The 56686-nt window shown below is 59.6% G+C and carries 55 protein-coding genes (2 of these 55 only partly in view); 34 read left to right on the plus strand and 21 right to left on the minus strand.

Annotated elements, in window-relative coordinates; all coding sequences use genetic code 11:
- Window positions 1–272, minus strand: the 5' end (the start) of a protein-coding gene (locus tag ACP7D9_RS12660) for a LysR family transcriptional regulator ArgP (protein WP_101162211.1). It extends 616 nt beyond the left edge of the window; the window shows 272 of its 888 coding nt (coding positions 1–272); the start codon lies at window positions 270–272; its stop codon lies beyond the left edge, outside the window.
- Between the two features lie 97 nt (window positions 273–369).
- Here ACP7D9_RS12660 and ACP7D9_RS12665 point away from each other — a divergent pair, with 97 nt between their 5' ends.
- The 9 genes from ACP7D9_RS12665 (at window position 370) to ACP7D9_RS12705 (ending at window position 13887) form a co-directional block, all read left to right on the plus strand.
- Window positions 370–972 (plus strand): LysE/ArgO family amino acid transporter, encoded by a 603-nt coding sequence (locus ACP7D9_RS12665; RefSeq protein WP_101162209.1) that lies wholly within the window; start codon window positions 370–372, stop codon window positions 970–972.
- 176 nt (window positions 973–1148) lie between these two features.
- Window positions 1149–1745, plus strand: a complete 597-nt coding sequence (locus ACP7D9_RS12670; RefSeq protein WP_016773431.1) for a superoxide dismutase — start codon at window positions 1149–1151, stop codon at window positions 1743–1745.
- A 328-nt stretch (window positions 1746–2073) separates the two neighbouring features.
- Window positions 2074–4125, plus strand: a complete 2052-nt coding sequence (locus ACP7D9_RS12675; RefSeq protein ID WP_016773430.1) for a putative bifunctional diguanylate cyclase/phosphodiesterase — start codon at window positions 2074–2076, stop codon at window positions 4123–4125.
- A gap of 218 nt (window positions 4126–4343) precedes the next feature.
- The gene (locus ACP7D9_RS12680) at window positions 4344–5696 is read left to right on the plus strand and encodes an imelysin family protein (protein WP_426157746.1); all 1353 of its coding nucleotides are present in this window, start codon (window positions 4344–4346) and stop codon (window positions 5694–5696) included.
- A gap of 273 nt (window positions 5697–5969) precedes the next feature.
- Entirely contained in the window at window positions 5970–7397 is a 1428-nt protein-coding gene (locus tag ACP7D9_RS12685; protein ID WP_426157748.1) for a di-heme oxidoredictase family protein, read from the plus strand.
- A gap of 27 nt (window positions 7398–7424) precedes the next feature.
- Window positions 7425–8489, plus strand: a complete 1065-nt coding sequence (locus ACP7D9_RS12690; RefSeq protein ID WP_137214048.1) for an imelysin family protein — start codon at window positions 7425–7427, stop codon at window positions 8487–8489.
- A 14-nt stretch (window positions 8490–8503) separates the two neighbouring features.
- A complete protein-coding gene (locus ACP7D9_RS12695; protein ID WP_426157750.1) occupies window positions 8504–9604 on the plus strand; it encodes a DUF1513 domain-containing protein in 1101 nt (366 codons plus the stop codon).
- Between the two features lie 94 nt (window positions 9605–9698).
- Window positions 9699–10847 carry an efflux RND transporter periplasmic adaptor subunit gene (locus tag ACP7D9_RS12700; RefSeq protein ID WP_426157752.1) on the plus strand — a complete coding sequence of 383 codons (1149 nt, stop codon included), beginning with the start codon at window positions 9699–9701 and terminating at the stop codon, window positions 10845–10847.
- A gap of 13 nt (window positions 10848–10860) precedes the next feature.
- Window positions 10861–13887 (plus strand): multidrug efflux RND transporter permease subunit, encoded by a 3027-nt coding sequence (locus tag ACP7D9_RS12705; protein ID WP_426157754.1) that lies wholly within the window; start codon window positions 10861–10863, stop codon window positions 13885–13887.
- A 211-nt stretch (window positions 13888–14098) separates the two neighbouring features.
- On the opposite strand, the gene ACP7D9_RS12710 is transcribed toward ACP7D9_RS12705, so the two are convergent.
- The 5 genes from ACP7D9_RS12710 to colR all read right to left on the minus strand — a co-directional run bounded on the left by ACP7D9_RS12710 (window position 14099) and on the right by colR (window position 17825).
- Entirely contained in the window at window positions 14099–14326 is a 228-nt protein-coding gene (locus tag ACP7D9_RS12710) for a hypothetical protein (protein ID WP_016773424.1), read from the minus strand.
- A gap of 2 nt (window positions 14327–14328) precedes the next feature.
- Complete coding sequence (locus tag ACP7D9_RS12715) at window positions 14329–15045, minus strand: lipopolysaccharide kinase InaA family protein (protein WP_426157756.1); 717 nt, start codon at window positions 15043–15045, stop codon at window positions 14329–14331.
- 3 nt (window positions 15046–15048) lie between these two features.
- A complete protein-coding gene (locus tag ACP7D9_RS12720; RefSeq protein WP_426157867.1) occupies window positions 15049–15717 on the minus strand; it encodes a class I SAM-dependent methyltransferase in 669 nt (222 codons plus the stop codon).
- A gap of 151 nt (window positions 15718–15868) precedes the next feature.
- On the minus strand, window positions 15869–17152 hold the full coding sequence (locus ACP7D9_RS12725) for a sensor histidine kinase (protein WP_426157758.1): 1284 nt from the start codon (window positions 17150–17152) through the stop codon (window positions 15869–15871).
- Window positions 17142–17825 carry a two-component system response regulator ColR gene (gene colR / locus ACP7D9_RS12730; RefSeq protein ID WP_041479855.1) on the minus strand — a complete coding sequence of 228 codons (684 nt, stop codon included), beginning with the start codon at window positions 17823–17825 and terminating at the stop codon, window positions 17142–17144. Before colR ends, ACP7D9_RS12725 begins: the two co-directional genes overlap by 11 nt.
- Window positions 17826–18034: 209 nt before the next feature.
- On the opposite strand from colR, the gene ACP7D9_RS12735 reads away from it, so the two are divergent.
- Window positions 18035–18778 (plus strand): phosphatase PAP2 family protein, encoded by a 744-nt coding sequence (locus tag ACP7D9_RS12735; protein WP_426157761.1) that lies wholly within the window; start codon window positions 18035–18037, stop codon window positions 18776–18778.
- 191 nt (window positions 18779–18969) lie between these two features.
- Here the strand turns inward: ACP7D9_RS12735 and groL are convergent, their stop codons facing one another.
- From groL to ACP7D9_RS12755, 4 genes are all read right to left on the minus strand, one after another.
- Window positions 18970–20616: a chaperonin GroEL gene (gene groL / locus ACP7D9_RS12740; RefSeq protein ID WP_064365078.1), complete on the minus strand. Its 1647-nt coding sequence runs from the start codon at window positions 20614–20616 to the stop codon at window positions 18970–18972.
- A gap of 51 nt (window positions 20617–20667) precedes the next feature.
- Window positions 20668–20961, minus strand: a complete 294-nt coding sequence (locus tag ACP7D9_RS12745; RefSeq protein ID WP_007916610.1) for a co-chaperone GroES — start codon at window positions 20959–20961, stop codon at window positions 20668–20670.
- 258 nt (window positions 20962–21219) lie between these two features.
- The gene (locus ACP7D9_RS12750) at window positions 21220–21696 is read right to left on the minus strand and encodes an FxsA family protein (RefSeq protein WP_101162193.1); all 477 of its coding nucleotides are present in this window, start codon (window positions 21694–21696) and stop codon (window positions 21220–21222) included.
- A 71-nt stretch (window positions 21697–21767) separates the two neighbouring features.
- Entirely contained in the window at window positions 21768–22493 is a 726-nt protein-coding gene (locus ACP7D9_RS12755; protein WP_426157764.1) for a HugZ family protein, read from the minus strand.
- Between the two features lie 161 nt (window positions 22494–22654).
- Here ACP7D9_RS12755 and ACP7D9_RS12760 point away from each other — a divergent pair, with 161 nt between their 5' ends.
- Window positions 22655–23413 (plus strand): SDR family oxidoreductase, encoded by a 759-nt coding sequence (locus ACP7D9_RS12760; RefSeq protein WP_101162189.1) that lies wholly within the window; start codon window positions 22655–22657, stop codon window positions 23411–23413.
- 107 nt (window positions 23414–23520) lie between these two features.
- Here the strand turns inward: ACP7D9_RS12760 and apbC are convergent, their stop codons facing one another.
- Complete coding sequence (apbC, locus tag ACP7D9_RS12765; protein WP_101162177.1) at window positions 23521–24615, minus strand: iron-sulfur cluster carrier protein ApbC; 1095 nt, start codon at window positions 24613–24615, stop codon at window positions 23521–23523.
- A gap of 155 nt (window positions 24616–24770) precedes the next feature.
- Between apbC and metG the strand changes: the two genes are divergently transcribed.
- The 8 genes from metG (at window position 24771) to ACP7D9_RS12805 (ending at window position 31570) form a co-directional block, all read left to right on the plus strand.
- On the plus strand, window positions 24771–26822 hold the full coding sequence (gene metG, locus ACP7D9_RS12770; RefSeq protein ID WP_426157767.1) for a methionine--tRNA ligase: 2052 nt from the start codon (window positions 24771–24773) through the stop codon (window positions 26820–26822).
- A 114-nt stretch (window positions 26823–26936) separates the two neighbouring features.
- Window positions 26937–27506, plus strand: a complete 570-nt coding sequence (locus ACP7D9_RS12775; protein WP_426157769.1) for an Rnf-Nqr domain containing protein — start codon at window positions 26937–26939, stop codon at window positions 27504–27506.
- On the plus strand, window positions 27503–28507 hold the full coding sequence (gene rsxB / locus ACP7D9_RS12780; protein WP_426157771.1) for an electron transport complex subunit RsxB: 1005 nt from the start codon (window positions 27503–27505) through the stop codon (window positions 28505–28507). The genes ACP7D9_RS12775 and rsxB overlap by 4 nt, the downstream gene beginning before the upstream one ends.
- Window positions 28494–29477 (plus strand): RnfABCDGE type electron transport complex subunit D, encoded by a 984-nt coding sequence (locus tag ACP7D9_RS12785; RefSeq protein WP_426157773.1) that lies wholly within the window; start codon window positions 28494–28496, stop codon window positions 29475–29477. Before rsxB ends, ACP7D9_RS12785 begins: the two co-directional genes overlap by 14 nt.
- On the plus strand, window positions 29474–30079 hold the full coding sequence (locus ACP7D9_RS12790; RefSeq protein ID WP_426157775.1) for an RnfABCDGE type electron transport complex subunit G: 606 nt from the start codon (window positions 29474–29476) through the stop codon (window positions 30077–30079). The genes ACP7D9_RS12785 and ACP7D9_RS12790 overlap by 4 nt, the downstream gene beginning before the upstream one ends.
- Window positions 30076–30648, plus strand: coding sequence for an Rnf-Nqr domain containing protein (locus ACP7D9_RS12795; protein ID WP_426157777.1), 573 nt, complete (start codon window positions 30076–30078; stop codon window positions 30646–30648). The genes ACP7D9_RS12790 and ACP7D9_RS12795 overlap by 4 nt, the downstream gene beginning before the upstream one ends.
- Window positions 30645–31283, plus strand: coding sequence for an endonuclease III (nth, locus tag ACP7D9_RS12800; RefSeq protein ID WP_039758344.1), 639 nt, complete (start codon window positions 30645–30647; stop codon window positions 31281–31283). Before ACP7D9_RS12795 ends, nth begins: the two co-directional genes overlap by 4 nt.
- Before the next feature lie 107 nt (window positions 31284–31390).
- Window positions 31391–31570 carry a PA3496 family putative envelope integrity protein gene (locus ACP7D9_RS12805; protein ID WP_016773409.1) on the plus strand — a complete coding sequence of 60 codons (180 nt, stop codon included), beginning with the start codon at window positions 31391–31393 and terminating at the stop codon, window positions 31568–31570.
- Between the two features lie 88 nt (window positions 31571–31658).
- Here the strand turns inward: ACP7D9_RS12805 and ACP7D9_RS12810 are convergent, their stop codons facing one another.
- Window positions 31659–32285 carry a response regulator transcription factor gene (locus tag ACP7D9_RS12810; RefSeq protein ID WP_101162163.1) on the minus strand — a complete coding sequence of 209 codons (627 nt, stop codon included), beginning with the start codon at window positions 32283–32285 and terminating at the stop codon, window positions 31659–31661.
- Between the two features lie 430 nt (window positions 32286–32715).
- Between ACP7D9_RS12810 and ACP7D9_RS12815 the strand changes: the two genes are divergently transcribed.
- Window positions 32716–33426, plus strand: coding sequence for a hypothetical protein (locus ACP7D9_RS12815; protein WP_426157780.1), 711 nt, complete (start codon window positions 32716–32718; stop codon window positions 33424–33426).
- A gap of 124 nt (window positions 33427–33550) precedes the next feature.
- Here ACP7D9_RS12815 and ACP7D9_RS12820 read toward each other — a convergent pair whose 3' ends face one another.
- The gene (locus tag ACP7D9_RS12820) at window positions 33551–34768 is read right to left on the minus strand and encodes an argininosuccinate synthase (RefSeq protein WP_426157782.1); all 1218 of its coding nucleotides are present in this window, start codon (window positions 34766–34768) and stop codon (window positions 33551–33553) included.
- A gap of 129 nt (window positions 34769–34897) precedes the next feature.
- A complete protein-coding gene (locus ACP7D9_RS12825) occupies window positions 34898–35812 on the minus strand; it encodes a flagellar protein MotY (protein ID WP_426157784.1) in 915 nt (304 codons plus the stop codon).
- Between the two features lie 160 nt (window positions 35813–35972).
- On the opposite strand from ACP7D9_RS12825, the gene pyrC reads away from it, so the two are divergent.
- Together pyrC and rnt are read left to right on the plus strand one after the other, a co-directional pair.
- Window positions 35973–37019 (plus strand): dihydroorotase, encoded by a 1047-nt coding sequence (gene pyrC / locus ACP7D9_RS12830; protein WP_090285858.1) that lies wholly within the window; start codon window positions 35973–35975, stop codon window positions 37017–37019.
- Window positions 37016–37693 carry a ribonuclease T gene (gene rnt / locus ACP7D9_RS12835; protein ID WP_426157786.1) on the plus strand — a complete coding sequence of 226 codons (678 nt, stop codon included), beginning with the start codon at window positions 37016–37018 and terminating at the stop codon, window positions 37691–37693. Before pyrC ends, rnt begins: the two co-directional genes overlap by 4 nt.
- 73 nt (window positions 37694–37766) lie before the next feature.
- Here rnt and ACP7D9_RS12840 read toward each other — a convergent pair whose 3' ends face one another.
- Entirely contained in the window at window positions 37767–38369 is a 603-nt protein-coding gene (locus tag ACP7D9_RS12840; RefSeq protein WP_003227723.1) for a peroxiredoxin, read from the minus strand.
- A 312-nt stretch (window positions 38370–38681) separates the two neighbouring features.
- Here ACP7D9_RS12840 and ACP7D9_RS12845 point away from each other — a divergent pair, with 312 nt between their 5' ends.
- Together ACP7D9_RS12845 and bfr are read left to right on the plus strand one after the other, a co-directional pair.
- On the plus strand, window positions 38682–38900 hold the full coding sequence (locus ACP7D9_RS12845; RefSeq protein WP_003227725.1) for a bacterioferritin-associated ferredoxin: 219 nt from the start codon (window positions 38682–38684) through the stop codon (window positions 38898–38900).
- Window positions 38901–39099: 199 nt separating this feature from the next.
- Window positions 39100–39573, plus strand: a complete 474-nt coding sequence (gene bfr / locus ACP7D9_RS12850) for a bacterioferritin (protein WP_042607368.1) — start codon at window positions 39100–39102, stop codon at window positions 39571–39573.
- 187 nt (window positions 39574–39760) lie between these two features.
- Here the strand turns inward: bfr and grxD are convergent, their stop codons facing one another.
- The 3 genes from grxD to ACP7D9_RS12865 form a co-directional block, all read right to left on the minus strand.
- Window positions 39761–40102 (minus strand): Grx4 family monothiol glutaredoxin, encoded by a 342-nt coding sequence (grxD, locus tag ACP7D9_RS12855; protein WP_016773402.1) that lies wholly within the window; start codon window positions 40100–40102, stop codon window positions 39761–39763.
- Between the two features lie 97 nt (window positions 40103–40199).
- The gene (locus ACP7D9_RS12860; protein ID WP_426157790.1) at window positions 40200–42305 is read right to left on the minus strand and encodes a molybdopterin oxidoreductase family protein; all 2106 of its coding nucleotides are present in this window, start codon (window positions 42303–42305) and stop codon (window positions 40200–40202) included.
- Window positions 42306–42440: 135 nt separating this feature from the next.
- Entirely contained in the window at window positions 42441–42731 is a 291-nt protein-coding gene (locus tag ACP7D9_RS12865) for a hypothetical protein (protein ID WP_016773401.1), read from the minus strand.
- A gap of 404 nt (window positions 42732–43135) precedes the next feature.
- Here ACP7D9_RS12865 and argF point away from each other — a divergent pair, with 404 nt between their 5' ends.
- Both argF and ACP7D9_RS12875 read left to right on the plus strand, forming a co-directional pair.
- The gene (gene argF, locus ACP7D9_RS12870; RefSeq protein WP_426157792.1) at window positions 43136–44056 is read left to right on the plus strand and encodes an ornithine carbamoyltransferase; all 921 of its coding nucleotides are present in this window, start codon (window positions 43136–43138) and stop codon (window positions 44054–44056) included.
- Complete coding sequence (locus tag ACP7D9_RS12875) at window positions 44053–45162, plus strand: ABC transporter ATP-binding protein (RefSeq protein ID WP_426157794.1); 1110 nt, start codon at window positions 44053–44055, stop codon at window positions 45160–45162. The genes argF and ACP7D9_RS12875 overlap by 4 nt, the downstream gene beginning before the upstream one ends.
- Before the next feature lie 113 nt (window positions 45163–45275).
- Here ACP7D9_RS12875 and ACP7D9_RS12880 read toward each other — a convergent pair whose 3' ends face one another.
- A complete protein-coding gene (locus ACP7D9_RS12880) occupies window positions 45276–46058 on the minus strand; it encodes a PhzF family phenazine biosynthesis protein (protein ID WP_426157796.1) in 783 nt (260 codons plus the stop codon).
- Between the two features lie 99 nt (window positions 46059–46157).
- Window positions 46158–46628, minus strand: a complete 471-nt coding sequence (gene ybaK, locus ACP7D9_RS12885; protein WP_426157798.1) for a Cys-tRNA(Pro) deacylase — start codon at window positions 46626–46628, stop codon at window positions 46158–46160.
- 351 nt (window positions 46629–46979) lie between these two features.
- On the opposite strand from ybaK, the gene ACP7D9_RS12890 reads away from it, so the two are divergent.
- The 4 genes from ACP7D9_RS12890 to glpD all read left to right on the plus strand — a co-directional run bounded on the left by ACP7D9_RS12890 (window position 46980) and on the right by glpD (window position 52043).
- Window positions 46980–47831, plus strand: coding sequence for an MIP/aquaporin family protein (locus tag ACP7D9_RS12890; RefSeq protein ID WP_101162137.1), 852 nt, complete (start codon window positions 46980–46982; stop codon window positions 47829–47831).
- 78 nt (window positions 47832–47909) lie between these two features.
- The gene (gene glpK / locus ACP7D9_RS12895) at window positions 47910–49412 is read left to right on the plus strand and encodes a glycerol kinase GlpK (protein WP_426157801.1); all 1503 of its coding nucleotides are present in this window, start codon (window positions 47910–47912) and stop codon (window positions 49410–49412) included.
- A 95-nt stretch (window positions 49413–49507) separates the two neighbouring features.
- Window positions 49508–50263, plus strand: a complete 756-nt coding sequence (locus ACP7D9_RS12900) for a DeoR/GlpR family transcriptional regulator (RefSeq protein ID WP_397478936.1) — start codon at window positions 49508–49510, stop codon at window positions 50261–50263.
- A 244-nt stretch (window positions 50264–50507) separates the two neighbouring features.
- Window positions 50508–52043 (plus strand): glycerol-3-phosphate dehydrogenase, encoded by a 1536-nt coding sequence (glpD, locus tag ACP7D9_RS12905; RefSeq protein WP_426157803.1) that lies wholly within the window; start codon window positions 50508–50510, stop codon window positions 52041–52043.
- Window positions 52044–52129: 86 nt separating this feature from the next.
- On the opposite strand, the gene ACP7D9_RS12910 is transcribed toward glpD, so the two are convergent.
- Complete coding sequence (locus tag ACP7D9_RS12910) at window positions 52130–53017, minus strand: LysR family transcriptional regulator (RefSeq protein ID WP_426157869.1); 888 nt, start codon at window positions 53015–53017, stop codon at window positions 52130–52132.
- A 105-nt stretch (window positions 53018–53122) separates the two neighbouring features.
- Here ACP7D9_RS12910 and ACP7D9_RS12915 point away from each other — a divergent pair, with 105 nt between their 5' ends.
- The 4 genes from ACP7D9_RS12915 to ACP7D9_RS12930 form a co-directional block, all read left to right on the plus strand.
- A complete protein-coding gene (locus ACP7D9_RS12915; protein ID WP_426157805.1) occupies window positions 53123–54475 on the plus strand; it encodes an MFS transporter in 1353 nt (450 codons plus the stop codon).
- Window positions 54472–54894: a DUF4440 domain-containing protein gene (locus ACP7D9_RS12920; protein WP_426157807.1), complete on the plus strand. Its 423-nt coding sequence runs from the start codon at window positions 54472–54474 to the stop codon at window positions 54892–54894. The genes ACP7D9_RS12915 and ACP7D9_RS12920 overlap by 4 nt, the downstream gene beginning before the upstream one ends.
- Window positions 54895–55155: 261 nt before the next feature.
- Window positions 55156–56070 carry a glutamate/aspartate ABC transporter substrate-binding protein gene (locus ACP7D9_RS12925; RefSeq protein ID WP_101162128.1) on the plus strand — a complete coding sequence of 305 codons (915 nt, stop codon included), beginning with the start codon at window positions 55156–55158 and terminating at the stop codon, window positions 56068–56070.
- A 200-nt stretch (window positions 56071–56270) separates the two neighbouring features.
- Window positions 56271–56686: the 5' portion of an amino acid ABC transporter permease gene (locus ACP7D9_RS12930; RefSeq protein ID WP_016773392.1), read on the plus strand. Its footprint extends 331 nt past the window's final position; 416 of the gene's 747 nt are visible here — the first part of the coding sequence; its start codon is at window positions 56271–56273; its stop codon lies beyond the right edge, outside the window.

Raw genomic sequence — 56686 nt, forward strand, 5'->3', positions numbered from 1 at the left:
GGCAGGCCTTCCTCATCCAGCGCCGGCACCACCGATTGCAGGTCGCGCTCGAGCAAACGCACCTGCTGCACATGGTTGAGCAAGCGTCGGCCGATTTCCGTCGGGGATGGCGGTGTTTCGCGCACCAGCACCGGCTGGCCGACCCGCGCCTCGAGCAATTTGATGCGCTGGGAGATGGCCGACTGCGACAGGCCCAGCACCTGCGCGGCGCGGTCGAAACCGGCCTGCTCGACCACGGCGGCCAGCGCGGAGAGCAATTTATAGTCAAACATCAGTTTTCCTAATGGGCGATCAGCACTATTGGTTTTTCTTATACAGCGCCACACCCGAGAATAGCCAGCAAGCACTCTCTTTCAAAGGACATCTCTCATGTGGCAAAGCTATGTAAACGGCCTGCTGGTGGCGTTCGGCCTGATCATGGCGATCGGCACACAGAACGCTTTTGTCTTGGCGCAAAGCTTGCGCCGTGAACACCATCTGCCGGTGGCCGCGCTGTGCGTGGTGTGTGACGCGATTCTGGTCGCAGCCGGGGTGTTCGGGCTGGCAACGATCCTGGCGCAGAACCCGACGCTTCTAGCGATTGCCCGTTGGGGTGGCGCGACCTTTCTGATCTGGTACGGCAGCCAGGCGCTGCGCCGGGCCTGTTCGAAGCAGAGCCTTGAACAAAGCGAGAACCAGACCGTGCGTTCGCTGCGCGCGGTGATGCTCAGCGCGTTGGCGGTGACATTGCTCAACCCGCACGTTTATCTCGACACGGTTTTGCTGATCGGCTCGCTGGGCGCGCAGCAATCGGTGCCGGGCGCTTATGTGGTCGGCGCGGCGAGTGCCTCGCTGCTGTGGTTTTTCACTCTGGCACTTGGCGCGGCGTGGCTGGCACCGTGGCTGGCCCGGCCGAGCACCTGGCGCATCCTCGATCTGGTCGTCGCGATGATGATGTTTGCCGTTGCCGCGCAATTGATCATCGCCGGATGAATAATTGCCAAAGGCTCTGGAACCTCTATCCCACACAGTTGTTGCGTGGTTAAGGCGCGACCCCGGTGCTATGATCCGAACCCTGCGCCGCAAAGAGTAAAAACTCGCCGGTGCATTTCCGGCCGCCCGTGATCGGCCTTGCGCTCACCGCAACAGACCTGATTAGGAGAATCATCATGGCTTTCGAATTGCCGCCGCTGCCTTACGCACACGATGCCCTGCAGCCGCACATCTCCAAGGAAACCCTGGAGTTCCACCACGACAAGCACCACAACACCTACGTCGTGAACCTGAACAACCTGGTGCCAGGCACCGAGTTTGAAGGCAAGACCCTTGAAGAAATCGTCAAGACTTCTTCGGGCGGCATCTTCAACAACGCCGCTCAGGTCTGGAACCACACTTTCTACTGGAACTGCCTGGCGCCAAACGCCGGCGGTCAACCAACCGGCGCACTGGCAGATGCCATCAACGCAGCGTTCGGTTCGTTCGACAAGTTCAAGGAAGAATTCAGCAAAACCTCGATCGGCACCTTCGGTTCCGGCTGGGGCTGGCTGGTGAAAAAGGCTGACGGTTCCCTGGCCCTGGCCAGCACCATCGGCGCCGGCAACCCGCTGACCAGCGGCGACACCCCGCTGCTGACCTGCGATGTCTGGGAACACGCTTATTACATCGACTACCGCAACCTGCGTCCGAAGTACGTTGAAGCGTTCTGGAACCTGGTCAACTGGAAGTTTGTGGCCGAGCAGTTCGAAGGCAAAACCTTCACCGCTTAAGCTGCACGCCAGACAAGAAACCCGGCCTCGGCCGGGTTTTTTTATGCCCGGCGCATGGCGTTTGTCGCACGCCAAAAGCAGCCTCGCGCCGTTTGCCGGGAGCCTTGAGCCGACTACCATCCACGATAGGAAAAAATCTTTGACCCGGTGCTCAAGTTGAGGGCGACTGCAACCGACACAGTAATTCAGAGCTATTACTCAAATGACCACATGGCGGCCAGGATACCGGCGAATTTTCCCGTGCCTGATTGTCCCTTTGACTGCCAACCCGGGATTGCCAATACTCATGGCAACTTGACGCTACCCGCACGGAACAAGGAATAACCCTTTGAAGCTGGAACTCAAGAACAGCTTGTCGGTGAAGTTGCTCCGGGTCGTGCTCCTGTCGGCATTGATCGTAGGCGTAGTCTTGAGCTGCGCGCAGATTGTCTTTGATGCCTACAAGACCCGCCAGGCCGTGGCCGGTGACGCCGAGCGCATCCTCGACATGTTTCGCGATCCGTCGACCCAGGCGGTTTACAGCCTGGACCGGGAAATGGGCATGCAGGTGATCGAAGGGTTGTTTCAGGACGACGCCGTGCGCCAGGCCTCCATCGGCCACCCCAACGAAGCCATGCTCGCGCAGAAATCCCGCGAACTGCAGCACTCCAACAGCCGTTGGCTGACCGACCTGATTCTCGGCCAGGAACGCACCTTCACCACGCAACTGGTCGGCCGTGGCCCTTACAGCGAGTATTACGGCGACCTGAGCATCACCCTCGACACCGCCACCTATGGCGAAGGGTTTATCGTCAGCTCAGTGATCATTTTCATTTCCGGGGTGTTACGCGCACTGGCGTTGGGCCTGGTGCTGTATCTGGTCTATCACTGGCTGCTGACCAAACCGCTGTCGCGAATCATTGAGCACCTCACCGAGATCAACCCCGATCGTCCCAGCGAGCACAAGATTCCGCAGATCAAGGGCCACGAAAAAAACGAGCTGGGCCTGTGGATCAACACCGCCAACCAGTTGCTCGAGTCCATCGAACGCAACACTCACCTGCGCCACGAAGCGGAAAACAGCCTGCTGCGCATGGCCCAGTACGACTTCCTCACCGGTCTGCCTAACCGCCAGCAATTGCAGCAGCAACTGGACAAGATTCTCGTCGATGCCGGCAAATTGCAGCGCCGCGTCGCCGTGTTGTGCGTCGGTCTCGATGATTTCAAAGGCATCAACGAACAATTCAGCTACCAGACCGGCGACCAGTTGCTGCTGGCGCTGGCCGATCGATTGCGCGCCCACAGCGGTCGTCTTGGCGCCCTCGCCCGTCTCGGCGGCGACCAGTTTGCACTGGTGCAGGCCGACATCGAACAACCCTACGAAGCAGCAGAACTGGCGCAGAGCATTCTCGATGACCTCGAGGCGCCCTTCGCCCTCGACGATCAGGAGATCCGCCTGCGCGCGACCATCGGCATCACCCTGTTTCCGGAGGACGGCGACAGCACCGAGAAGCTCTTGCAGAAAGCCGAGCAGACCATGACCCTGGCAAAGACTCGCTCGCGCAATCGCTATCAGTTCTACATCGCCAGCGTCGACAGCGAGATGCGCCGCCGTCGCGAGCTGGAAAAAGACCTGCGTGACGCACTGATCCGCGATCAGTTCTACCTCGTCTACCAGCCGCAGATCAGCTATCGCGATCACCGCGTGGTCGGCGTTGAAGCCCTGATTCGCTGGCAACATCCGGAACATGGTCTGGTGCCGCCGGACCTGTTCATTCCGCTGGCCGAACAGAACGGCACGATCATCGCCATTGGCGAATGGGTGCTTGATCAGGCCTGCAAGCAATTGCGCGAGTGGCACGATCAGGGTTTCGTCGATCTGCGCATGGCGGTCAATCTGTCGACCGTGCAACTGCACCACGCCGAGCTGCCGCGGGTGGTCAACAACCTGCTGCAGATGTACCGTCTGCCACCGCGCAGTCTGGAACTGGAAGTCACCGAAACCGGCCTGATGGAAGACATCACCACCGCCGCCCAGCATCTGCTCAGCCTGCGCCGCTCCGGTGCGCTGATTGCAATTGACGACTTCGGCACCGGCTACTCATCCCTCAGTTATCTGAAAAGCCTGCCGCTGGACAAGATCAAGATCGACAAGAGCTTCGTCCAGGACCTGCTCGATGACGACGATGATGCGACCATCGTTCGCGCGATCATTCAACTGGGCAAGAGCCTGGGCATGCAGGTGATTGCCGAGGGCGTGGAAACCGCCGAGCAGGAAACCTACATCATTTCCGAGGGTTGCCACGAAGGTCAGGGCTACCACTACAGCAAACCGCTGCCGGCGCGGGAGCTGGGCATCTACCTCAAGCAGGCGCAACGCAGTAACGCGGCTATTCTTTAACGATCAAAAGATCGCAGCCTCAAAGATCAAAAGATCGCAGCCTCGTTGCATTCGTCAGCTCCTACAGTGCAACGAGGCTGCGATCTTTTGATCTTCATGTGCAAATAAGAAATATTTCCAGCCACGCCTTTACACATAATGCGAAAGATTTGCATTATGTCGCAGTTTTGCGCGCCCCCGGCGCCAGTCCACTCAACTACCGAAGCAGGATGTTCGCCATGATTCGTATGCCTCTGGCTACCGCCAGTCTGCTGGCCATCGCTATTTCCCTCGCCGGTTGCGGCGAAGGCAAGGACAAAGAAAAAGCCTCCGAGATGACCCCGGCTTCCAGCAGCGCTGCTCCAGCTCCTGCCGCTGCACCTGCGCCTGCTGCCGGTAAAGTTGACGATGCCGCCGCCAAGGCTGTGGTCGCGCACTACGCCGACATGGTCTTCGCCGTTTACAGCGATGCCGAATCCACCGCGAAAACACTGCAAACCGCCGTCGACGCGTTTCTCGCCAAGCCGAATGCCGACACTCTGAAAGCCGCCAAGGCTGCCTGGGTCGCCGCGCGTGTGCCGTATCTGCAGAGCGAAGTGTTCCGCTTCGGCAACACCATCATCGACGACTGGGAAGGTCAGGTTAACGCCTGGCCGCTGGACGAAGGCCTGATCGACTACGTCGACAAATCCTACGAGCACGCACTGGGTAACCCGGGCGCCACCGCCAATATCATTGCCAACACCGAAGTCCAGGTCGGCGAAGACAAGGTCGACGTGAAAGAGATCACCCCGGAAAAACTTGCCAGCCTCAACGAGCTGGGCGGTTCCGAGGCCAACGTTGCCACCGGCTACCACGCGATCGAATTCCTGCTCTGGGGCCAGGATCTGAACGGCACCGGCCCAGGCGCTGGCAACCGTCCGGCCTCGGATTACCTGGAAGGCGCCGGCGCCACCGGTGGTCACAACGAGCGTCGTCGTGCCTACCTCAAAGCCGTGACTCAACTGCTGGTCAGCGATCTGGAAGAAATGGTTGGCAACTGGAAGCCGAACGTGGCCGACAACTATCGCGCGACGCTGGAAGCCGAGCCGGGTGAGTCGGGTCTGCGCAAAATGCTGTTCGGCATGGGCAGCCTGTCTCTCGGCGAACTGGCAGGCGAGCGCATGAAGGTTTCCCTGGAAGCCAACTCCCCTGAAGACGAGCAGGATTGCTTCAGCGACAACACCCACTACTCGCATTTCTACGATGCCAAAGGCGTGCGTAACGTTTATCTGGGCGAGTACACCCGCGTTGATGGCACCAAAATGACTGGCGCCAGCCTGTCGTCGCTGGTGGCCAAGACCGATCCGGCCGCCGACACCGCGGTAAAAGCCGATCTGGCCGCGACCGAAGCGAAAATTCAGGTCATGGTCGATCACGCCAACAAGGGTGAGCACTACGACCAGTTGATCGCCGCCGGCAACACCGCTGGCAACCAGGTCGTTCGTGACGCCATCGCCGCACTGGTCAAGCAGACTGGCTCGATCGAAGCCGCTGCCGGCAAACTGGGCATCAGCGACCTGAACCCGGACAACGCCGATCACGAGTTCTGATCAGCGCGCGCGCTTTAAAAAAGGCGACCTTCGGGTCGCCTTTTTCATACCACATGTTCACAGTCCCCTTAGGAGCTGCCGAAGGCTGCGATCTGTTGATCTTGATTTTTGAAGATCAGAATCAAAAGATCGCAGCCTTCGGCAGCTCCTACAGGGGGTTTGCATCGCTCTGCAGATTTGCGCTGTATCAAGCAAACGATAATTCCTCTTATTCAAACTCCCCCGCCCTGTTAGACTTTGCGCCTTTGTTTTCGCCCGTTTGCAGGATGTCTGATGCCGTCGTTGCCGCTTCGCTTGTCCGCACTGTTGCTGGCCCTGGGCCTGAGTGCCTGCGATGACGCCCCGCGTTTCACCGAAGCCGAGCCGGGGGAAGCACGTTCGGGTGGCGCGGCGACGGTGCGCAAGAGCGATCAGAATGCGTTTTCCCTGCCGTCGGCCAACCTGCCGCCGTCACGGCGGGTGGATTTCAGTGTCGGCAACAGCTTCTTTCGCAGCCCGTGGGTGATCGCGCCGTCGACTACCACGGCGCGCGACGGCCTCGGCCCGCTGTTCAATACCAACGCCTGCCAGAACTGCCACATCAAGGACGGTCGCGGGCATCCCCCGGCACCTGACGCATCCAATGCGGTGTCGATGCTGGTGCGCCTGTCGATTCCCGACGCGCCGCAATACGCCAAAGTCATCGAACAGCTCGGCGTGGTGCCGGAGCCGGTGTATGGCGGGCAGTTCCAGGACATGGCTGTGCCCGGCGTCGCCCCGGAAGGCAAAGTGCGCATCGACTACATCCCGGTGCCCGTGCGTTTCAAGGACGGCACCGAGGTCGAATTGCGCAAGCCGACCCTGCAGATCACTCAACTCGGCTACGGCCCGATGCACCCGGACACGCGTTTTTCCGCGCGGGTGGCGCCGCCGATGATTGGTCTGGGCCTGCTCGAAGCGATCCCTGAAGAGGCGATCCTCGCCAACGCCGCCGTCCAGGCGAAAGCGAAAAACGGCATCAACGGCCGGCCGAACCGGGTATGGGACGATGAGTTGCAGGAAACAGTGATTGGCCGTTTCGGCTGGAAAGCCGGGCAACCGAACCTCAATCAACAAAACGTTCACGCCTTTTCTGGTGATATGGGCCTGACCACCAGCCTGCGGCCGTTCGACGATTGCACCGAGGCGCAAAGCGCCTGCAAACAGGCGCCGAACGGCAATGGCCCGGACGGCGAGCCGGAAGTCAGCGACAACATTCTGCGGCTGGTGCTGTTCTACAGCCGCAATCTCGCAGTGCCGGCGCGCCGTGGCGTCAACGATCCACAGGTGCTGGCCGGCAAGAATCTGTTTTTCCAGGCCGGTTGCCAGTCGTGCCACACGCCGAAATACACCACCGCGGCCAATGCTGCCGAGCCGGAATTGGCCAATCAGGTGATTCGTCCATACAGCGACTTGCTGCTTCATGACATGGGCGAAGGCCTGGCGGACAACCGCACGGAATTTCAGGCCTCCGGCCGCGACTGGCGCACCCCGCCGTTGTGGGGGATTGGTCTGACGCAAGCGGTCAGCGGTCACACGCAGTTTTTGCATGACGGCCGCGCGCGCAATCTGCTCGAAGCGGTGCTCTGGCATGGCGGCGAAGCGAGCGCTGCGCAGCAACAGGTTTTGTCTTTCAATGCCGAGCAGCGCGCTGCGTTGCTGGCATTTTTGAACTCACTTTAAATACTGAAAAAGCATCGGGAGCCCGACATGTTCCGTCCCAAGTTACTGTTCACCAGCCTTGCCGCGCTCGCCCTCGGCGCCTGCTCGCCGCAGGACCCGCAAGCGGTCACTTCGGCGGCGATCGCCAAATCGGTGATCCTGCCGACCTACACTCGCTGGGTCGAAGCCGACAAGCAACTGGCGGTCAGCGCTCTCGCCTACTGCCAGGGCAAGGAAAGCCTGGAAACTGCCCGTGCCGACTTCCTTCACGCGCAGAAAGCCTGGGCCGAGTTGCAGCCGCTGCTGATCGGTCCGCTGGCCGAGGGCAACCGTTCGTGGCAAGTGCAGTTCTGGCCGGACAAGAAAAACCTCGTCGGCCGTCAGGTCGAGCAACTGGTCGTCGCCCAGCCGCAGATCGATGCCGCCGCATTGGCCAAATCCAGCGTCGTGGTGCAAGGCCTGTCGGCTTACGAATACATCCTCTTCGACGCCAAGCCTGACGTCGCCAACGACGCGCAGAAAGCCAAGTACTGCCCGCTGCTGATCGCCATTGGCGAGCGCCAGAAGCAACTGGCCGAAGAGATCCTGCAGGGCTGGAACAACACCGATGGCATGCTCGCGCAGATGAGCAAGTTCCCCAACCAGCGCTATGCCGACTCCCACGAAGCGATCGCCGATCTGCTGCGCGTACAAGTGACGGCACTCGATACCCTGAAGAAAAAGCTCGGCACGCCGATGGGCCGTCAGAGCAAAGGCGTGCCGCAGCCGTTCCAGGCGGATGCGTGGCGCAGCCAGTCGTCGCTGACGGCGCTGGAAGCCAGCCTTGCCGCAGCCAAAACCGTCTGGGAAGGCGTCGACAACAAGGGCCTTCGCGGTCTGTTGCCGGCCGAGCAGAAACCGCTGGCGGACAAGATCGACGCCGCTTATGCCGCCTCGCTGAAGCTGTTCGACAGCACTCAGCGTTCGCTCGGCGAAATGCTTGAAGACGACGCCGGTCGCCAGCAGCTCAACGATATCTATGACAGCCTCAACGTCGTCCATCGCCTGCATGAAGGCGAACTGGCCAAGGCGCTGGGCATCCAACTGGGCTTCAATGCCAACGACGGTGACTGATGAGGGCGAGTGCCATGCTGCGACGTCAGGTTCTGACTTTAGGTAGTGCACTGCTGGGAGCGGTGACGCTGGGCGGCTGGACGCTGTTCAAACGCAAGGATCAAAGCCCGCTGCTGTTGTCGGCGCGCGACGATACTGACGGCAAGCATTACGCGGTCGGTTATCGGCTCGACGGTACGCGGGTGTTCGCCACCCACGTCGGCCAGCGTTGCCACGACATCATCAATCATCCGACGCAGCCGCTGGCGCTGTTCGTTGCACGGCGCCCGGGTACCGAGAGTTACCTGATAGACCTGCGCGACGGCAAGCTACTGCAGACCGTGGCCTCGCAGCCGAACCGGCACTTCTACGGCCATGCCGTGGTGCACAAGGACGGCGAATACCTGTACGCCACCGAGAACGACACGAGCGATCCCGGGCGTGGCCTGCTCGGCGTGTACACGTTCGAGGGCGAGCGGCTGGTGCACACGGGCGAGATTTCCACCCATGGCCTCGGCCCGCATCAGGTGTCGTGGATGCCCGACGGCGAGACGCTGGTGGTGGCCAACGGCGGCATTCGCACCGAGGCGGAAAGCCGCGTCGACATGAACCTCAACGCCATGGAGCCGAGCCTGGTGCTGATGCAGCGCGACGGCACTTTGCTGAGCAAGGAAACCCTCGCCCAGCAGATGAACAGCGTGCGTCACCTGGGCATCGCCAGCGACGGCACTATTGTCGCCGGCCAGCAATTCATGGGCCCCTCCCACGAGCGCTCGGAGCTGCTGGCGATCAAACGGCCGGGGCAAGCGTTCGTCGCCTTTCCGGTGGCGGAGGATCAATTGCAGGCGATGGGGCACTACACCGCCAGCGTCGCGGTGCACAGTGAGCTGCGGCTGGTCGCGTTGACGGCGCCGCGTGGCAACCGCTTCTTCATCTGGGATCTGGACAGCGGCGAACTGCGCCTCGATGCGCCTCTGCCGGATTGCGCTGGCGTTGGTGCGGTGAAGGATGGCTTTGTCGTGACCTCGGGTCAGGGCCGCTGCCGCTACTACGATTGTCGCCAGGAACAACTGCTGGCCAAACCGCTGGAATTGCCGGCGGGGCTCTGGGACAACCATCTTCACCTGATGGCGTAAAACGGCCTTGAAAGCTGTGTCGGCAGTTAGATTCCCCCCGTTACTCGGAGTAATGTGCCCGCCTGTCTCATGATTTATCCAAGGAACTGGACATATGCTGCGTCGCCGCATGCTGATCATGTTGGGTGTTGTTTTGCTGCTCGTGCTGGTGCTGGGCGGATACAAGGCCTTTTCGATCTACACGATGATCCAGGGCTTTTCCAAACCCAAGCCGCCGATCAGCGTCGCTGTGGCCAAGGCCAGCGAGCAGCCGTGGCAGATGCGCCTGCCTACCGTCGGCACACTCAAGGCGCTGCAAGGCGTCGACTTGAGTCTGGAAGTCGCCGGCACCGTTACTGAACTCAAATTCGAATCCGGGCAGAAGGTCAAGGCCGGGCAGCCGTTGCTGCAACTCGATAGCGCTGTTGAAACCGCGCTGCTGGAAACCGCGAAGGCCGATCTCGGCCTGGCGCAGCTTGATTTCGGGCGTGGCGCGCAACTGGTCGACAGCCGCGCGATTTCCAAAGGCGAGTACGACCGCCTCTTTGCCGTGCTGCAAAAGAACAAGGCCACGGTCAATCAGCTCAATGCTTCGCTGGCGAAAAAGCGCATTCTCGCGCCGTTCAGCGGCACCATCGGTATCCGCCAGGTCGACGTCGGCGACTACCTCGCCAGCGGTACCAAAATCGCAACCTTGCAGGACTTGAGCAGCCTCTACGCTGACTTCTACGTGCCCGAACAAGCGGTGCCGAAACTCGCCATCGGCCAGCCCGTGCAGTTCACCGTTGCGGCTTATCCGGGGCAGAACTTTGCCGGCAAGATCAGCGCGATCAACCCGATCGTCGAAAGCACTACGCGCAATATTCTGGTACGCGCCACCTTGGCCAACCCCGACGGCAAGCTGTTGCCGGGCATGTTCGCCAGCCTTGAAGTGCTGCTGCCCGATCCGCAGAAGCACATCGTGGTACCGGAAAGCGCGATCACCTACACCCTGTACGGCAACTCGGTTTACGTGGTCGGGCAGAAAAAAGCCGAGGACGGCAGCCTCGCCAAGGATGACAACGGCCAACCGCTGCTGGTCGCCGAGCGTCGTTTCGTCGAGACCGGTGAACGCCGCGATGGCCTGGTGATGATCAACAAGGGCGTGCAGAGCGGCGAACAGGTGGTAACGGCGGGCCAGATCAAACTGGACAACGGTGCCCACATCGCCATCAGCGACGACAAGACCCTCGGCGAGCAGAACAGTCCGCCCCGCGCCGACTGATCAAGGAATTCCCATGGCTTTTACCGATCCGTTCATCCGCCGCCCGGTGCTCGCCACCGTGGTCAGCCTGCTGATTGTGCTGCTGGGCTTCCAGGCCTGGAGCAAGCTGCCGCTGCGCCAGTACCCGCAAATGGAAAACGCCTTGATCACGGTGACCACGGCGTACCCCGGGGCCAACGCCGAAACCATTCAGGGCTACATCACCCAGCCGATGCAGCAAAGCCTGGCCAGCGCCGAAGGCATCGATTACATGACCTCGGTCAGTCGGCAGAACTTCTCGGTGATTTCGGTTTACGCGCGCATCGGCGCCAACACCGACCGTTTGTTCACCGAACTGCTGGCCAAGGCCAACGAAGTGAAAAACAAGCTGCCGCAGGACGCTGAAGACCCGGTGCTGAGCAAGGAGTCCGCCGATGCTTCGGCGCTGATGTACATCAGCTTCTTCAGCAAGGACCTGAGCAACCCGCAAATCACCGATTACCTGTCGCGGGTCATCCAGCCAAAACTGGCGACGCTGCCGGGCATGGCCGAAGCGGAAATTCTCGGCAATCAGGTGTTCGCCATGCGCCTGTGGCTCGATCCGGTGAAACTCGCCGGCTTCGGCCTGAGCGCCGCCGACGTGACCGCTGCGGTGCGCCAGTACAACTTCCTTTCCGCCGCCGGCGAGGTCAAAGGCGAGTACACCGTCACCAGCATCAACGCCAATACTGAACTGAAGTCCGCCGAAGCCTTCGCGGCGATTCCGCTCAAGGTCGACGGCGACAGCCGCGTGCTGCTGCGCGATGTCGCGCGGGTGGAAATGGGCGCAGAAAACTACGACTCGATCAGCTCCTTCGGCGGCACGCCGTCGGTATACATCGGTATCAAGGCCACGCCGGGGGCGAACCCGCTGGACGTAATCAAGGAAGTGCGCAAGCTGATGCCGGAGCTGGAAGCGCAGCTGCCGCCGAACCTGAAAAGCGAAATCGCCTACGACGCCACGCTGTTCATTCAGGCCTCGATTGATGAGGTGGTGAAAACCCTGTTCGAAGCGGTACTGATCGTCATCGTTGTGGTGTTTCTGTTCCTCGGCGCGTTGCGTTCGGTGGTGATCCCGGTGGTGACCATCCCGCTGTCGATGATCGGCGTGATGTTCTTCATGCAGATGATGGGTTACTCGATGAACCTGCTGACGCTGCTGGCGATGGTGCTGGCCATCGGTCTGGTGGTGGACGACGCGATCGTCGTGGTGGAAAACATCCACCGCCACATCGAGCAAGGCAAGACACCGTTCGATGCAGCCCTGGAAGGCGCGCGCGAGATCGCCATGCCGGTGGTGTCGATGACCATCACCCTGGCGGCGGTGTATGCGCCGATCGGTTTCCTCACCGGGCTGACCGGGGCGTTGTTCAAGGAGTTTGCGCTGACCCTGGCGGGAGCGGTGGTGATTTCCGGCGTCGTCGCCCTGACGCTGTCGCCGATGATGTGCGCGTTTCTGCTGCGTCATGAAGAGAATCCCAGCGGACTGGCCCATCGTCTCGACCGGGTTTTCGACGGGCTCAAGCGCCGCTACCAAAGCATGCTGCACGGCACGCTCAATACCCGGCCGGTAGTGCTGGTGTTTGCGGTGATCGTGCTGTGCCTGATTCCGGTGTTTCTCAAGTTCACCAAGTCGGAACTGGCCCCGGATGAGGACCAGGGCATCATTTTCATGATGGCCAGTGCGCCGCAGCCGACCAACCTGGACTACCTGAGCACTTACACCGACGAGTTCATCACGATCTTCAAGGAGTTTCCCGAGTACTACTCATCGTTCCAGATCAACGGCTACAACGGCGTGCAGGCCGGTATCGGCGGTTTCCTGCTCAAACCGTGGAACGAGCGCAGCCGTACGCAGATGGAAATCCTCCCCGAAGTACAAAGCAAACTGGAGAGCATTCCCGGCCTGCAGATCTTCGGTTTCAACCTGCCTTCCCTGCCCGGCACCGGTGAAGGATTGCCCTTCGAATTCGTGGTCAATACCGCCAACGATTACGAACTGCTGCTGCAAGTCGCCGAGCGGATCGAGAAACGCGCGATGGAGTCGGGCAAGTTCGCTTTTGTCGACCTTGATCTGGCGTTCGACAAGCCGGAAGTCGTCGTGGATATCGACCGCGACAAGGCTGCGCAAATGGGCGTGACGATGCTCGACCTCGGCAGCACGCTGGCGACCTTGCTCGGCGAGGCGGAGATCAACCGATTCACCATCGATGGCCGAAGCTACAAGGTCATCGCCCAGGTTGAACGGGCCTACCGCGACAACCCGGTCTGGCTGAACAATTACTACGTGAAAAATACCCAGGGCGAACTGTTGCCGCTGTCGACGCTGATCAAAGTCAGTGACCGTGCGCGGCCGCGTCAGCTCAATCAGTTCCAGCAACTCAACGCGGCGAAGATTTCCGGCTTCCCGCTGGTGAGTATGGGCGAAGCCATCGATACCGTGCTGCAGATCGCCCGGGAAGAAGCGCCAGCCGGGTTTGCCTTCGACTACGGCGGCGCCTCGCGACAGTACGTGCAGGAAGGCAGCGCACTGTGGGTCACGTTTGCGCTGGCGCTGGCGATCATCTTTCTGGTGCTGGCCGCACAGTTCGAGAGCTTCCGCGATCCGCTGGTGATTCTGGTGACGGTGCCGCTGTCGATCTGCGGGGCGTTGATTCCACTGTTCCTCGGCTGGTCGAGCATGAACATTTACACCCAGGTCGGGCTGGTGACGCTGATCGGCCTGATCAGCAAGCACGGCATCCTGATCGTCGAGTTCGCCAACCAGTTGCGCAAGGACAAGGGCCTGAGTGCGCGTGAAGCGGTGGAGGAAGCGGCGGCAATTCGCTTGCGCCCGGTGCTGATGACGACGGCGGCAATGGTGTTCGGCATGGTGCCGCTGATTCTGGCGACCGGTGCTGGCGCCGTGAGCCGCTTCGACATCGGCCTGGTGATTGCCACGGGGATGTCGATTGGCACGTTATTCACCTTGTTCGTGCTGCCGTGTGTCTACACATTCATGGCGAAACCGGATGCCAAATAACACACATCGCCCCTGTGGGAGCGAGCTTGCTCGCGAATGCGGAGTGTCAATTGACGAAGATGTCGACTGATACGAAGCATTCGCGAGCAAGCCCGCTCCCACAGGGATGTTTGATCGTTCCGGCGCGCTGCGTGGGAACGATCAAACCAGTAAGATTTCGGCAAAAAAAGGCCTCGCAACTGCGAGGCCTTTTACTTGGGCTTCAATCGTTTCAACTGGCTGGCCTCATTCCCTGAGACAGCCCGAACATGAACAACAGCAAATCGTGATCGGGCTGGGTCGCCACGGAAGCCTTGGCCACCCGTGGAACCGAACAATGAGCGTCGTTCCCGGACGCCCCTATGACCTGCATGCGCGGCTGCTCCCAGGCAGCCACCGCCAGTGAAGCAACTGCCAAGGCCCCGACCAGGAACAAACCTCGTGCAATTTCGAGTTTCATCGCTATAAACCTTTGATAGCGCTGCCAAACGCCGTCTCGTAAAAGTAGACGAGTTTTTTCCAGTCGGCATCGCGGAACGACGAATGGCGACGCAGTTGCTTCATGTCGTGCTGCGCCGCCCGATACGCGGTCAGGCGCTGACGGCACTTCTCCAGATCGATCAACGCCACTTCAACCTGCGCCGTTTCACCTTCGCCGGTGACCCGCACGAAAACGTGCTTGATGTAGATGCAGCTGTGCTGCCAGCGGCCCTTGTGCATGCGCGCCAGGTTTTGCGCCAGGTCTTTGAGGACTCGCTCATAGACCACGTCGCCACATTGATCGCGACCACCCGCGGCGGCCAGCCAGTGCTCCAGTTCCTGGAAGCCGTCCAGCGACTTTGTCACCAGCAGTGCGCGCCACTTGTGCTGCGGATCGGGCTGGGCGCCGCAGAAGACAATGTGCGGGACTCGCACACCGAGTTTGCTCACACCGGTCAGCGCATCAAGTTCACGCAATACAGTCGGGCGACCGAAGGGGTGCAGCCAGCTGCGGTAGATATGCCCGGTCTGGCGCTTGGCGTACAGCAAGTGACCGTCACGGTCGACGATGCGCTGCACCCCGCTTTCGCCACCACGACGCACATTGGGCTCTTCAACCCATTCGCCGCGCAGGTTCCAGTAATAATCGAAACGATCCTGGGGAGCGACGTCCGCTTCAACTGCTGCTTGCACTGCCATCTTCTACCTCTTGCGTAATACGTAAACTCGCCACATCGCATAGAGCGGTATGAAGTCCAGTTGTTCCTGAATGCGGAAACCCGCCTGTTCAAATTCTTTTTCTATCGTTGCCGCTGGAATCAGAAAACGATTCTGGTAGTCATGGCTCGGCCGATCCCGCTCGGCGCGCTTGCGCTTCCAGGCCTTGAAATTGCCGTCGACCCACAACGAAACGATCACGCTGTCACGGGTCACCCGCTCGAATTCGCGCAGGATCACCCGGCGGTGCTCGGCCTCGCCGATGTGGTGCAACAGGCGCATGCAAAAAATGCTGTCGACCGAGTTATCCGGCAGAGCGATATCGAACGCCGAGGTGTGCAGCGGTTGCACGCGCTTTACCACATCGGCCGGTTGCCCTTGCATCGCGGCATTGATCATCGATTCGGAATTGTCCGCACCGATGATCACCCGATTGGGCTTTTCCGCGAGCATTGGCCAGAAACGCCCGGCACCGCAGGGCAGATCCAGGACCAGACCGGGATCCCCCGCCAACGCCAAGGCCTTGCGACCCAATTGCTCGTCGCGCCAGTGCGACAGGCGACGGCCCAGGGTTTCATGATGTTTGCGCAAATATCGTTGTGCGTGTTGGTCGTCGTACTTTTCGGAAAAATCGAGCTTGATCGGGCCGGCCATCATCTGGACTCCTGAGTTCTGATGACGCCACCTTAAGCAGCGACCTGTCAGCGTCAGGTCATCCAATTGTGAAAATTCTGTCAGGTAAATCCGCAAAGTATTACAACGTTATACAGGATTTAGACAGCTATACGGGAGTAGCCTCGAGCCACTATTTGCCGGCATTAACGCCAAGATCTACCTCGAATCGGCAGCCATTGGGGTCCATCGTGCTCAAGCTGACCGTCCAGCCCTGGTTTTCACAGATGCGCTGCACCAGGGACAAACCCAGGCCAAGGCCTTCGCCACGTTTCTCGCTGCCACGCACGAAGGGCTCGAACATCGCCTCGCGTTTTTCCTCGGGAATACCCACCCCCGAATCCTCGACGACAAAGCCGTTGGCGGTGAGCGTCAGACGAATGAAACCCTGTTCGGTGTAATGCAATGCGTTGCGCAGAAGATTGCCCATCACCGCGTTCAGCAAAGTTGCGTTGTAGCGAGTGTCCGGAGGGTCGCCGGGCTCGAACATCAGTGTCAGGCCCTTGCGCTCGATCGGCTCGCGCCACAGGCACAGCAGACTCTCGGCCACTTGTATGAGGTTCTGCTGCGGCGCCGCTGCGGCTTCTTCATTCTGTGTGCGCGCCAACATCAGGAAGGTCTGCACCAGCTCGCGCATTTCTTCGCTGGCCCGCGCAATGCGCTCGACCTGCGCACGACCGCGTTGATCTATTCCTGGGTTCTCCAGCAGCAGTTCGCAGGAACTGGCCAAGACCATCAGTGGCGTGCGCAATTCGTGGCTGACGTCGCTGGTGAACAGCCTTTCGCGGGTCAATGCCTGCCGCAGACGCCCCAGCGTGGCATCGAACGCCACCGCCAGTTCACCGACTTCATCCGCCGCGTAATCCGGCGCCAACGGTGGCGCCAGCCCGAGCAACTGGTCGCGATGCCGGACCTGCCGCGCCAGGCGCACCACCGGCGCCATTACCTTGCGTGCGAGCACCCAGCCGAGAAACACCGCCAATGCCAGGCTGAGCACGAAGCCCACCAGCACCACCGCAAAGAGCACGCGCTCGCGCTCTTCGAAATCGCTTTGATCCTGCAGCAGCACGTAGCGCCGACCATCCACCACTTCGACCATGGCGTGATAGGACAACTGCTCGCGAAATACCTCATGGAAACCCGCATCGAGGTGACGCAGATCCTTGGGCAGGTCGAAATCGCCCGGCCCACCACTGAAATAGAACAACTGATCCGGTTCGGGGCGATGGCTCCAGTCGGAGACGTTGTCCATCAGCAGCAAACGTTGCAGGTCGCCGCCCAGCCCCGCCGAAATAAGTTTCTCTTCCACCAGGTGCACCGTTGCGACGATACCCATGGCGAAGGCGCCGGCCACCAGCGCACTCATCAGTGCAAAGGCGATGATGATCCGCTGGGAAAGACTCTGTTTAAACTCCATCTCTGCCCTCAGCCAAGCGATAACCGACACCGTGCACGGTGTGCAGCAGTGGCTTGGCGAATGGCTTGTCGATCACCTGACGCAATTGGTGGACATGGCTGCGCAGGCTGTCGCTGTCCGGGCAGTCATCGCCCCACAGCGCTTCTTCGAGAATTTCCCGACGCAACACATGCGGACTCTTCTGCATCAACACCGCGAGCAGCTTGAGGCCGACCGGGTTGAGCTTGAGCAGCTTGCCTTCACGGGTCACTTCCAGGGTGTCGAGGTCGTAGCTCAGGTCACCGACCTGCAAGGCGCGGCGACCACCGCCCTGAGCCCGGCGCATGACCGCTTCGACCCGGGCCGCCAGCTCGGACAGGGCGAACGGCTTGATCAAATAATCGTCGGCGCCGGATTTGAAGCCTTGCAGCCGGTCGTCGAGTTGATCGCGGGCGGTGAGCATGATCACCGGCGTATCGCGCCGGGCGTCCTCACGCAGGCGCTTGCACAAGGTGTAGCCGTCGATGCCGGGCAGCATGATGTCGAGCACGATCAGGTCGTAATGCTCGGTCGCTGCCAAGTGCAGACCGGACAGACCATCCTGGGCGCAATCGACGGTATAGCCTTTGAGGCCGAGGTAATCGGCCAGATTGGCCAGAATGTCGCGGTTGTCTTCGACCAGCAGAATTCGCATGGGCACCTCCTCCGAACGGGGTAACGGCCGTCTTGGCCCGCGCAGCTTACGGCCAAGTGTGGCGCAGGGCTAGGGGATGTTTTCGATAACCGTGTGCAGTTCGCCGCGCGACGATTTTTTCACTTTCGGTTAACAAATCGCCGACGCCAGCGCGCGCAGACTCCGCGCGATTACGCTCTCTCCTCCGTTCATCGACCAAGGAACCTGCCATGGAGTCGACCTCTGCCCTTCCCGCTTCAAGACCGCTCAACTGGTGGCTGTGTCTGGGCATTCCCGCAGCGGCGGCGATCATTCTGCTGCTGCTCGAACTGACCGATCTGGACATGGTTCTGGCGCAGATGTTCTACGACCCGGTCGCCGGCGATTTCATCGGGCGGCACAGCTATTTTCTTGAAGACATCCTGCATGACCGGGCAAAACAGCTGGTGATCGGCTTCTCTGTGTTTGCCATTCTGGGTTTCATCGGCGCGTTTTTCTTCGCGAGACTGAAACCGTTCAAGCGCGAACTGGGCTGTCTGGTGCTGTCGCTGGGGCTGGCGACTTCGTTTGTCACTCCGGTCAAAGCCGTGACCGCCGTGCAATGCCCGTGGAGCCTGGAGCAATTCGGCGGTCACGAGACCTACAGCAAACTGATGGAACATCGCCCCGCGACCGACAAGCCCGGACGTTGCTGGCCGGGTGGGCATGCGGCGACCGGGTTCACTCTGTTTGCACTGTTCTTCGTATTGCGCGACCGCCGTCCACGACTGGCGCGGCAGGCGTTTGTGTTCGCCTTTGCGCTGGGTTCGGTGTTCTCGATCAGTCGCATGATGCAAGGCGCGCACTTCTTTTCGCACAACGTGTGGACGGCGATTTTCTGCTGGCTGATTTGCCTGGGGGCTTATTACTGGGTGCTGTATCGCCCGGCAGTGAAGGCTGGGGCTGTCGTCAGAGCACACCCCGTCAGCGCCTGAATACGCATCAACCTGTGGGAGCGGGCTTGCTCGCGAAGGCGTCCTGCCAGTCAATGCGCCTGTCGAATGACACACCGCTTGCGCGAGCAAGCCCGCTCCCACAGGGTTTGGGGCCAACCCTGAAATTCAGGCAATAAAAAACCCCGCTGACTTTCGCCAGCGGGGTTTTGCGTTACAGGGCCAGGGCTGGCTTACATCATGCCGCCCATGCCACCCATGCCGCCCATGTCTGGCATACCGCCGCCAGCTGCACCTTCTTTCTTCGGTGCGTCGGCAACCGCTGCTTCGGTGGTCAGGATCAGACCGCCGATGGAGGCTGCAGCCTGCAGAGCCGAACGGGTTACCTTGGTTGGGTCCAGGATGCCCATTTCGATCATGTCGCCGTATTCGCCGGAAGCAGCGTTGTAACCGAAGTTACCTTTGCCGTTCTTCACTTCGTTGACGACTACGCTTGGCTCGTCACCGGAGTTGGCAGCGATCTGACGCAGCGGCGCTTCAACAGCGCGACGCAGCACAGCGATACCGACGTTCTGGTCAGCGTTGTCGCCGGTCAGTTCGGTCAGGGCTTCCAGAGCACGGATCAGCGCTACGCCACCGCCAGGTACCACGCCTTCTTCAACGGCTGCACGGGTTGCGTGCAGGGCGTCTTCAACGCGGGCCTTCTTCTCTTTCATTTCAACTTCGGAACCAGCGCCAACCTTGATCACTGCAACGCCGCCGGACAGCTTGGCCAGACGCTCTTGCAGTTTTTCACGGTCGTAGTCCGAGGAAGTTTCGGCAACCTGGGCACGGATCTGAGCGATACGGCCTTCGATGTCTGCCTGCACGCCAGCACCGTCAACGATGATGGTGTTTTCCTTGGACAGGGTCACGCGCTTGGCGTTACCCAGGTGCTCCAGGGTGGTGCTTTCCAGGCTCAGACCGATCTCTTCGGAGATCACGGTACCGCCGGTCAGAACAGCGATGTCCTGCAGCATGGCCTTGCGACGATCGCCGAAGCCTGGTGCCTTGACGGCAGCGACTTTAACGATACCGCGCATGTTGTTCACCACCAGAGTCGCCAAGGCTTCGCCTTCAACGTCTTCGGCAACGATCAGCAGCGGACGGCCGGCTTTGGCCACAGCTTCCAGTACAGGCAGCATTTCGCGGATGTTCGAGATCTTTTTGTCGACCAGCAGGATCAGCGGGCCGTCGAGCTCGGCAACCATGGTGTCCGGCTTGTTGACGAAGTACGGCGACAGGTAGCCACGGTCGAACTGCATGCCTTCTACAACCGACAGTTCGTTTTCCAGGCCCGAGCCTTCTTCAACGGTGATCACGCCTTCTTTACCGACTTTTTCCATGGCTTCGGCAATGATGTCGCCGATGGAGTTGTCGGAGTTGGCGGAGATGGTGCCGACCTGAGCGATGGCTTTGAAATCAGCGCATGGCTTGGACAGGGCTTTGAGCTCTTTGACAATGGCGATGGTCGCCTTGTCGATGCCGCGCTTCAGGTCCATCGGGTTCATGCCGGCAGCGACGGCTTTCAGGCCTTCGTTGACGATCGACTGAGCCAGAACGGTAGCGGTGGTAGTACCGTCACCAGCGTCATCGTTGGCACGGGAGGCAACGTCTTTGACCAGCTGCGCGCCCATGTTTTCGAAGCGATCTTCGAGTTCGATCTCTTTGGCGACGGAAACGCCGTCCTTGGTGATGGTCGGAGCGCCGAAGCTCTTCTCCAGGATCACGTTACGGCCTTTCGGGCCCAGGGTCGCTTTTACCGCGTCAGCCAGAACGTTGACGCCTTTGAGCATCTTGGAGCGGGCGGCATCGCCGAACTTAACTTCTTTAGCAGCCATGATCGATATTCCTTAAATACTTTGTAGTAACGGGAAAATGAACGGGATTTATCAGCCTTCGATAACCGCGAGAATTTCGTTCTCGCTCATTACCAGCAGGTCTTCGCCATCGACTTTCACAGTGTTGCTGCCGGAGTAAGGACCGAACACAACCTTGTCGCCTTCCTTCACGGACAGTGCACGCACTTCACCGTTTTCCAGAGCTTTGCCCGGGCCTACAGCGAGAATCACACCGTGGTTGGCTTTTTCAGCAGCCGAACCTGGCAGGACGATACCGCCAGCGGTTTTCTTTTCTTCTTCGCTGCGACGGATGACGACGCGGTCATGCAGAGGACGAAGCTTCATTGTCGATCTCTCCTAATTGTGGTTTTCATCGGCCGGTGTAGTCCCGGCGGGTTTAACAAATCCGGCCTGTGCCGGGTGCGGCTCGTCGAGCGAACCGCGCAAGTCTGTCCGGTGGAATACCGGAAACCTTTCGGTGACCGATACATAGGGGCGTACAAGCCGATTACAAGGGCTGGCCGAAAAAATTTTTCATCCAGGCACGGTGAATAACAGCCATAAACGAGCACGGCACCCGAAGGTGCCGTGTCGAGGCTGATGTTACTTGTGGTCGCGGTGTTCGAACTCGCCTTCGATCACATTGGGCTCACGGCCCAGCGGCTCGCGCGGCGCCGGCCCGCCACGGGGTTGCAGGTCGTCAGCGAAGGCGCGCTGGCGCATGGCCTGGTCTTCGGCGCGCTGGCGCATCTTGTTCGCCAGCAGACGCCGGGTGACCGGCAACAGCATCACCAGACCGACGACGTCACTGATGAACCCGGGAATGATCAACAGGCCACCGGCCAACGCCAGCATCAGGCCTTCGAGCATGGTTTGCGCGGGCAATTCGCCGCGGTTCAGGCTTTCCCGGGCACGCAGTGCCGTGGCCAGGCCGGCGACGCGCAGCACGAACACGCCGAACATCGAGCCGAGAATGATCAGCAGCAGGGCCGGGAAGAACCCGATCGCCCCTGCCACTTTGACGAATACGAACAGCTCCAGCACTGGAAACAGCAGAAAGAGCAACAGAAAAGGGCGCATCAAAATGTCCTCAACGCAAGAAATGCCTTGCAGTAAGCCTTAGATGACGTCGCCCTTGCGTGAATTCAACCTTAAGAATCCGCTTTTTTTGGCCAGACCTCGGCGTGAGCCAATGAAACCAAGGCTTCGCGCACGTGTGTCGGCGTATTGCAAGGGCTTGGGAAGCCTAGCCAGTACAACGCCTGACCGATGCGTAAATGCATCCCTTCGCTGTCGACCCCGGCCAGTTGTGCCGGCACATTGCCTGGCAGCCCGGCGAGCTCGACGTAATGGGCGATGGCCTTGGCGTGATCGCTGTTCATGTGCTCGACCATGCTGATTTCGGCCTTGCCGGCGAACGGGTTGGCGAGGGTCAGATCGTCGATCCAGTGAATCGCGCCGAACCCGCCGATGTAGCGGTGGCGCACCGGATTGAGTACCCAAAAATCGAAATCGTGGGCCTGGTGATAATTCTGCGAGTCGGGGAAATAGCGGTAGTAACGCTCGGCGGCTGACTCGATGGCGGTCGGGTCTTCAAGCTTTTGCGCCTCGGCCAGATACGTCAGACGCCCGACCGCCTGTACATCGTCGGCCTCGCGCTCGCCGACCAGCATCGAGCACTTCGGGTCTTTTTGCAGGTTGTGGGTGTGCTGGGCGATACGGCTGATGAGGATCAGCGGCCGGCCCTGCTCATCCAGGCAATAGGGAACCACGGAGCCGAACGGGAAACCGGGCATCGATTTGGAGTGGGTCGAGAGCACTCCACGGTATTCCTTGAGAAGCAATTCTCGGGCATTCTTCGCCACTTCAACGCTCAATTTATGACTCCTTGAATAGAATCCGTCGAAAAAACGGACAGGCGCACGACAACAGGTCGGCCACGCCATCGGGCAATGCTTCTGCGCGACCCAGCCATGGCCGGGGCGGAACGGGAGCCGCCAAGAATAAAAACCATCAGACCAGCACTCGGGGCACGCACATGCAACTCAACGACAAAGTAATCATTATCACCGGCGGTTGCCAGGGTTTGGGCCGCTCCATGGCCGAGTACTTCGCCGGCAAAGGTGCGAAGCTCGCGCTGGTCGATCTGAATCAGGAAAAGCTCGACGACGCCGTCGCCGCGTGCAAAGCCAGGGGCGTCGAGGCGCGCAGCTATCTTTGCAACGTCGCCAATGAAGAGCAGGTCGAGCACATGGTCGCCCAGGTTGCCGCTGACTTTGGCGCGATTCACGGTCTGATCAACAACGCCGGGATTCTGCGTGACGGCCTGTTGCTGAAGGTCAAGGACGGCGAAATGAGCAAAATGAGCCTGGCCCAGTGGCAGGCAGTCATCGATGTGAACCTGACCGGCGTCTTCCTGTGCACTCGTGAGGTGGCGGCGAAAATGGTCGAGTTGAAGAACAGCGGCGCGATTATCAACATCTCGTCGATCTCCCGCGCCGGCAACGTCGGCCAGACCAACTATTCCGCGGCCAAGGCCGGTGTCGCCGCAGCGACCGTGACCTGGGCCAAGGAGCTGGCGCGTTACGGCATTCGCGTGGCCGGCATCGCGCCGGGCTTCATCGAAACCGAAATGACCCTGGGCATGAAACCCGAAGCGCTGGAGAAAATGACCTCGGGCATCCCGCTCAAGCGCATGGGCAAACCGCAAGAGATCGCCCATTCGGCGGCGTACATCTTCGAAAACGACTACTACACCGGGCGGATTCTGGAGATGGATGGCGGGTTGCGAATCTAAAGCAAAGTCAAAAGATCGCAGCCTCGCTCCGCTCGTCAGCTTCTACGGCAAATGTGTAGGAGCTGACGAGCGAAGCGAGGCTGCGATCTTTTTGCAGGCGACGCTGATCAATCGTCGCTGATGGTGATATTCGGCATCGCCGGCGTAGCCGCTTCCTGCAGCACGATCCGCGCGCCGACGTGGCGGGCCAGTTCCTGGTAAACCATGGCGATCTGGCTGTCCGGCTCGGCGATCACCGTCGGCTTGCCGCCATCGGCCTGTTCGCGGATCAGCATCGACAGCGGCAGCGAGGCCAGCAGTTCGACGCCGTACTGGGTGGCAAGCTTCTCGCCACCGCCCTCACCGAACAGATGCTCGGCATGCCCGCAGTTCGAGCAGATGTGCACGGCCATGTTTTCCACCACGCCCAACACCGGAATGTTGACCTTGCGGAACATTTCCACGCCTTTGCGTGCGTCGAGCAGCGCCAGATCCTGCGGCGTGGTGACGATCACCGCGCCCGCCACCGGGACTTTCTGTGCCAGGGTCAGTTGAATGTCGCCGGTGCCTGGTGGCATGTCGATGACCAGATAATCCAGATCGCCCCATGCGGTCTGCGTAACCAGTTGCAGCAACGCCCCGGAGACCATCGGCCCGCGCCAGACCATCGGCGTGTTGTCGTCGGTCAGAAAAGCCATCGACATGACTTCCACACCGTGAGCCTTGAGCGGCACAAACCATTTCTGGTCCCTGACCTCCGGCCGGGTGCGCTCGGGGATGCCGAACATGATGCCCTGGCTCGGGCCGTAGATATCGGCGTCGAGAATCCCCACCTTGGCGCCTTCACGCGCCAGCGCCAGTGCGAGGTTGGCAGCGGTGGTGGATTTGCCTACGCCACCCTTGCCGGAAGCGACGGCGACGACGTTCTTGACGTTGGCCAGCCCCGGAATCTGCGCCTGGGCCTTATGCGCGGCGATCACGCTGTTGACCTCGACGCGAGCGATGACCACGCCGTCGATGTTTTCGATGGCCAGTTGCAGCAATTGCGCCCAACCGCTCTTGAACAGTCCGGCGGCGTAACCGATTTCCAGCTGCACATTGACGCGGTCACCGATGATCTCGATGTTTTTCACGCAACCGGCGCTGACCGGGTCCTGGTTCAGGTAAGGGTCGGTGTATTGGCTGAGGACGGCTTCCACCGCTGCGCGAGTGACGGCGCTCATGGGCAACTCCGATAACAAGACTGGGAAAAGATGGCGGCTATCCTACCCCTTCTATCCTCCGGACGGCATGCCCGGCAACGATTTGCAGGGGTGAAATATCTTGTCCGGCGCTTTATAGTGGCCGACCTCCGTTTCATCAAGTAGCGAAGCCCTACATGTCCGAGCCACGCAAGATCCTCGTCACCAGCGCCCTGCCCTACGCCAACGGTTCGATCCACCTTGGCCACATGCTGGAATACATCCAGACCGATATGTGGGTGCGCTTCCAGAAGCATCGCGGCAACCAATGCATCTATGTCTGCGCCGACGACGCCCACGGTTCGGCGATCATGCTGCGCGCAGAAAAGGAAGGCATCACCCCGGAACAACTGATCGCCAATGTGCAGGCTGAACACAGCGCCGACTTTGCCGACTTCCTGGTCGATTTCGACAATTTCCACTCCACTCACGCCGAAGAAAACCGTGAGCTGTCGAGCCAGATCTACCTCAAGCTGCGTGACGCCGGGCACATCGCCCAGCGCTCGATCACCCAGTATTTCGACCCGGAAAAGAAAATGTTCCTGGCCGACCGCTTCATCAAGGGCACCTGCCCGAAATGCGGCACCGAAGACCAGTACGGCGACAACTGCGAAAAATGCGGCGCGACCTACGCACCGACCGACCTGAAGGATCCGAAATCGGCGATCTCCGGCGCCACCCCGGTGCTCAAGGATTCCCAGCACTTCTTCTTCAAGCTGCCGGACTTCCAGGACATGCTGCAGGCCTGGACCCGCAGTGGCGCGCTGCAGGACGCCGTGGCCAACAAGATCGCCGAATGGCTCGATGCCGGCCTGCAACAGTGGGACATCTCCCGCGATGCACCGTATTTCGGCTTCGAGATTCCGGGCGAGCCGGGCAAATATTTCTACGTGTGGCTGGATGCGCCGATCGGCTACATGGCCAGCTTCAAGAACCTCTGCAACCGCACGCCTGCGCTGGAATTCGACGCGTTCTGGGGCAAGGATTCGACTGCCGAGCTGTATCACTTCATCGGCAAGGACATCGTCAATTTCCACGCGCTGTTCTGGCCAGCGATGCTCGAAGGCGCGGGTTTCCGCAAGCCGACCGCGATCAACGTGCACGGCTACCTGACCGTCAACGGCCAGAAAATGTCCAAGTCGCGCGGCACGTTCATCAAGGCCCGCACGTACCTGGATCACCTGTCGCCGGAATACCTGCGCTACTACTACGCGGCCAAGCTTGGCCGTGGCGTCGACGACCTCGACCTGAACCTCGAAGACTTCGTGCAGAAGGTCAACTCCGACCTGGTCGGCAAAGTGGTCAACATCGCCAGCCGTTGCGCCGGTTTCATCCACAAGGGCAACGGTGGTCTGCTGGTCGACCACAATGCCGCGCCGGAGCTGACCGAGGCCTTCCTCGCCGCTGCACCGAGCATTGCCGACGCTTATGAGGCCCGCGACTTCGCCCGTGCCATGCGTGAAACCATGGCCCTGGCCGACCGCGCCAACGCGTGGATTGCCGACAAGGCACCGTGGTCGCTGAACAAGCAGGAAGGCAAGCAGGATGAAGTCCAGGCGATCTGCGCCACCGGCATCAACCTGTTCCGCCAGTTGGTGATCTTCCTCAAACCGGTGCTGCCGTTGCTGGCCGCCGATGCGGAGGCGTTCCTCAACGTCGCACCGCTGACCTGGAACGATCACACCACGCTGCTGGCCAACCATCAGTTGAATGAGTTCAAACCGTTGATGACCCGCATCGACCCGGTAAAAGTGCAAGCCATGACCGACGCCTCCAGGGAAGACCTGACCGCCAGCCAGACCGACACCGGCGCTGACGCACCTGCGGGTAATGGCGAACTGGCCAAGGATCCGCTGTCGCCGGAAATCGATTTCGACGCGTTCGCCGCCATCGACCTGCGCGTGGCGCTGATCGTCAAGGCTGAGCACGTCGAGGGCGCGGACAAGCTGCTGCGCCTGACCCTCGACATCGGTGACGAGCAACGCAACGTGTTCTCCGGGATCAAGAGCGCGTATCCGGACCCGTCCAAACTCGACGGTCGCCTGACCATGATGATCGCCAACCTCAAGCCACGGAAAATGAAGTTCGGTATCTCCGAAGGCATGGTGATGGCGGCAGGTCCCGGCGGTGAAGAGATTTACTTGCTGAGCCCGGACAGCGGCGCCAAGCCGGGTCAGCGCATCAAGTAAGACGTTGCCGTAAAACGATCCCACCGACGTGCTTTGCATGCCGGTGGGATTTTTCATATCTGGCCCGACAGTGCCTAACCTTAAAAGATACCCGCCCGTTTCGCTGGCAGAACCATGACCGAACTCGTGTTAACGCTGATCAGTGCTGCGCTGCTTACCAACTTCGTGTTGCACTGGCCGCTGGGCGTCGATCCGCTGTTGGCGGGAAGTCGTCGGCAAGTGCATGCGCTTGGATTGGCGACGTTGTGCCTGATGGGGTTGGTCGGCATCATCGGGCACGCGATCTGGCACTGGATACTGCTGCCATTGCAGCTTGAGTCGCTGCGCCTGTTCGTGTTTCTGCCGTTGAGCGTGTTGTTGATGACGCCGCTGCTGAAACTGCTGGCGCGCGGGCTGCCGGATTGGCCGTTCAATGGATTATGGCCGCTCTTGCTCGGCAACGCTGGCGTACTCGGACTGGCGCTGATCAACGCGCAAAACGATCAGGGCCTGCTGCACGCGACGGCGCTGAGCCTCGGCGCCGGGCTGGGTTTCTGGCTGGTGCTCAGCCTGTTCAGCGATCTGCGCGAGCGCACGGCCGATGACGATATTCCCCTGCCCTTTCGCGGCCTGCCGATCGATCTGATCAGCGCCGGACTGATCGCAGTGATATTTCTCGGATTCAGTGGATTGATCAAAACATGAGTCTGATTCAACGCATCGATGCCCTTTTACCGCAGACCCAATGCGGCAAATGCGGCCATCCCGGGTGCAAACCGTATGCACAAGGCATCGTTGACGGCGAGCCGATCAACAAGTGCCCGCCGGGCGGCGAGGAAACCATCGCAACCCTGGCCGAGTTGTTGAAAATACCGGTGCTGGAACTGGACATCAGCCGTGGCCCGGCACCGCCGCAAATCGCGTTCATCCGCGAGGCTGAATGCATCGGCTGCACCAAGTGCATTCAGGCCTGCCCGGTCGATGCCATTGTCGGCGCGGCAAAACTCATGCACACCGTGCTGATCGAAGAATGCACCGGTTGTGATCTGTGCGTGGCGCCTTGCCCGGTCGACTGCATCGAAATGCATCCTTTGCCTGCGAACACGATTGCTGTGGTTGGCGGCCTTGCGTTCGATCTTGAAGAGCAGCGCGCCCGCGCCGAAAAGCGTGACCACGCGCGCCAGCGTTTCGAGCGGCGCAACCAGCGCTTGCTGCGCGAAGAACAGCAAAAGCAGGCTGAACGTGACGAGCGAGCCGCACGTGCGGCACAGCCGCAGGTTTCGACCGCTGACCCGGTGCAGGCTGCACTTGAGCGGGTGCGTGCGCAAAAAGCCGCGAGCGCTGATGCGGCGCTGAAGAAGGCCAAGGTCGATGTAGCGATGAGTCGGGCTCAGTTGCACAAATCGCTGAAAGCCTTCGGTCATCCGCCGACGTTCGAGCAACAGTCGCAATTGATCGTCCTGCAGCAACACTTCGAAACTGCCGAGCAAGCGTTGGCGATCCTGGAAAGTCGCCAACCGTCGGTTCCCGTCGTCCCTGCCCCGAGCAACGACGCCGAACTCAAGCGAGCCAAGATTCAACTGGCCATGCGCCGCGCCGAGCTGAAAAAAGCCCAGGCAGCGGAAGTAGCGCCGCAGCAGATCGCAACACTGGAGCAAGCCGTGGCTGACGCCGAGCGTCGGGTGCAAGACCATGCCGCCCCTTGAGGCAGCGGATGATCGCCTGCGACAGGCGATGAATACCGTGCTGCTCGCTGCACTGCCGGGGCTGCTCGCGATGTTCTGGCTTTATGGCTGGGGGGTTGTGATCAATCTGCTGCTGGCGGTTATCAGCGCTTTGCTCGTCGAGGCGAGCGTCGCCAGTCTGCGGCGCCAAGCCGTGCAATCGGCCTTGCGCGATGGCAGTGCGCTGGTCAGTGCGATGTTGCTGGCCGTTGCGCTGCCGACTTATTGCCCATGGTGGCTGACGGTTATCGCGACCGCTTCGGGCTTGTTGTTCGGCAAGCACCTGTATGGCGGCGTCGGCAAAAACCCCTTCAACCCGGCAATGCTTGGCTTCGCCTTGAGTATCGCGCTGTTCCCGCAAGCGATGACCCATTGGCCAGGTCACGGCCTTGATTTTATTCGCGCGCTGCAACAGGTTTTCAATCCAGCTCAAGCACCGGACGCCTGGGTGCAGGCCACGGCGCTGGACAGCCTGCGCCTCAACAAAAGCCTGACCATGGATGAGCTGTTTGTCAGTAACCCGGCCTTCGGTCGTTTCGGCGGGCGCGGTGTGGAATGGGTGAATCTGGCGTTTCTGCTCGGCGGCCTGCTGCTGGTGCAGCGGCGAGTCTTTTCCTGGCACGCGCCGGTGGGCATGCTCGTCAGTCTGTTCGTCATCAGCTTGTTGTGCTGGAACGGCTCGGGCTCGGATTCCCATGGCTCGCCGCTGTTTCATCTGTTCAGCGGCGCCACAATGCTCGGTGCGTTTTTTATCGTCACCGAACCGATATCAGGCGCGAGAAGCGCCCTCGCTCGCCTGCTGTTCGGGGTCGGCGTTGGCCTGCTGACTTATCTGATTCGCACTTGGGGTGGTTACCCGGACGGCGTCGCGTTTGCGGTATTGCTGATGAATCTTCTGGTGCCGACGCTGGAACGCTTCGCGGCCAGCCGCCAGCCGCCGGTGAGCACATGAACCGCTCGGCGAGTGTGGTGACGGTGCTGCTCCTGACGCTGGGCGGGGCGAGCGCAACTTACCTGCTGCAGCTCAACAGCGCGCCGCAGATTGCCGCCGAGCTGCGTTTGCTCGACAGCCGCAAACTGCTCGATGTGCTTGCTGCCGGGTACTACGACAACCAGCCACTGGAGCAACCACTGACGCTCGTCGACTCAACCTTGCGCCACAGCACGCTGGCGGGCGGCTATCGCGCCATGCGGTCCGGGCAAACCGTGGCCGTGCTGTTGCGCAGTCGCAGCGTAGGTTATGCGGGTATGCTCGAGCTGCTGATCGCCATTGATGTCAACGGCAAACTCCTCGGTGTCAAAACCCTTGAGCAACGCGAAACGCCGGGGCTGGGCGGTGACATTGGCGATTGGCCGAATGCCTGGCTGCGCAGTTTCACCGGTCAATCGCGCAGCGAACCGACGGACGCGGGTTGGGCGCTGAAAAAGGATCAAGGGCAATTCGATCAAATCGCCGGTGCGACCATTACCTCCCGTGCCGCCGTCAATGCAATCCATGATGCACTGCGTTATTTCGATGAGCATCGTGCGCTGTTGCTGGGAGCTGGGACATGACGCGTGCAGCGAATTTTTTGCTGCTGGTGCCACTTCTGGGCGCCACACAAACGTTAAACGCTGCGCTGGGGATGACCTTGATGCTCAGCGTGGTAATTGGCTTGTTTGCCGTGTGCATGGCGCCGTTACGCGATCGCCTGGCGGATACAAGCGCTTTGCTGACCAGCGTGATACTCGCCGCAACGTTGACCAGTTGTGCAGACCTCCTGGCGCAACGCTGGCTCTTGCCGTGGCAGCAGACGTCTGAGCTTTATATAGGGCTGATCGCCTTGCACTGCGTCGTGCTTGAATACCACGGCTTCTTCCGCAAGCCCGTCACGGCCAGCTTCAAACGCTGCGCCATGTTCGGCACGCTTATGGTGTTGATCGGCGGGCTGCGGGAGATCATCGGTCATGGCACCCTTGGCCGAGGTTTTTCGACGCAATGGCAAGGCCTGGTTTTATTTGACGAGGGGCTGCATCTGATTACCCTGGTCCCCGGCGCTTTTGTATTACTGGGTCTGCTTCTCGCCGCTGGTCAGGCGTGGACACGCCGCAACTCTGTCATCAAGGAAACGCATCGCCCATGAATGCTGCAAAACGTCTTGAGATATTTCGCCGACTGCACGAAGACAATCCCGAGCCGAAAACCGAACTGGCCTACTCTTCGCCGTTCGAGCTGCTGATTGCGGTGATTCTTTCGGCGCAGTCCACCGATGTCGGCGTGAACAAGGCCACCGCCAGGCTTTTCCCCGTCGCCAATACCCCCGCCGCTATCCATGCGCTGGGTGTCGAAGGGCTGTCGGAGTACATCAAGACGATCGGCCTCTACAACAGCAAGGCAAAGAACGTCATCGAAACCTGCCGTTTGCTGGTTGAACGCCATGGCGGCGAAGTCCCGCAAACCCGTGAAGAACTGGAAGCCTTGCCCGGCGTCGGGCGCAAGACCGCCAATGTGGTGCTCAACACCGCGTTCCGTCAATTGACCATGGCGGTCGACACGCACATCTTCCGCGTCAGCAACCGCACCGGCATCGCGCCGGGGAAAAATGTGGTGGAAGTTGAAATGAAGTTGATGAAGTTTGTACCGAAAGAATTCCTGCTCGACTCGCACCATTGGTTGATTCTGCACGGGCGTTACGTATGTCTGGCGCGCAAACCGCGCTGCGGCAGCTGCCGCATCGAAGATTTGTGCGAATACAAACATAAAACTTCCGACGATTGAGCCGTCATCAGTTTTTTGCATGCACCGATTGAAAAAATCTTTTTTACCCGCCGCACTAATGTCGATATAAGGAGCGCCAAAGGCAGCCTTAGCCGGGAGTTGACTTCATGAGTACCGACAAAGAGCAACTGGATGTAGAAGAAGATTTTATTGCCGTCGAGGCCGATGAGGTCGAACCGGTGGTTGAAGTGGCCAAGACCAACCTCAGCAAGCGTCGCACAATCGACAACCTGCTTGAGGAGCGCCGACTGCAACGGCAATTGGCCGATTACGATTTTGATCTGTGATACCTGAAGGCCTCCCGAACCGGAGGCTTTTTATTTTCTGCGACAACTGAGCTTGATCGGCCCATGACGTTCTCAGCTGTCGAATCGTTCAGACCAGACCATTGCGTTGCGCCAGTTCGATCAGATCGACCAGAGATCGCGCATTGAGCTTCAACAACAAGCGAGTCTTGTAAGTACTCACCGTCTTGTTGCTTAAAAACATGCCGTCGGCGATCTCCTTGTTGGTCTTGCCGCGCGCCAACTGCTGCAACACCATCATCTCCCGCCCGGACAGACGATCGACCATGTCCGCCTCACTCGCATTGCCCAGACTGGTTCGCACGGTATGCAGAGCCTGATTGGGGAAATAGCTGTAACCGGATAGAACGGCCTTGATCGCACTCAGCAACTCGGTCAGGTCCTGCTGCTTGCACACATAACCGGCTGCACCCGATTGCATGCATCGCATTGAAAAATGTCCGGGAGCCTGGGAAGTCAGGACCAGCACTTTCACTGGCATGGCGATGGAAGTCAGGCGCGCAATAACTTCCAGCCCATCGAGTTTCGGTATCCCAATATCCAGAATGACAAGATCGGGCATTTGTTCGCGAGCAATTTGTAGCGCATCAACGCCATTATCCGTTTCTGCAATGACTTCGTAACCATGCCGTTCCATCAGCATACGTACCGCAAGTCGAATGACGGGGTGGTCATCCACGATCAGCACTTTATTCATGGGCAAGTCCAGTTTTCGCTGTTCGAATTTTTAGAACACGCACGATATCCCACTCACTTGCTCGAACGCATAACAACTTTTCCACGCGCTTGCATCGAGAGACATTCCCTACATGCATTGAGGATAATTCCCACAAATAGACACCTTCACACCACCGTAACCGCCCCCTGTCCTTCAAGACCGCACCTAGCCCGCCGTTTACTGCGCACGGTTCCTACGCAGCGCTGCATTCACGTTCAGCCATTCGCAACTTTCACAACTGTTTTCGTCTGGCGACCGATCCGACATATGACGTAACGATCCACCACTACTGCAAATTCGACTCGTCAGCAATCCTCCTATAAAACTTGAAACAACAGGCTGAAACTTTAACGAAGGCTTTTGCTATATATAGAACTCGACCCCACATACATAAAAAGGAATTTATAACATGCTTAGGATAAAGCAAAAAATTACCAACCCAATGACAGTTATTGCGATATTCGCCATTCTTTCGGAAACTTCGGCAGCAGTCTCGCTGCCGTTTCTCGACAACGAGGATCGAGCGATTTATGTCTGGTTTCTGATCAGCTTTCCGTTTTACTTGTTATTTCTTTTTTTTATCACGCTCAACTTCAATCACCGCTCACTCTACTCGCCCTCGGATTTCGGCAAGGACAAGAATTTCCTCAAAGCGGCTGAACATACGGAACGTGACAGCGAACGAAAACCGGTGCGCAAAACCGATGGCCCGTGCACTTTCGAAATAACCAGCTGCGTGGTTTCCAGCAACACTGCGGGCGGCGGATTCCAGCGTACATGCAGGATTCACAACGCGCCTGACCCACCACTCGGTATAGACGGCCAAGCCAACCCGGTGGTCCAGACGATCAGACTGTCACCGCTGATAAGTGAACTGAACATCATCGATGCCAGAGGCGTAGACGCTTCTCGGGAGTTCGATGCGATTCTCGACACGCTCCGCAACGCTGGTAAAAAAAATCCGCGAGTGCTGGTTTTCCTGTCGAATCACGTTTCGGACGCTTTGGCGCATACTGCAGTGCAACAAATCAAACAGGCGAAGAAAAACTCGGGTGCAACACTGTGTGTCGTTTACAACCTGTGCACGCAGACAGTGACTCTGTTGGGGCGAACCAGCTGACAGGCAAGGCGCATCCCGCAAACGGGCAGACAAGAGAAACGGCTTGATGAACCAGATGAAAATTCCAAAAAAAAGGCGGCCCTGAACAAGGCCGCCTTTTTTATTACGCGTCGATCTAAGTCGCTCAGAAAAACTTGCGGCCCTTGTTGGCAGCAATGCGCATGCGCAGCGCGTTGAGCTTGATGAAGCCCGCCGCGTCCGCCTGGTTGTAAGCGCCGCCGTCTTCTTCGAAGGTCGCGATGTTGGCATCGAACAGCGAGTCATCGGACTTGCGGCCGGTGACGATGACGTTGCCCTTGTACAGCTTGAGACGCACCACACCGTTCACGTTGACCTGCGAGGCGTCGATCATCTGTTGCAGCATCAGACGCTCAGGGCTCCACCAGTAGCCGGTGTAGATCAGGCTGGCGTATTTCGGCATCAGCTCGTCTTTCAAGTGAGCGACTTCGCGGTCCAGGGTGATCGATTCGATGGCGCGGTGCGCGCGCAGCATGATCGTGCCGCCCGGGGTTTCGTAGCAGCCACGGGACTTCATGCCGACATAGCGGTTTTCAACGATGTCGAGACGACCAATGCCGTGCTCGCCGCCGATCTTGTTCAGCGTCGCCAGAACAGTGGCCGGGGTCATTTCGACGCCGTCCAGCGCGACGATGTCGCCGTTGCGGTAAGTCAGTTCCAGGTATTGCGGGGTATCAGGCGCTTTCTCCGGGGAGACGGTCCAGCGCCACATGTCCTCTTCGTGCTCGGTCCAGGTGTCTTCCAGCACACCGCCTTCATAGGAGATGTGCAGCAGGTTGGCGTCCATCGAGTACGGGGATTTCTTCTTGCCGTGGCGTTCGATCGGGATCGCGTGCTTCTCGGCGTAGTCCATCAGCTTCTCGCGCGACAGCAAGTCCCACTCGCGCCAAGGGGCAATGACTTTCACACCAGGCTTGAGCGCGTAGGCGCCCAGTTCGAAACGCACCTGGTCGTTACCCTTGCCGGTGGCGCCGTGGGAAATGGCATCGGCGCCGGTTTCGTTGGCGATTTCGATCAGGCGTTTGGCGATCAGCGGACGGGCGATCGACGTACCCAGCAGGTACTCGCCTTCGTAAACGGTGTTGGCGCGGAACATCGGGAACACGAAATCACGCACGAACTCTTCGCGCAGATCGTCGATGTAGATTTCTTTGACGCCCATGGCCTGAGCCTTGGCGCGGGCCGGCTCGACCTCTTCGCCTTGACCGAGATCGGCGGTGAAGGTCACCACTTCACAGTTATAAGTATCCTGCAGCCATTTGAGGATCACCGAAGTGTCCAGGCCGCCGGAATACGCCAGAACGACCTTGTTTACGTCCGCCATGCCATCACTCCACGGGGTTCTACGGAAAGCCGGGGAGTCTACCGCTCAAACGCGATAATTTACAGAGGCGCGACAGCTTAAGACGACAAAGCGACAGAATCTGTCGAGAGCGCGACGATGACCGGCGAGTCAGGAAGTCGCTGCAGCGGTGGCCGGCGTACTCGCTTGCGGTGCCGGAGCCGGCGCCGTGGTTGGTGCCACGCGCGCCAGTTTCACGTTGACCCGACGGTTCTTTGCGCGGTTGGCCTTGCTGGTGTTGGGCACGATTGGATACTGCTCGCCATGGAAACGCACGGTAATCTGCGACTCCTGAATGCCATTGGCCTTGAAGAAGTCGATCACCGCCAGCGCCCGGCGGCGCGACAGTTCACGGTTGGTCAGGCGATTGCCGCTGTTGTCCGAGTGGCCGTCGAGGTCGATGTGGTTCACCGTCGGGTCAGCCTTCATGTAGTCGAGCATCACTTGCAGTTTCGCCTTGGCGGCCGGGTCCAGATCGACGCCTTCGCCGGGGAAGCCGATCTGCGACTGCTTGATCTGGTCGAAATTCTGCGGCAGCAACTTCGCCACACAGCCTTGATAGTCGTTGAACGCCTTGCTGAATTTCACCGGCAACAAACGCACTTCGGAGACTCGGCCATCGCCAGATGCACGGCGTACCACCGGACTGCGGCCGTCCAGCAGACCGCTGATCAAGCCACCTGCCTGCGACTGCGAGCTGTTGAACAAGACGTTGCCACTGCCCAGGCGCACAGAGCCCAGATTGATGTCGCCACGCCCCGGCTGCCACGGTGCAGCCGCCGCCAACAACGTCGCCGAACCGCCGCCGAGCATGGCGTTGTACGCATTCAGACGAAAGATCGCCTGCTCACCGGCCTTGCGCACGAACTCACCCGAACCGAAATCGGTGATCGGCTGGGTCAGACGGCACTCGAACTGGTCGCCGGCGACCGTCCACTCAATGTTCTCCAGACGAGTCTGGTAAGTCAGCGCCATCGCAGGAAGGCTGGCAAACACACTGAGCAGGGCTAAATAACGCTGGCGCACGGGAGGCTCCATTGGCTTGTGAAACACAAACACCGATTCACACAATGTTTACGGCATACCTTCGGGATATCGGACGCTTGTGGCAAAACTTGATAGCGGGTGCCTGCAAGAGTCTTTTCCGGTAGCATTCGCCTCAGTTTGACCCGCCTGGAAGCCCCTCATGTCCGACCGCCTGACCCTGCTGCGTCCCGACGACTGGCACATTCATCTTCGCGATGGTGCCGTGTTGACCAATACCGTTGCCGATGTGGCCCGCACCTTCGGGCGCGCGATCATCATGCCGAACCTGGTACCGCCGGTGCGCAACGCCGCTGAAGCCGACGGCTATCGTCAGCGGATTCTCGCTGCCCGCCCGGCCGGCAGTCAGTTCGAACCGTTGATGGTGCTGTACCTCACCGACCGCACCCAACCGGAAGAAATTCGGCAGGCCAAGGCCAGCGGTTTCGTCTATGCCGCCAAGCTTTACCCGGCCGGCGCGACCACCAACTCCGATTCCGGCGTGACCAGCATCGACAAGATCTTCCCGGCGCTCGAAGCCATGGCCGACGTCGGCATGCCGCTGTTGATCCACGGTGAAGTCACCCGTGGCGACGTCGATGTGTTCGACCGCGAAAAGATCTTCATCGATGAACACATGCGCCGCGTGGTCGAGCGTTTCCCGACGCTGAAAGTGGTGTTCGAACACATCACCACCGGCGACGCCGTGCAGTTCGTCAACGAGGCTTCGGCCAACGTTGGCGCGACCATCACCGCGCATCACCTGCTGTACAACCGCAACCACATGCTGGTGGGCGGGATTCGGCCGCATTTCTACTGCCTGCCAATTCTCAAGCGCAATACGCACCAGGAAGCCTTGCTCGACGCGGCCACCAGCGGCAGCGCCAAATTCTTCCTCGGTACCGATTCGGCGCCCCACGCCCAGCACGCGAAGGAAGCCGCCTGCGGTTGCGCCGGTTGCTACACCGCCTACGCCGCCATCGAGATGTACGCAGAAGCGTTCGAACAGCGTAACGCTTTGGACAAGCTCGAAGCCTTCGCCAGCCTCAACGGCCCGCGCTTCTACGGCCTGCCGACGAACACCGATCGCATCACCCTGGTTCGTGAAGAATGGACCGCCCCGACCAGCCTGCCTTTCGGCGAGCTGACCGTTATCCCGCTGCGCGCCGGTGAAAAACTGCGCTGGCGCCTGCTGGAGGAACACGCGTGAGTGAAGAGCATTTCGACGACGAGCTGGACGGTCAAAATGGCGGCGGCGGTTCCCGTCACCCGATGGCAGCACGTTTTCGCGGCTACCTGCCGGTTGTCGTCGACGTAGAAACCGGTGGCTTCAACGCGGCCACCGACGCCTTGCTGGAGATTGCCGCGACCACCATCGCCATGGATGAAAAGGGTTTCGTCTACCCGGATCACACCTACTTCTTCCGCGTCGAGCCATTCGAAGGTGCGAACGTTGAAGCGGCAGCGCTGGAGTTCACCGGGATCAAGCTCGATCACCCGCTGCGTATGGCCGTCAGCGAAGAAACCGCGCTGACCGACATCTTCCGTGGCATCCGCAAGGCGCTGAAGGCCAACGGCTGCAAACGGGCGATTCTGGTCGGGCATAACAGCAGCTTCGACCTGGGCTTCCTCAACGCAGCAGTTGCGCGGCTGGACATGAAGCGCAACCCGTTCCACCCGTTCTCCAGTTTTGACACCGCGACGCTGGCGGGTCTGGCGTACGGTCAAACCGTGCTGGCCAAAGCCTGCCAGGCCGCTGGCATCGATTTCGACGGTCGTGAAGCGCACTCGGCGCGTTACGACACCGAAAAGACCGCTGAGCTGTTCTGCGGCATCGTCAATCGCTGGAAGCAAATGGGCGGTTGGGATGACTTCGACGACTGATCCTCGTCAATCAAATCCCGCGCATGAAAAAACCGGCCACATGGGCCGGTTTTTTTTACCTCGACGTTGCGCCTTACAGGGCAGCAGCGTTCTCGGTCAGGTAAGCCGCAACGCCTTCTGGCGAAGCGTTCATGCCTTTGTCGCCTTTTTTCCAGTTGGCCGGGCAGACTTCGCCGTGCTCTTCGTGGAACTGCAGCGCGTCGACCAGACGGATCAGCTCTTCCATGTTACGGCCCAGCGGCAGGTCGTTGATGATCTGCGAGCGAACCACGCCTTTGTCGTCGATCAGGAATGCGCCACGGAAAGCCACGCCGCCTTCGGATTCAACGTCGTAGGCCTTGGCGATGTCGTGCTTCATGTCGGCAGCCATGGTGTATTTCACCTGACCGATGCCGCCATTGTTGACCGGGGTATTGCGCCAGGCGTTGTGGGTGAAGTGCGAGTCGATCGACACAGCGATCACTTCAACGTTGCGTGCCTTGAAGTCGGCCATGCGGTTGTCCAGAGCGATCAGCTCGGACGGGCAGACGAAGGTGAAGTCCAGTGGGTAGAAAAACACCAGGCCGTATTTGCCTTTGATGGCCGAGGACAGGGTGAAGCTGTCAACGATCTCGCCATTGCCGAGTACGGCCGGGACGGTGAAGTCTGGGGCTTGTTTGCCTACGAGTACGCTCATTGATATCTCCTGGTGTAAAGACTTGAAGTTCAGGCTCCGGGCCAGCCTGCCACCCTCAGGCGACAGCCCTGTGACACGAACCCTCTTCGCAAGGGACGACCATCATACACCGGGTGTTTGGCCTGTCCGTAACGGATTTTCCCTGTTCGGGTATCCGCTGCGTATTCATTGGGTCAGGCGAGTGCGCGAAAAATACCGTTCGTCAGTCGCAGGCAAATAGGTTGCGAAGCGTTCCGAAAGCACTTTGACAATCATTCTCGTTAACATTAAGATCCATCGCAATTGAGTCACAACCAGCGACGGTTATTACTTATGTATGTTTGCCTCTGCACCGGCGTCACCGACGGACAGATCCGCGAAGCGATCTATGAAGGATGCTGCAGCTACAAAGAAGTTCGCCAAGCCACCGGCGTCGCCAGCCAGTGTGGCAAATGCGCCTGCCTTGCCAAGGAAGTGGTGCGCGAAACCCTGACCAAGCTGCAAACCGCCCAGGCAGCCATCCCCTACCCGGTAGAATTTACTGCTGCGTAAACACCCTCATTTCAAAGAACCGGACTTGATGTCCGGTTTTTTATGCCTGAAAATCAATTGCTTAGCGTCCAGACGCGGAACACAAACATTCTTATTCCGATTAATTTTCATTTATTATTCAATAACTTAGGTTTGACACTTATAAACACCAAGCTCAAACTCCGCCTATATACGGTTAATACAGGGCAGGACTCCGATCATGAAAGGCGACATTACAGTCATCCAGCATCTCAACAAGATCCTTGCCAATGAGCTGGTCGCGATCAATCAGTACTTTCTGCATGCGCGCATGTATGAAGATTGGGGTCTGAACAAGCTCGGCAAGCACGAATACAAAGAATCCATCGACGAGATGAAACACGCGGACAAGCTGATCAAGCGCATTCTGTTCCTTGAAGGCCTGCCGAACGTGCAGGACCTGGGCAAGCTGCACATCGGCGAACACACCCGCGAAATGCTCGAATGCGACCTGCGCATCGAAAAGACTGGCCACGCCGACCTGAAAGCCGCCATCGCCCATTGCGAAACCGTTGGCGACTTCGGCAGCCGTGAACTGCTCGAAGACATTCTCGAGTCGGAAGAAGAACATATCGACTGGCTGGAAACCCAGCTCGGCCTGATCGACAAGATCGGCCTGGAAAACTATCTGCAGTCGCAGATGGGCGAAGAGTGATCTGACACTCGCAAGTCACTAAAAAGCCCCGCCCTCTTTCGAGGTGCGGGGCTTTTTGTTTGGCAAGTTCCGGATCGGATGCAGATCCTGTGGGAGCGGGCTTGCTCGCGAAAGCGGTATATCAGAAAAGTTGACGTTGACTGATACACCGCATTCGCGAGCAAGCCCGCTCCCACATAAAGCCTGATCAGGCTTCGGACTTGTTCGCCGCAGCCGCTTCGACAGCTGCCTTGATGGTGCTTTGCAGCGAACCGTCTGCAGCCATCTCGGTCATGATGTCGCTGCCGCCGACCAGCTCACCGCCGACCCAAAGCTGCGGGAAAGTCGGCCAGTTGGCGTACTTCGGCAGGTTGGCGCGGATTTCCGGGTTCTGCAGGATGTCCACGTACGCGAACTTTTCGCCACAGGCCATCACGGCTTGCGCAGCTTTTGCGGAGAAGCCGCACTGCGGGGCATTCGGCGAGCCTTTCATGTAAAGCAGAATGGTGTTGTTGGCAATCTGCTCTTTAATCGTTTCGATGATATCCATGGAGCACCTCGGCTGAACTTTCCGACTCAGAGGTCGGCACGGTGGCGCATTGTAACGGAATCCCGAGCGCCACGCTCGGTCTCCCCGACAGACCTGCTCAAGCTGCCGCCACTGTCACCGGCACTCCGTTCAACGCCGCGTTGCCCGACAGTTCGTCGAGCTGACATTCATCGGTCAGGTCGTTGGCGCTCGACCCCGGCTGGCCGCTGGCGATCGCCATCTGCACGCCCGGGCGCGCATGGCCCCAACCGTGGGGCAGACTGACCACGCCTTTCATCATGTCGAGACTGGCGAGTACTTCCACTTCGATCTGCCCGACCCGCGAACTCACCCGAACCCGTTGCCCATCGGCCAGCCCACGACTGGCCAGGTCATCCGGGTGCATCAGCAATTGATGCCGCGGCTTGCCTTTCACCAGTCGATGAAAATTGTGCATCCAGGAATTGTTGCTGCGCACATGGCGGCGGCCGATCATCAGCAGTTCATCGGCAGCCGGCGCTTGCAATGCGGCAAAGCGCGCCAGGTCAGCGAGAATCTCCGGCGGTGCGGCCTGTATGCGCTGATTCGGCGTTTTCAGACGTGACGCCAGATTCGGCTGCAGCGCCCCCAGATCAATGCCGTGCGGATGATCGAACAGCGTCGCCAGCGACAACCTGTGCTCAGACGCCTCACCGTAGCGGCCCATGCGCAGCCCCATATCGATCATCTTCGCCGGCGGCATGGTCGGTTTCAGCTCTTTGCCGGTCTTCTCGGCGAACGCCTTGGCCAGCCCGACGAAAATCTCCCAGTCATGCAAAGCGCCCTCGGGCTTGGCGAGAATCGCGCGGTTGAAGCGGGTGACGTTGCGCACGGCGAACAGGTTGAAAGTGGTGTCGTAGTGATCGTTCTCCAGCGCCGATGTCGACGGCAGGATCAGATCGGCATAACGCGTGGTTTCGTTGATGTACAGGTCGATGCTGAGCATGAAGTCGAGGCCGTCCAGCGCCTGTTCCAACTGCCGGCCATTGGGTGTCGAAAGCACCGGGTTACCAGCCACGGTGATCATGGCGCGGATCTGCCCCTCGCCTTCCGTGAGCATTTCTTCGGCGAGCGCCGAGACCGGCAACTCGCCGCCGTATTCCGGCCGCCCGGAAACCCGGCTCTGCCATTTGTTGAAATGCCCGCCCGAGGTCGACGCCACCAGATCCACCGCCGGCTCAGTGCACAGCGCACCGCCAACGCGATCGAGGTTGCCGGTGACCAGATTGATCAGTTGCACGACCCAGTGGCACAAGGTGCCGAACGCCTGCGTCGAAACGCCCATGCGCCCGTAGCAGACTGCACTTGGCGCAGCGGCGAAATCGCGCGCCAGTTGGCGGATCTGTTCGGCAGGCACCGCGCACAATGGACTCATGGCTTCGGCGGTGAACGACGCCACGGCGTTGCGCACCTCATCAAGGCCATCGACCGGCAAATGGTTGTCGCGGGTCAGGCCTTCGCTGAACAGCGTATTGAGCATGCCGAACAGTAACGCCGCATCGCCACCCGGGCGAACGAAGACGTGCTGGTCGGCTATCGCTGCGGTTTCGCTGCGGCGCGGATCGACCACCACAACTTTACCGCCGCGCGCCTGAATCGCTTTCAGGCGCTTCTCAACGTCCGGCACGGTCATGATGCTGCCGTTGGAAGCCAGCGGGTTGGCGCCGAGGATCAGCATGAAATCGGTGTGATCGATGTCCGGAATCGGCAATAGCAAGCCGTGGCCGTACATCAGATAGCTGCTGAGGTGATGCGGCAGTTGATCGACCGACGTTGCCGAGTAGCGATTGCGCGTTTTCAACAAACCCAGGAAGTAATTGCTGTGAGTCATCAGCCCGTAGTTGTGCACGCTCGGGTTGCCTTGATAGACCGCCACTGCGTTCTGCCCGTGACGTTCCTGAATCGCCGCCAACTTCTCGGCCACCAGCGCAAACGCCTCGTCCCATTCGATCGGCAGCCACTCGCTGCCGACCCGGCGCATTGGCTGGCGCAGGCGGTCGGGATCGTTCTGAATATCTTGCAGGGCTACGGCTTTCGGGCAGATATGGCCGCGGCTGAAGGTGTCCAGGGCATCACCCTTGATCGAGGTGATCGCAACGTTGCCATCGGTTTCTGTGGTTTCGATGGTCAGGCCGCAGATGGCTTCGCACAGGTGGCACGCGCGGTGATGGAGAGTCTTGGTCATGGCCAGTCTCTGTCTTGTTCGGGAGCAGGCAATTACGCCCGCGGGAACAAAACTATGGCCCGTGCGCAGAGGCGGCGCCAGCGACGTTCGTCTTGTGAATCGACGGTTATCAGGGCAGCCGATAAATCGCCGCGATCAGTTCGGCGGCAACTGCGGCGGTGCAGCCAGCTGGATTTCCTGGATGGTTTCGATCTGCTCGTGGGCGACGTGCACGCCGGTGAGTTCGCCGATCAATCGCCAGTGCTCATCAAGCCCGGCGCTGATGGTAGCCATGCGATCGATCATGTGCCGGCCAGCGGATTTGACCACTTCGTCGTCACTGCGCAGCAACTCGAAAGACATCGAGGTGACCGACGCGGTGAGATGAGTCAGAGAGCGAGCCGTGTGGCCCAGCAGTTCCATTAACAGTTGTTCTTTCGATTCCATGCGGAGGCTTCCTGCGTCGCTCGAAACTTATTTATAACCCAGCACTTTGCTTTAGCAAATGTTTCAGCCTGAACATCCGACCAAGCGAATCCGCAGCGCAATGCTCTCAAAGCGAACAAAGCCGCGCCGATGCCGTCGCGCCGGATTGCCAAGCGCGGCGGGGCCAGTGTACAAAGAGGCTCGCTGCTGTACTGAATCCGGCTTCAATATGCGTAATCGAAATGCTCGGTCCGCGCTCCGAATCCCGCTGAAACCGTAGCCTATTGGCGTAACGCGACATTTAGTGTCAATATCGCGCCTTCCCCTATTTCGTCGCCCCGTGCGGCTTACGCCGCAGGTCTCGCCCGTTGTTCCGTTAAACAAGGCTTTGAGCATCTGCGGTCTGTAGCAAAAGGTAGTCAATGATGAGCGCAAGGCACTTTCTCTCCCTGATGGATTGCACGCCCGAAGAGCTGGTCAGCGTGATCCGTCGAGGCGTTGAGCTCAAGGACCTGCGTAACCGCGGCGTACTGTTCGAGCCACTGAAAAACCGCGTGCTGGGGATGATCTTCGAGAAATCCTCGACGCGTACTCGGATCTCCTTCGAGGCCGGCATGATCCAGCTCGGCGGCCAGGCAATTTTCCTGTCCCCGCGCGACACTCAACTGGGCCGCGGCGAGCCGATCAGCGACTGCGCCATCGTCATGTCGAGCATGCTCGATGCGGTCATGATCCGCACCTTCGCCCATAGCACTCTCACCGAATTCGCCGCCAACTCGCGCGTGCCAGTGATCAACGGCCTGTCCGATGATCTGCACCCGTGCCAGTTGCTCGCCGACATGCAGACCTTTCTTGAACATCGTGGCTCGATCCAGGGCAAGACCGTGGCCTGGATCGGCGACGGCAACAACATGTGCAACAGCTATATAGAAGCGGCGATCCAGTTCGACTTCCAGTTGCGCGTTGCCTGCCCGGAAGGTTATGAGCCGAACCCTGAGTTTGTCGCCAGGGCGGGTGATCGCGTGACCATCGTCCGCGACCCGCAGGAAGCCGTACGCGGCGCGCATCTGGTCAGCACCGACGTCTGGACTTCGATGGGCCAGGAAGAGGAAACTGCCAAGCGCCTCAAGCTGTTCGCGCCGTTCCAGGTCAACCGTGCCCTGCTCGACCTCGCTGCCGAGGACGTGCTGTTCATGCACTGCCTGCCGGCGCACCGTGGCGAAGAAATCAGTCTCGACCTGCTCGATGACCCGCGCTCCGTCGCCTGGGATCAGGCAGAAAACCGTCTCCACGCACAGAAGGCCCTGCTCGAGTTCCTCGTCGAACCGGCATATCACCACGCATGAGCCATGAATTACTGCTGAACCTGCGCAACCTCGCTTGCGGCTATCAAGACCAACGCGTGGTGCAGAACCTCAATCTGCACCTCAACGCCGGCGACATCGGCTGCCTGCTCGGCTCTTCCGGCTGCGGCAAGACCACCACCCTGCGCGCCATCGCCGGTTTCGAGCCGGTGCACGAAGGCGAGATCACCCTCGGTGGTGAAACCCTCTCCAGTGCCGGTTTCACCCTGGCCCCGGAGAAGCGCCGAATCGGCATGGTGTTTCAGGACTACGCGCTGTTTCCGCACCTGAGCGTGGCCGACAACATTGCCTTCGGCATCCGCAAGCACCCGAACAAATCGCGGGTGGTTGAGGAGCTGCTGGAACTGGTCAACCTGAAAAACCTTGGCAAGCGCTACCCCCACGAGCTCTCCGGCGGCCAGCAACAGCGGGTCGCCCTCGCCCGCGCCCTGGCGCCGGAACCGCAATTGCTGCTGCTCGACGAGCCGTTTTCCAACCTCGATGGCGAGTTGCGCCGCAAGCTCAGCCATGAGGTGCGCGACATCCTCAAGGCCCGTGGCACCAGCGCAATTCTGGTTACCCACGATCAGGAAGAAGCCTTCGCCGTCAGCGATCACGTGGGTGTGTTCAAGGAAGGCCGGCTGGAACAGTGGGACACGCCCTACAACCTCTACCACGAACCGGCAACGCCGTATGTCGCCAGTTTCATCGGTCAGGGCTATTTCATTCGCGGTCAGCTCGTCACCCCGGAATCGGTGCAGACCGAGCTGGGTGAGCTGCGCGGGAATCGCGCCTACACCTGGCCGATTGGCGGCGCAGTAGATGTGCTGCTGCGTCCGGATGACATTGTTTATGCGCCGGACAGCGCATTGCAGGCGCAAATTGTCGGCAAGACGTTCCTGGGTGCAGCGACCTTGTATCGCCTGCAACTGCCGACCGGCGCGCAGCTGGAATCGATTTTCCCGAGCCATGCTGATCATCTGGTCGGCGCGCAGGTGGGCATTCGCGTAGCGGCGGATCATCTGGTGCTGTTCCAGGCATCCGGCAGCACCGCTGCGCAGATTCCGGCGGTGGAAAACGGCGTCCGTCGGTTCAGCACCAGCCTCTGATCGAACGAAACTCTCCGTAGGAGCTGCCGAAGGCTGCGATCTTTTGACTTTCAACATCAACATCAAGATCAAAAGATCGCAGCCTTCGGCAGCTCCTACAGGGGAAATTGCGATCAGCTCAGATGAAGGGTGCCGCTGGCCACCAGCGTCGCATTGCCACCAATCTTCACCCGCTCACCTTCCAGCCGACAGAACAACTCGCCGCCCCGCGCCGAGCGCTGGCAGGCGGTCAGGTTCGCCTTGCCCAAACGCTTGGCCCAGTACGGAATCAGGCTGCAGTGAGTCGAACCGGTCACCGGATCTTCGTCGATGCCGATCGCCGGGGCAAAATAGCGCGAGACGAAGTCATGCTGGTTGCCGCGCGCGGTAACAATCGCGCCCAGCCACGGCAGTTTCGCCAGTGCGGCCATGTCCGGCTTGCAGTCGAGCACAGCCTGCTCTGACTCCAGCACTACAAACAGCTCGTTGGAGCCGAGCACATCGACCGCCTCAACGCCGAGCGCCCGCTCGACATCCAGCGTCACACCGATTTCCGACGGCACGATGGTCGGGAAATCCAGCCACAGCCGGTCGCCTTCCCGGCTGACACTCAGCGGGCCGGACTTGCAAGTGAAATCGATGCGCTCGGCGCTTTCCTTATAAATGTCGAATAGCACAAATGCGCTGGCCAAGGTCGCATGCCCGCACAGCGGCACTTCGGTGGTCGGCGTGAACCAGCGGATATGCCAGGCCTGGCCTTCGCGGACCAGAAACGCGGTCTCTGCCAAGTTGTGTTCGGCGGCGATCTTCTGCATCAAGTCGTCGGCCAGCCAGCTGCCGAGCCGATAGACCATCGCCGGGTTGCCACTGAACGGCCGATCACTGAACGCGTCGACCTGATGAAACGCAAGCTGCATGATGTTCTCCCTGAATTGGTCGACCGAGCATGCAATGGCAGCCCGGATCAGTGCCAGTGACAGAACCTGATTTTTTTCCTCATACAGCCGATTCTGTTACTAAGCACGGCCGATGTCGGCGAACTTCGCCTGGGTATGCTCGGCCAATACTGCTGGCGCCAATTCCACTTCCAGCCCTCGCCGTCCGGCACTCACATAGATAGTCGCAAAACCCTGAGCGGAACTATCGATGAAGGTGCGCAGCCGTTTCTTCTGCCCGAGCGGGCTGATACCGCCCAACAGATAACCGGTTGAGCGTTGCGCGGCAGCCGGGTCGGCCATTTCGGCTTTCTTCACTGCGGCGGCATGCGCCAGGCCTTTGAGGTCGAGCGATCCGACGACCGGCACCACAGCTACCAGCAGTTCGCCTTTTTCGCTGGCGGCCAGCAGGGTTTTGAACACCTGCGCCGGTGCGAGCCCGAGCTTCTCAGCTGCCTCCAGCCCATAGGATGCGGCCTTGGGATCATGTTCGTAACTGTGCACGCGATGTTCGGCACGAACTTTTTTCAACAAGTCCAACGCTGGGGTCATGGCAGCTCCGGGTTCGGCAATCACAGATAAAACCAGCGGCCGATTCTAGGTCATCGCAGGCCAAAAGGCTCTATTACAAGCCGCGATTCCCGTGGGCTCCCGCGCCATTCATGCGTACTGCCTCGCTGATCATTCATGAGGCGAATAGTTATATTGTGACCGACAGTTCACTTTCGACCTTTGACAGGTTTGTTTCTTGTCTATATTTTTTCGAATCTGAATAATGTAAGAATCATGCTCCGCGCAATACCCAGCAGTAACCCGGGAACCGAATGGGGATTCCGACCCGGTGAAGATCGCGCCTCGCTCCGTTGGCAAGGCGCTACACAAGAAAAAGAACCGAGGTTTTCAATGACAGCTGCTTTACCGCAACCATCGCTTTCCGGCCAATGCATGGCCGAATTCCTGGGCACTGCCCTTCTGATCTTTTTCGGCACCGGTTGTGTCGCCGCGCTCAAGGTCGCGGGCGCCAGCTTCGGCCTGTGGGAAATCAGCATCATCTGGGGCGTCGGCGTGAGCATGGCGATCTACCTCACCGCCGGGGTTTCCGGCGCGCATTTGAATCCGGCCGTGAGCATTGCTCTGGCAATCTTCGCCGACTTCGAAAAGCGCAAACTGCCGTTCTACATCCTTTCGCAAATGGCTGGCGCCTTCTGCGGCGCGCTGCTGGTCTACACGCTCTACAGCAATCTTTTCTTCGATTACGAACAAACCCACCAGATGGTGCGTGGTTCGGCCGCTAGCCTGGAACTGGCGTCGGTGTTCTCGACTTACCCGAATCCGGTACTGTCGACGGCTCAGGCTTTCCTGGTAGAGATGATCATCACCGCGATTTTGATGGGCGTAATCATGGCCCTGACCGATGACAACAACGGCCTGCCACGCGGCCCGATGGCGCCGCTGCTGATAGGTTTGCTGATCGCCGTGATCGGCAGTGCGATGGGCCCGCTGACCGGTTTTGCGATGAACCCTGCGCGTGACTTCGGTCCGAAACTGATGACTTTCTTTACCGGTTGGGGTGAAATTTCCTTCACCGGTGGTCGTGATATCCCCTACTTCCTGATTCCGATTTTTGCACCGATTGTCGGTGCCTGCCTCGGCGCTGCCGGGTATCGCGGGCTGATTGCCCGTCACCTGACTGGCGCCACACCTGCTACAAAGGATGCAGAACCGGCCATTGACGGCAAACCAAGAACTTCTTGAAACAGTCGGCGCCGGCTCCTGCCCATCCGAGTCCGCGCCATGGCCCACTCTCCCCTTATTTCGTCCAAGGCAATCGACATGACCGACATTGAGAACAAGAACTACATCATTGCCCTTGATCAGGGTACGACCAGCTCCCGCGCGATCATTTTCGACCGCGACGCGAACGTGGTCTGCACCGCGCAGCGCGAATTTGTTCAGCATTACCCGCAAGCCGGCTGGGTCGAGCATGACCCGATGGAAATTTTCGCCACCCAGAGCGCGGTGATGGTTGAAGCGCTGGCCCAGGCCGGCCTGCATCATGACCAGGTCGCCGCCATCGGTATCACCAACCAGCGTGAAACCACCGTGGTCTGGGACAAGACCACCGGCCGTCCCGTGTATAACGCGATCGTCTGGCAGTGCCGCCGCAGCACCGAGATCTGCCAGCAGCTCAAGCGCGATGGTCACGAAGACTACATCCGCGACACCACCGGTCTGGTCACCGACCCGTATTTCTCCGGCACCAAACTCAAGTGGATCCTCGACAACGTCGAAGGCAGCCGCGAGCGTGCGCGCAACGGTGAACTGCTGTTCGGTACCGTCGATAGCTGGCTGATCTGGAAATTCACCGGCGGCAAGGTCCACGTCACCGACTACACCAACGCCTCGCGCACCATGCTCTTCAACATCCATTCATTGGAATGGGATTCGAAGATGCTGGAGATCCTCGACATCCCGCGCGAGATGCTCCCGCAAGTCAAAGCCTCGTCGGAGATTTACGGTCGCACCAAGAGCGGCATCGCCATCGGCGGCATCGCCGGCGACCAGCAGGCAGCGCTGTTCGGCCAGATGTGCGTCGAGCCGGGCCAAGCGAAAAACACCTACGGCACCGGCTGCTTCCTGCTGATGAACACCGGCGACAAAGCGGTGAAATCCCAGCATGGCATGCTCACCACTATCGCCTGCGGTCCACGCGGCGAAGTGGCTTATGCACTGGAAGGCGCGGTGTTCAATGGCGGTTCGACCGTGCAGTGGCTGCGCGATGAATTGAAAATCGTCAACGACGCCCACGACACCGAATACTTTGCCAACAAGGTCAAGGACAGCAACGGTGTGTATCTGGTGCCGGCGTTTACCGGCCTGGGCGCGCCGTACTGGGATCCGTATGCCCGTGGCGCACTGTTCGGCCTGACCCGTGGCGTACGTGTGGATCACATCATCCGCGCCGCACTGGAATCGATTGCCTACCAGACCCGCGACGTGCTCGACGCCATGCAACAGGACTCCGGCGAACGCCTCAAGGCTCTGCGCGTGGACGGCGGTGCGGTGGCGAACAACTTCCTCATGCAGTTCCAGGCCGACATCCTCGGCACTCAGGTCGAGCGCCCGCAAATGCGTGAAACCACTGCCCTCGGCGCGGCTTATCTGGCCGGCCTGGCCTGCGGTTTCTGGGGCAGCCTGGAAGAACTGCGTGGCAAAGCGGTAATCGAGCGCGAATTCGAACCAAGCCTGGAAGAAGCCGCGAAAGAGAAACTGTACAAAGGCTGGAAAAAAGCTGTCAGCCGCACCCGTGACTGGGCGCGTGAGGACGCTGAGTAAGCCAGGCTGAAGACTGACTAAAGCTGGAAACTGGTCGGGAGGAGATTCCTGCGGCATCATGGGCAAATTTTGCTTGGCAGCCCAAAGGAAGCCCCATGAATCTGCCTCCCCGTCAGCAGCAAATCCTCGAGCTGGTCCGCGAACGCGGCTATGTGAGCATCGAGGAAATGGCCACGCTGTTCGTTGTCACTCCGCAAACCATTCGCCGCGACATCAATCAGCTCGCGGAAGCCAATCTGCTGCGGCGCTATCACGGTGGCGCCGCTTACGATTCCAGCGTTGAAAACACCGCCTATGCGATGCGCGCCGATCAGATGCGCGACGAAAAGCAACGCATCGGCGAAGCCATCGCCGCGCAGATCCCCGATCACGCCTCGCTGTTCATCAACATCGGTACCACCACCGAATCGATTGCCCGCGCCCTGCTCAATCACAGCCACCTGAAAATCATCACCAACAACCTGCACGTGGCTTCGATGCTCAGTGCCAAGGATGATTTCGATGTGCTGCTCACCGGCGGTAACGTACGGCGGGACGGCGGCGTGGTCGGTCAGGCGAGCGTGGATTTCATCAATCAGTTCAAGGTCGATTTCGCCCTGGTCGGGATCAGCGGCATTGATGAGGACGGCAGCCTGCTCGACTTCGACTATCAGGAAGTGCGCGTGAGCCAGGCCATTATTGCCAACGCGCGCCAAGTCATTCTGGCGGCAGACTCGAGCAAGTTCGGGCGTAACGCGATGATCCGGCTGGGGCCGATCAGCCTGATTGATTGCCTGGTCACCGATCAGCAGCCGGTGCCGGCGCTGGTGCAGTTGTTGAACCAGCACAAGATTCGTCTGGAAGTCGTTTAACCCGCAAGATCAAAAGATCGCAGCCTTCGGCAGCTCCAGCAATGGGTTCACTTAACCTGTGGGAGCTGCTGAAGGCTGCGATCTTTTGCTTTTAATGTTCGAAAATTTTCTTTTATCTGACCGTCGATGAGTTTTTTCAATCGAGCGCGACTGGCTGTGCGCGTATTTATGGGCTACCATTTTCGCAAATGAACATTTATGTTCGAATTCCAAGACAGAAAACCAAAAGAACCGAGGCCAGCCGATGTCCACCTCTACCTTGCGTACGCCCCCACTTTCCGAGATCTATGACGTTGCCGTGATTGGCGGCGGGATCAATGGCGTGGGAATCGCAGCGGATGCCGCTGGTCGCGGTCTTTCGGTGTTCCTTTGCGAAAAAGATGACTTGGCCAGCCACACTTCGTCGGCCAGCAGCAAGCTGATCCATGGCGGCTTGCGCTATCTGGAACATTACGAATTCCGTCTGGTGCGTGAAGCACTGGCCGAGCGCGAAGTGCTGCTGGCCAAGGCGCCGCATATCGTCAAACCGATGCGTTTCGTGCTGCCGCACCGCCCGCACCTGCGTCCGGCGTGGATGATTCGTGCCGGCCTGTTCCTTTACGACAATCTCGGCAAACGTGAAAAGCTCCCAGGTTCCAGGAGCCTGAAGTTCGGTGCCGACAGCGCGCTGAAAAGCGAAATCAAAAAAGGTTTCGAATACTCCGACTGCTGGGTCGATGACGCCCGCCTCGTCGTCCTGAACGCCATGGCCGCCCGCGAAAAAGGTGCCCACGTGCACACCCAGACCCGCTGCGTCAGCGCCCGCCGCAGCAAAGGTTTGTGGCACCTGCATCTGGAGCGCGCCGACGGCAGTCTGTTTTCGATTACCGCCAAAGCACTGGTGAACGCCGCCGGCCCGTGGGTCGCCAAATTCATTCGTGACGACCTGAAGATGGAATCGCCTTATGGCATCCGCCTGATTCAGGGCAGCCACGTCATCGTGCCGAAGCTGTACGAAGGCGAGCACGCGCACATTCTGCAGAATGAAGATCAGCGCATCGTTTTCACTATTCCATACCTGAACCATTTCACCCTGATCGGCACCACCGACCGCGAGTACACCGGCGACCCGGCAAAAGTGGCGATCACCGAAGGCGAAACCGATTACCTGCTCAAAGTGGTCAATGCCCACTTCAAGAAGCAGCTCAGCCGCGAGGACATCCTGCACAGCTATTCGGGCGTGCGTCCGCTGTGCAACGACGAATCCGACAACCCGTCGGCAGTGACCCGCGATTACACCCTGGCGCTGTCGGGCAATGCCGAAGAGGCGCCGCTGCTGTCGGTGTTCGGCGGCAAACTGACCACTTACCGCAAGCTCGCCGAGTCGGCGATGGCGCAGTTGATGCCGTTCTTCACCCAGATGCGCCCAAGCTGGACCGCCAAAGCGACTCTGCCCGGCGGCGAAGACATGACCACGCCCGAAGCGCTGAGCGCACGGATTCGCGACAAGCATGATTTCGTCCCGACTGAAATCGCCCGGCGCTGGGCCGTCACTTACGGCAGCCGCACATGGCGCATGCTTGAGGGCGTGGAAACGCTGGCAGACATGGGTGAGCACATCGGCGGCGGGCTCTACACCCGCGAAGTCGACTACCTGTGCAGCGAAGAGTGGGCCACTACGGCGCATGACATTTTGTGGCGCCGCACCAAACTCGGCTTGTTCACGACTGCCGACGAGCAGCAAAAGCTGGCGACGTATCTGGGCAAGGTGGAGCAAAACCGCAAGATCGAGGCGGCTTGATATTCGCCCCACCGCTCAAACGAAAGCCCCTGAATCGCGAGATTCAGGGGCTTTTTGCTATGCCCGCAAGGTCCGGCTCCACTCCCTCACTGCCCTGAATGCGCCAAAAGAAAATCGATAAACACCCGCGACTTGTGCGGCAGGTGCGGCGTATCCGCAAATACCAGGCTGATCGGCTGTGAGGGCAGCGAGTATTCCGGCAACACACGTACCAGATGCCCACAGGCCATATCGTCTTCAACCATCCACGCCGGCAGCACCGACACGCCCAGGGACGACAAGGTCATCGAACGAATCGCCGTTGAGGAATTCGACTGAAAATGAGGCGTGCCACTGATCTCGACCGTCTCCCCCACGCCACCGCGCAAAACCCACTGCGTCGGCGCCAGCAAATTGCTGTTGGCAATCCAAGGCACGATGTTGAGATCCTGCGGTGTCTTCACCGGGTAGCGAACCAGAAACTTTTCAGTCGCCACCAGCACAATTTCATAGTCCGCCAGTTTCCGGCTTTTGAAAGATGAGTCCGCCAGGTTGCCCAGGCGAACCACCAGATCGAGCCGGTCGGCCAGCAGATCATTGAGCGAAGAGTTGAAGTCGTAGCACAGGCGGATATCGGGATAGCGCTCGGCGAACAGCGGAATCAGCGGCAGGATGAATCGCTCGCCGTATTCACTGGTGGAACTGATCCGCAGCGTTCCCGAAACGCGGTTTGTGCCGTGCAATACCCTGTCAAACGCTGTGTCGATATCGGCAACGATGGTCTTGAATTCGTTGTAAAAGCTTTGCCCGGCCTCGGTCAGCGACACAGCACGACTGTTGCGCAGCAACAGGCTGGTCGACAACGCTGCCTCCAGGGCCTTGATATGCAGGCTGACCATGGCGCGGCTGAGATTCAGATGGCTGGCAGCCTTGGTAAATGAACCCAATTCGGCAATCGCCAGAAATGTCTGCACCCGGTTCAAGTGCGTGTGCAGAGCGCCCTGGGTCACGGTTCAATCCCTTCAAACATTGTGTTCAGCTCCATTGCATCGACGGCCGGAGTCTATCGCCCCTAAGCTCGACGACAAAGGGGAAACACCATGAGTTACCGCTATAAAGTCGCGTCGATTTTCCTGCTCGGCTTCTTTATCGATTGCATCAACATCTTCATGTCGGCGGTGGCACTGCCCAGTCTGTCAGCCAGCTTGCAGGTCAGCAGCGCTTCGGTGGCGTGGGTCGCCAACGCGTACATTCTCGGACTGACGTTGATCATTGCGCTGAGCACCTGGCTGGCTGCGCGTTTTGGCAGTCGTGAAATCCTCACCGCTTCAATGCTGGTATTCAGTGGCGCGGTGTGGCTGTGCGGCCACGCCGACAGCTTCCATGAACTGGTGATCTGGCGCTTCGTCCAGGGCATCGGTGGCGGCTTGTTGATTCCGGTCGGACAGGCGCTGACGTTCAATCTTTTTCAGGGCGAACAAAGAGCGAAAATATCCACGCTGATCATGGCCGTTGCCCTGATTGCCCCGGCGATTTCACCCACCGTGGGCGGCCTCATTGTCGACATCAGCTCCTGGCGCTGGGTTTTCTACAGCACCATCCCGTTTTCGCTGCTTGCCGCTGGCCTGTCCTGGTGGTGGATCAGGGAAAGCACACCCGCCGAACGCCAGCGCCCGGACATCAAAGGGCTGTTGCTGGTCAGCGCGACGCTCGCCAGTCTCCTGATGGGGATGTCGCTGTACGGCAGCTATTACCCGCCGCTCGCAGCGCTGGGTTTTGTCATCGCGGGGCTGATATTCATCTCGCTGTATCTGCTGCATTACCGCCGCTGCAACAACCCGATCATCGACTTGAGCCTGCTCAGCAGCAGAAAACTCAGCACCTCGATCTTCATCTACTACGCGATTCCGGGGGTGTTCACCGGGGTCAATCTGATGAACATTTTCTTTTTGCAGAACACCCTGCACTTCAGCGCCCGGCTGACCGGAATGTTCATGATCCTCTACGCCATCGGTGCGTTCATCGCAATGACCCTTTGCGGCCGATTCTACAACCGGATCGGCGCCGGACACCTGTTCACCCTCGGCATGCTGTTGCACAGCGCCGGCATCGCCGCCCTGGTGCTGGTCAATGCGCCAACGGATCTCTGGCTCATCATGATCGCCTACAGCCTGATGGGCATCGGCGGCGGCATCGGTGCCAATACCGCGCAGACCACCTCACTGATGGACTTCGCCGGCGGCGATACGCACAAGGCCAGTGTCATCTGGAACATCAACCGGCAGATGTCTTTCAGCCTCGGCGCCGCGCTGTTTCTGATGATCTTCAACGTGCTGCTCCAACCGCTTGGCACCACGCCCGCTTATCACGCCACCTTCGCGATTGCAGCACTGGTCGGGCTGCTGCCATTGCTGCAGATCAAACAACTGAACCGCGCCAAGGAATGCCCATGACAAACGATCTGATCGAACAAGCCGAACACAGCATTCACCACGTCCACGAGCTGATCCTTCGGGTATTCACTGATGCCGACGGCATCGGAGCTGCGAGCCTCGAGCCGCTGATGAAAGTATTTGCCGAAGATTTCAGCATGATGGGTATATCGGCGATCCCGCTGAACCGCGCCGAAGTAGAACAACTGTTCAGGGGGGCCGTGGGCGCCAGGGCGGGACTCGATATCGCGATCAGCGATGTGCACACGGTATGGCAACAGGCCGACCTGCTGGCTGTGAGTTACGTCGAAACCCACCGTTTGAACGGCGCTGAACACTCGCGGCTCGCCGTGGCGATCCTCAGAGGGCAGCCAGATGGAGTGGAGTGGGTGTATTTGCATGAAACGCCGCTAAGCCGGGAAATCCGAGAGCGCGCCTGACTACGTATTCGGTTTTCCGAACGCGACTCTGCAGTCGATTCGGTTAACCGGATCAGTTGCCCGTCAAATGGCCACCACAAAACTTTAATACCTTTATAAAACAAGACGTTAACCAATGATGCCTGCTCTGGCACGACTCATGCTCTACACTCTCTCGACGAATGCCTGCCGTGCCAACACTTCAGGAGCCGTCAGGCATTCGAAGCACAAAAAGGGCCGACAAACTGGCTCCATAAAAAAAACAATGTCGAGGAAAATTTGATGCGCATCGTTCCCCATATCCTGGGCGCAGCCATTGCTGCCGCTCTGATCAGCACGCCAGTTTTCGCCGCCGAACTCACCGGCACCCTGAAGAAGATCAAAGAGTCCGGTGTCATCACCCTGGGCCACCGTGACGCCTCCATTCCGTTCTCCTACATCGCTGATGCGTCCGGCAAGCCGGTCGGCTACTCGCACGATATCCAGCTGGCCATCGTCGAAGCGATCAAGAAAGACCTCGACCTGCCGAACCTGCAAGTCAAATACAACCTCGTCACCTCGCAAACCCGTATTCCACTGGTGCAGAACGGCACCGTGGACGTCGAGTGCGGTTCGACCACCAACAACGTCGAGCGTCAGCAGCAGGTCGACTTCTCCGTCGGCATCTTCGAAATCGGTACCCGTCTTCTGTCCAAGAAAGACTCCAAGTACAAGGATTTCGACGATCTCAAAGGCAAGAACGTTGTCACCACCGCCGGCACCACCTCCGAGCGCATTCTCAAGGCGATGAACGCCGACAAGCAGATGGGCATGAACGTCATCTCCGCCAAAGACCACGGCGAGTCCTTCCAGATGCTGGAATCGGGCCGTGCCGTTGCGTTCATGATGGACGACGCGCTGCTGGCCGGCGAAGCCGCCAAGGCCAAGAAAGCCGCCGATTGGGAAGTGACCGGCACGCCACAGTCGTACGAAATCTACGGCTGCATGATGCGCAAAGGCGACGAGCCGTTCAAAAAGGCTGTGGATGACGCGATCAAGGCCACCTACGCTTCGGGCGCAATCAACAAGATCTACGAGAAGTGGTTCATGCAGCCAATTCCGCCAAAAGGCCTGAACCTGAACTTCCCGATGAGCGACGAGCTCAAGAACCTGATCGCCAATCCGACCGACAAAGCGGCTGACGACAAGAAGTCCTGATTTTCTGACTAACCTTATTCCCTGAAGAGGCACCTGCCTTTTCAGGGGATGGTCACTCCCTGCTGGCATTTTTCTGGAAACACTCGAACCGGTGGCTGTCGAGCCGATCGCGTGTGCCCGGTCTTTGAAAAAAGACCGGGGAGGGAACGGAGTTCCCCAGGCGGGCACTTGTACATCGATCGAATCGAGGGGAGACCCTAATGAATTACAACTGGGACTGGGGCGTGTTCTTCAAGTCCACCGGCGTGGGCAGCGAGACCTATCTCGACTGGTTCATCTCCGGCCTGGGCTGGACCATCGCCATCGCCATCGTGGCGTGGATCATCGCCCTGCTGCTCGGCTCGTTGCTGGGCATCATGCGCACCGTGCCGAACCGCATCGTATCGGGCATCGCAACCTGCTACGTCGAGCTGTTCCGTAACGTGCCGCTGCTGGTGCAGCTGTTCATCTGGTACTTCCTGGTGCCCGACCTGCTGCCGCCGGATCTGCAGGAGTGGTACAAGCAGGATCTCAACCCGACCACTTCGGCTTACCTGAGCGTTGTCGTCTGCCTCGGTCTGTTCACCGCCGCCCGTGTCTGCGAGCAAGTGCGCACCGGTATCCAGGCGCTGCCCCG

The sequence above is a fragment of the Pseudomonas sp. TSRC2-2 genome (assembly GCF_049897785.1).
Classification (GTDB): Bacteria; Pseudomonadota; Gammaproteobacteria; order Pseudomonadales; family Pseudomonadaceae; genus Aquipseudomonas.

Bases quoted from the DNA above. Each gene is read 5' to 3' on its own strand.
- ACP7D9_RS12665 (WP_101162209.1), top strand. From the start codon at position 370: ATGTGGCAAAGCTATGTAAACGGCCTGCTGGTGGCGTTCGGCCTGATC.
- ACP7D9_RS12670 (WP_016773431.1), top strand. From the start codon at position 1,149: ATGGCTTTCGAATTGCCGCCGCTGCCTTACGCACACGATGCCCTGCAG.
- ACP7D9_RS12680 (WP_426157746.1), top strand. From the start codon at position 4,344: ATGATTCGTATGCCTCTGGCTACCGCCAGTCTGCTGGCCATCGCTATT.
- ACP7D9_RS12685 (WP_426157748.1), top strand. From the start codon at position 5,970: ATGCCGTCGTTGCCGCTTCGCTTGTCCGCACTGTTGCTGGCCCTGGGC.
- ACP7D9_RS12690 (WP_137214048.1), top strand. From the start codon at position 7,425: ATGTTCCGTCCCAAGTTACTGTTCACCAGCCTTGCCGCGCTCGCCCTC.
- ACP7D9_RS12695 (WP_426157750.1), top strand. From the start codon at position 8,504: ATGCTGCGACGTCAGGTTCTGACTTTAGGTAGTGCACTGCTGGGAGCG.
- ACP7D9_RS12700 (WP_426157752.1), top strand. From the start codon at position 9,699: ATGCTGCGTCGCCGCATGCTGATCATGTTGGGTGTTGTTTTGCTGCTC.
- ACP7D9_RS12705 (WP_426157754.1), top strand. From the start codon at position 10,861: ATGGCTTTTACCGATCCGTTCATCCGCCGCCCGGTGCTCGCCACCGTG.
- ACP7D9_RS12710 (WP_016773424.1), bottom strand. From the start codon at position 14,326: ATGAAACTCGAAATTGCACGAGGTTTGTTCCTGGTCGGGGCCTTGGCA.
- ACP7D9_RS12715 (WP_426157756.1), bottom strand. From the start codon at position 15,045: ATGGCAGTGCAAGCAGCAGTTGAAGCGGACGTCGCTCCCCAGGATCGT.
- ACP7D9_RS12720 (WP_426157867.1), bottom strand. From the start codon at position 15,717: ATGGCCGGCCCGATCAAGCTCGATTTTTCCGAAAAGTACGACGACCAA.
- ACP7D9_RS12725 (WP_426157758.1), bottom strand. From the start codon at position 17,152: ATGGAGTTTAAACAGAGTCTTTCCCAGCGGATCATCATCGCCTTTGCA.
- colR (WP_041479855.1), bottom strand. From the start codon at position 17,825: ATGCGAATTCTGCTGGTCGAAGACAACCGCGACATTCTGGCCAATCTG.
- ACP7D9_RS12735 (WP_426157761.1), top strand. From the start codon at position 18,035: ATGGAGTCGACCTCTGCCCTTCCCGCTTCAAGACCGCTCAACTGGTGG.
- groL (WP_064365078.1), bottom strand. From the start codon at position 20,616: ATGGCTGCTAAAGAAGTTAAGTTCGGCGATGCCGCCCGCTCCAAGATG.
- ACP7D9_RS12745 (WP_007916610.1), bottom strand. From the start codon at position 20,961: ATGAAGCTTCGTCCTCTGCATGACCGCGTCGTCATCCGTCGCAGCGAA.
- ACP7D9_RS12750 (WP_101162193.1), bottom strand. From the start codon at position 21,696: ATGCGCCCTTTTCTGTTGCTCTTTCTGCTGTTTCCAGTGCTGGAGCTG.
- ACP7D9_RS12760 (WP_101162189.1), top strand. From the start codon at position 22,655: ATGCAACTCAACGACAAAGTAATCATTATCACCGGCGGTTGCCAGGGT.
- apbC (WP_101162177.1), bottom strand. From the start codon at position 24,615: ATGAGCGCCGTCACTCGCGCAGCGGTGGAAGCCGTCCTCAGCCAATAC.
- metG (WP_426157767.1), top strand. From the start codon at position 24,771: ATGTCCGAGCCACGCAAGATCCTCGTCACCAGCGCCCTGCCCTACGCC.
- ACP7D9_RS12775 (WP_426157769.1), top strand. From the start codon at position 26,937: ATGACCGAACTCGTGTTAACGCTGATCAGTGCTGCGCTGCTTACCAAC.
- rsxB (WP_426157771.1), top strand. From the start codon at position 27,503: ATGAGTCTGATTCAACGCATCGATGCCCTTTTACCGCAGACCCAATGC.
- ACP7D9_RS12785 (WP_426157773.1), top strand. From the start codon at position 28,494: ATGCCGCCCCTTGAGGCAGCGGATGATCGCCTGCGACAGGCGATGAAT.
- ACP7D9_RS12790 (WP_426157775.1), top strand. From the start codon at position 29,474: ATGAACCGCTCGGCGAGTGTGGTGACGGTGCTGCTCCTGACGCTGGGC.
- ACP7D9_RS12795 (WP_426157777.1), top strand. From the start codon at position 30,076: ATGACGCGTGCAGCGAATTTTTTGCTGCTGGTGCCACTTCTGGGCGCC.
- nth (WP_039758344.1), top strand. From the start codon at position 30,645: ATGAATGCTGCAAAACGTCTTGAGATATTTCGCCGACTGCACGAAGAC.
- ACP7D9_RS12805 (WP_016773409.1), top strand. From the start codon at position 31,391: ATGAGTACCGACAAAGAGCAACTGGATGTAGAAGAAGATTTTATTGCC.
- ACP7D9_RS12810 (WP_101162163.1), bottom strand. From the start codon at position 32,285: ATGAATAAAGTGCTGATCGTGGATGACCACCCCGTCATTCGACTTGCG.
- ACP7D9_RS12815 (WP_426157780.1), top strand. From the start codon at position 32,716: ATGCTTAGGATAAAGCAAAAAATTACCAACCCAATGACAGTTATTGCG.
- ACP7D9_RS12820 (WP_426157782.1), bottom strand. From the start codon at position 34,768: ATGGCGGACGTAAACAAGGTCGTTCTGGCGTATTCCGGCGGCCTGGAC.
- pyrC (WP_090285858.1), top strand. From the start codon at position 35,973: ATGTCCGACCGCCTGACCCTGCTGCGTCCCGACGACTGGCACATTCAT.
- ACP7D9_RS12840 (WP_003227723.1), bottom strand. From the start codon at position 38,369: ATGAGCGTACTCGTAGGCAAACAAGCCCCAGACTTCACCGTCCCGGCC.
- ACP7D9_RS12845 (WP_003227725.1), top strand. From the start codon at position 38,682: ATGTATGTTTGCCTCTGCACCGGCGTCACCGACGGACAGATCCGCGAA.
- bfr (WP_042607368.1), top strand. From the start codon at position 39,100: ATGAAAGGCGACATTACAGTCATCCAGCATCTCAACAAGATCCTTGCC.
- grxD (WP_016773402.1), bottom strand. From the start codon at position 40,102: ATGGATATCATCGAAACGATTAAAGAGCAGATTGCCAACAACACCATT.
- ACP7D9_RS12860 (WP_426157790.1), bottom strand. From the start codon at position 42,305: ATGACCAAGACTCTCCATCACCGCGCGTGCCACCTGTGCGAAGCCATC.
- ACP7D9_RS12865 (WP_016773401.1), bottom strand. From the start codon at position 42,731: ATGGAATCGAAAGAACAACTGTTAATGGAACTGCTGGGCCACACGGCT.
- argF (WP_426157792.1), top strand. From the start codon at position 43,136: ATGAGCGCAAGGCACTTTCTCTCCCTGATGGATTGCACGCCCGAAGAG.
- ACP7D9_RS12875 (WP_426157794.1), top strand. From the start codon at position 44,053: ATGAGCCATGAATTACTGCTGAACCTGCGCAACCTCGCTTGCGGCTAT.
- ACP7D9_RS12880 (WP_426157796.1), bottom strand. From the start codon at position 46,058: ATGCAGCTTGCGTTTCATCAGGTCGACGCGTTCAGTGATCGGCCGTTC.
- ybaK (WP_426157798.1), bottom strand. From the start codon at position 46,628: ATGACCCCAGCGTTGGACTTGTTGAAAAAAGTTCGTGCCGAACATCGC.
- ACP7D9_RS12890 (WP_101162137.1), top strand. From the start codon at position 46,980: ATGACAGCTGCTTTACCGCAACCATCGCTTTCCGGCCAATGCATGGCC.
- glpK (WP_426157801.1), top strand. From the start codon at position 47,910: ATGACCGACATTGAGAACAAGAACTACATCATTGCCCTTGATCAGGGT.
- ACP7D9_RS12900 (WP_397478936.1), top strand. From the start codon at position 49,508: ATGAATCTGCCTCCCCGTCAGCAGCAAATCCTCGAGCTGGTCCGCGAA.
- glpD (WP_426157803.1), top strand. From the start codon at position 50,508: ATGTCCACCTCTACCTTGCGTACGCCCCCACTTTCCGAGATCTATGAC.
- ACP7D9_RS12915 (WP_426157805.1), top strand. From the start codon at position 53,123: ATGAGTTACCGCTATAAAGTCGCGTCGATTTTCCTGCTCGGCTTCTTT.
- ACP7D9_RS12920 (WP_426157807.1), top strand. From the start codon at position 54,472: ATGACAAACGATCTGATCGAACAAGCCGAACACAGCATTCACCACGTC.
- ACP7D9_RS12925 (WP_101162128.1), top strand. From the start codon at position 55,156: ATGCGCATCGTTCCCCATATCCTGGGCGCAGCCATTGCTGCCGCTCTG.